At 40.5% G+C, this 57,671-nt stretch carries 42 protein-coding genes (2 of these 42 cut by a window edge); 18 read left to right on the top strand and 24 right to left on the bottom strand.

Annotation, left to right across the window (positions count from 1 at the left end):
• From IR083_RS08940 to IR083_RS08910, 7 genes are all read right to left on the bottom strand, one after another.
• Positions 1-136, bottom strand: the 5' end (the start) of a protein-coding gene (locus IR083_RS08940) for a family 43 glycosylhydrolase (RefSeq protein WP_194224005.1). The gene continues 1,517 nt to the left of window position 1, outside the view; 136 of the gene's 1,653 nt are visible here — the first part of the coding sequence; the start codon lies at positions 134-136; its stop codon lies off the left edge, out of view.
• A gap of 5 nt (positions 137-141) precedes the next feature.
• Complete coding sequence (locus IR083_RS08935; RefSeq protein ID WP_148401852.1) at positions 142-1,650, bottom strand: glycoside hydrolase family 71/99-like protein; 1,509 nt, start codon at positions 1,648-1,650, stop codon at positions 142-144.
• Positions 1,651-1,874: 224 nt separating this feature from the next.
• Positions 1,875-2,621 carry a DUF3823 domain-containing protein gene (locus IR083_RS08930; protein WP_044215629.1) on the bottom strand — a complete coding sequence of 249 codons (747 nt, stop codon included), beginning with the start codon at positions 2,619-2,621 and terminating at the stop codon, positions 1,875-1,877.
• Between the two features lie 29 nt (positions 2,622-2,650).
• Positions 2,651-4,663, bottom strand: a complete 2,013-nt coding sequence (locus tag IR083_RS08925; protein WP_194224004.1) for a RagB/SusD family nutrient uptake outer membrane protein — start codon at positions 4,661-4,663, stop codon at positions 2,651-2,653.
• Between the two features lie 16 nt (positions 4,664-4,679).
• Positions 4,680-7,871 (bottom strand): SusC/RagA family TonB-linked outer membrane protein, encoded by a 3,192-nt coding sequence (locus IR083_RS08920; RefSeq protein ID WP_006798875.1) that lies wholly within the window; start codon positions 7,869-7,871, stop codon positions 4,680-4,682.
• A 112-nt stretch (positions 7,872-7,983) separates the two neighbouring features.
• A complete protein-coding gene (locus IR083_RS08915; RefSeq protein WP_044215529.1) occupies positions 7,984-9,729 on the bottom strand; it encodes a PL29 family lyase N-terminal domain-containing protein in 1,746 nt (581 codons plus the stop codon).
• 1,392 nt (positions 9,730-11,121) lie between these two features.
• On the bottom strand, positions 11,122-13,338 hold the full coding sequence (locus tag IR083_RS08910) for a glycoside hydrolase family 3 C-terminal domain-containing protein (RefSeq protein WP_194224003.1): 2,217 nt from the start codon (positions 13,336-13,338) through the stop codon (positions 11,122-11,124).
• 255 nt (positions 13,339-13,593) lie between these two features.
• Between IR083_RS08910 and IR083_RS08905 the strand changes: the two genes are divergently transcribed.
• The 3 genes from IR083_RS08905 to IR083_RS08895 all read left to right on the top strand — a co-directional run bounded on the left by IR083_RS08905 (position 13,594) and on the right by IR083_RS08895 (position 20,623).
• Positions 13,594-16,170: a hypothetical protein gene (locus IR083_RS08905; protein ID WP_194224002.1), complete on the top strand. Its 2,577-nt coding sequence runs from the start codon at positions 13,594-13,596 to the stop codon at positions 16,168-16,170.
• Between the two features lie 680 nt (positions 16,171-16,850).
• Positions 16,851-19,292, top strand: coding sequence for a glycosyl hydrolase family 95 catalytic domain-containing protein (locus IR083_RS08900; RefSeq protein ID WP_194224001.1), 2,442 nt, complete (start codon positions 16,851-16,853; stop codon positions 19,290-19,292).
• A 101-nt stretch (positions 19,293-19,393) separates the two neighbouring features.
• Positions 19,394-20,623, top strand: a complete 1,230-nt coding sequence (locus tag IR083_RS08895; RefSeq protein ID WP_242052391.1) for a glycoside hydrolase family 71/99-like protein — start codon at positions 19,394-19,396, stop codon at positions 20,621-20,623.
• Between the two features lie 26 nt (positions 20,624-20,649).
• Here IR083_RS08895 and IR083_RS08890 read toward each other — a convergent pair whose 3' ends face one another.
• The gene (locus IR083_RS08890; protein ID WP_006798869.1) at positions 20,650-21,408 is read right to left on the bottom strand and encodes a LytR/AlgR family response regulator transcription factor; all 759 of its coding nucleotides are present in this window, start codon (positions 21,406-21,408) and stop codon (positions 20,650-20,652) included.
• Positions 21,405-23,210: a histidine kinase gene (locus tag IR083_RS08885; protein WP_194223999.1), complete on the bottom strand. Its 1,806-nt coding sequence runs from the start codon at positions 23,208-23,210 to the stop codon at positions 21,405-21,407. The genes IR083_RS08890 and IR083_RS08885 overlap by 4 nt, the downstream gene beginning before the upstream one ends.
• Positions 23,211-23,367: 157 nt before the next feature.
• Here IR083_RS08885 and IR083_RS08880 point away from each other — a divergent pair, with 157 nt between their 5' ends.
• The 9 genes from IR083_RS08880 (at position 23,368) to IR083_RS08840 (ending at position 32,173) form a co-directional block, all read left to right on the top strand.
• A complete protein-coding gene (locus IR083_RS08880) occupies positions 23,368-24,549 on the top strand; it encodes a vWA domain-containing protein (RefSeq protein ID WP_194223998.1) in 1,182 nt (393 codons plus the stop codon).
• A gap of 228 nt (positions 24,550-24,777) precedes the next feature.
• Positions 24,778-25,623 (top strand): DUF3298 and DUF4163 domain-containing protein, encoded by an 846-nt coding sequence (locus IR083_RS08875; RefSeq protein WP_006798866.1) that lies wholly within the window; start codon positions 24,778-24,780, stop codon positions 25,621-25,623.
• Position 25,624: 1 nt separating this feature from the next.
• Positions 25,625-26,245, top strand: a complete 621-nt coding sequence (gene rsmG, locus IR083_RS08870) for a 16S rRNA (guanine(527)-N(7))-methyltransferase RsmG (RefSeq protein ID WP_194223997.1) — start codon at positions 25,625-25,627, stop codon at positions 26,243-26,245.
• A gap of 70 nt (positions 26,246-26,315) precedes the next feature.
• Entirely contained in the window at positions 26,316-26,726 is a 411-nt protein-coding gene (locus IR083_RS08865) for an Rrf2 family transcriptional regulator (protein ID WP_194223996.1), read from the top strand.
• Between the two features lie 65 nt (positions 26,727-26,791).
• Positions 26,792-27,442, top strand: coding sequence for an NAD(P)-dependent oxidoreductase (locus IR083_RS08860; RefSeq protein WP_194223995.1), 651 nt, complete (start codon positions 26,792-26,794; stop codon positions 27,440-27,442).
• 322 nt (positions 27,443-27,764) lie between these two features.
• On the top strand, positions 27,765-28,406 hold the full coding sequence (locus tag IR083_RS08855; RefSeq protein ID WP_194223994.1) for an MBL fold metallo-hydrolase: 642 nt from the start codon (positions 27,765-27,767) through the stop codon (positions 28,404-28,406).
• Between the two features lie 17 nt (positions 28,407-28,423).
• On the top strand, positions 28,424-31,276 hold the full coding sequence (gcvP, locus tag IR083_RS08850; protein WP_194223993.1) for an aminomethyl-transferring glycine dehydrogenase: 2,853 nt from the start codon (positions 28,424-28,426) through the stop codon (positions 31,274-31,276).
• Between the two features lie 135 nt (positions 31,277-31,411).
• Positions 31,412-31,711: a heavy-metal-associated domain-containing protein gene (locus tag IR083_RS08845; protein WP_242052390.1), complete on the top strand. Its 300-nt coding sequence runs from the start codon at positions 31,412-31,414 to the stop codon at positions 31,709-31,711.
• A gap of 9 nt (positions 31,712-31,720) precedes the next feature.
• The gene (locus IR083_RS08840; RefSeq protein WP_006798859.1) at positions 31,721-32,173 is read left to right on the top strand and encodes a copper resistance protein NlpE; all 453 of its coding nucleotides are present in this window, start codon (positions 31,721-31,723) and stop codon (positions 32,171-32,173) included.
• 87 nt (positions 32,174-32,260) lie between these two features.
• Here the strand turns inward: IR083_RS08840 and IR083_RS08835 are convergent, their stop codons facing one another.
• Positions 32,261-33,616: an NAD(P)/FAD-dependent oxidoreductase gene (locus IR083_RS08835; RefSeq protein ID WP_194223992.1), complete on the bottom strand. Its 1,356-nt coding sequence runs from the start codon at positions 33,614-33,616 to the stop codon at positions 32,261-32,263.
• Positions 33,617-33,851: 235 nt separating this feature from the next.
• On the opposite strand from IR083_RS08835, the gene asnA reads away from it, so the two are divergent.
• From asnA to IR083_RS08815, 4 genes are all read left to right on the top strand, one after another.
• Positions 33,852-34,889 (top strand): aspartate--ammonia ligase, encoded by a 1,038-nt coding sequence (asnA, locus tag IR083_RS08830; RefSeq protein WP_194223991.1) that lies wholly within the window; start codon positions 33,852-33,854, stop codon positions 34,887-34,889.
• A gap of 155 nt (positions 34,890-35,044) precedes the next feature.
• Positions 35,045-36,715: a nucleoside kinase gene (locus IR083_RS08825; RefSeq protein WP_044215518.1), complete on the top strand. Its 1,671-nt coding sequence runs from the start codon at positions 35,045-35,047 to the stop codon at positions 36,713-36,715.
• A 421-nt stretch (positions 36,716-37,136) separates the two neighbouring features.
• The gene (locus tag IR083_RS08820) at positions 37,137-38,108 is read left to right on the top strand and encodes a hypothetical protein (RefSeq protein WP_044215516.1); all 972 of its coding nucleotides are present in this window, start codon (positions 37,137-37,139) and stop codon (positions 38,106-38,108) included.
• Positions 38,109-38,604: 496 nt separating this feature from the next.
• Positions 38,605-40,560: a hypothetical protein gene (locus IR083_RS08815; protein ID WP_194223990.1), complete on the top strand. Its 1,956-nt coding sequence runs from the start codon at positions 38,605-38,607 to the stop codon at positions 40,558-40,560.
• 113 nt (positions 40,561-40,673) lie between these two features.
• Here IR083_RS08815 and rnc read toward each other — a convergent pair whose 3' ends face one another.
• From rnc to IR083_RS08800, 3 genes are read right to left on the bottom strand one after another with little or no spacing between them, the layout of a single operon-like run.
• Positions 40,674-41,495 carry a ribonuclease III gene (gene rnc, locus IR083_RS08810; protein ID WP_006798852.1) on the bottom strand — a complete coding sequence of 274 codons (822 nt, stop codon included), beginning with the start codon at positions 41,493-41,495 and terminating at the stop codon, positions 40,674-40,676.
• A 9-nt stretch (positions 41,496-41,504) separates the two neighbouring features.
• Complete coding sequence (gene fabF / locus IR083_RS08805) at positions 41,505-42,767, bottom strand: beta-ketoacyl-ACP synthase II (protein ID WP_006798851.1); 1,263 nt, start codon at positions 42,765-42,767, stop codon at positions 41,505-41,507.
• A gap of 21 nt (positions 42,768-42,788) precedes the next feature.
• The gene (locus tag IR083_RS08800) at positions 42,789-43,025 is read right to left on the bottom strand and encodes an acyl carrier protein (protein WP_006798850.1); all 237 of its coding nucleotides are present in this window, start codon (positions 43,023-43,025) and stop codon (positions 42,789-42,791) included.
• 153 nt (positions 43,026-43,178) lie between these two features.
• Here IR083_RS08800 and purN point away from each other — a divergent pair, with 153 nt between their 5' ends.
• Positions 43,179-43,745 (top strand): phosphoribosylglycinamide formyltransferase, encoded by a 567-nt coding sequence (gene purN / locus IR083_RS08795; RefSeq protein WP_194223989.1) that lies wholly within the window; start codon positions 43,179-43,181, stop codon positions 43,743-43,745.
• On the opposite strand, the gene IR083_RS08790 is transcribed toward purN, so the two are convergent.
• The gene (locus tag IR083_RS08790; RefSeq protein ID WP_006798848.1) at positions 43,742-44,914 is read right to left on the bottom strand and encodes a hypothetical protein; all 1,173 of its coding nucleotides are present in this window, start codon (positions 44,912-44,914) and stop codon (positions 43,742-43,744) included. The genes purN and IR083_RS08790 overlap by 4 nt on opposite strands.
• 216 nt (positions 44,915-45,130) lie before the next feature.
• Between IR083_RS08790 and IR083_RS08785 the strand changes: the two genes are divergently transcribed.
• Positions 45,131-46,771 (top strand): fumarate hydratase, encoded by a 1,641-nt coding sequence (locus IR083_RS08785; protein ID WP_194223988.1) that lies wholly within the window; start codon positions 45,131-45,133, stop codon positions 46,769-46,771.
• A 63-nt stretch (positions 46,772-46,834) separates the two neighbouring features.
• Here the strand turns inward: IR083_RS08785 and IR083_RS08780 are convergent, their stop codons facing one another.
• The 10 genes from IR083_RS08780 to IR083_RS08735 form a co-directional block, all read right to left on the bottom strand.
• On the bottom strand, positions 46,835-47,203 hold the full coding sequence (locus IR083_RS08780; RefSeq protein ID WP_194223987.1) for a VOC family protein: 369 nt from the start codon (positions 47,201-47,203) through the stop codon (positions 46,835-46,837).
• 79 nt (positions 47,204-47,282) lie between these two features.
• Positions 47,283-48,080 carry a helix-turn-helix domain-containing protein gene (locus tag IR083_RS08775; protein ID WP_194223986.1) on the bottom strand — a complete coding sequence of 266 codons (798 nt, stop codon included), beginning with the start codon at positions 48,078-48,080 and terminating at the stop codon, positions 47,283-47,285.
• A 151-nt stretch (positions 48,081-48,231) separates the two neighbouring features.
• Positions 48,232-48,897 carry a DUF1080 domain-containing protein gene (locus IR083_RS08770; RefSeq protein WP_194223985.1) on the bottom strand — a complete coding sequence of 222 codons (666 nt, stop codon included), beginning with the start codon at positions 48,895-48,897 and terminating at the stop codon, positions 48,232-48,234.
• A 158-nt stretch (positions 48,898-49,055) separates the two neighbouring features.
• Complete coding sequence (gene rplT, locus IR083_RS08765; protein ID WP_006798843.1) at positions 49,056-49,400, bottom strand: 50S ribosomal protein L20; 345 nt, start codon at positions 49,398-49,400, stop codon at positions 49,056-49,058.
• A 106-nt stretch (positions 49,401-49,506) separates the two neighbouring features.
• Entirely contained in the window at positions 49,507-49,704 is a 198-nt protein-coding gene (rpmI, locus tag IR083_RS08760) for a 50S ribosomal protein L35 (protein WP_006798842.1), read from the bottom strand.
• A gap of 79 nt (positions 49,705-49,783) precedes the next feature.
• On the bottom strand, positions 49,784-50,416 hold the full coding sequence (gene infC, locus IR083_RS08755; RefSeq protein WP_006798841.1) for a translation initiation factor IF-3: 633 nt from the start codon (positions 50,414-50,416) through the stop codon (positions 49,784-49,786).
• A gap of 72 nt (positions 50,417-50,488) precedes the next feature.
• On the bottom strand, positions 50,489-52,441 hold the full coding sequence (gene thrS, locus IR083_RS08750; RefSeq protein WP_194223984.1) for a threonine--tRNA ligase: 1,953 nt from the start codon (positions 52,439-52,441) through the stop codon (positions 50,489-50,491).
• Between the two features lie 511 nt (positions 52,442-52,952).
• Positions 52,953-55,007, bottom strand: coding sequence for a tetratricopeptide repeat protein (locus tag IR083_RS08745; RefSeq protein ID WP_194223983.1), 2,055 nt, complete (start codon positions 55,005-55,007; stop codon positions 52,953-52,955).
• Between the two features lie 95 nt (positions 55,008-55,102).
• On the bottom strand, positions 55,103-57,508 hold the full coding sequence (locus IR083_RS08740; protein WP_194223982.1) for an exopolysaccharide transport family protein: 2,406 nt from the start codon (positions 57,506-57,508) through the stop codon (positions 55,103-55,105).
• Between the two features lie 120 nt (positions 57,509-57,628).
• Positions 57,629-57,671, bottom strand: partial view of a polysaccharide biosynthesis/export family protein gene (locus IR083_RS08735; protein WP_194223981.1) — the final stretch only. 704 nt of this gene lie beyond the right edge of the window; the window shows 43 of its 747 coding nt (coding positions 705-747); the start codon falls outside the window, past its right edge — the gene reads right to left on this strand; the stop codon is at positions 57,629-57,631.

The following is a 57,671-nucleotide window of genomic DNA, read 5'->3' as shown; positions in this document are numbered from 1 at the left end:
AGGGTGTGGGAGGAGTAACTTCCGGAGGCGTTTCCTCCGGAAGTTTCTCAGGGGTCTCTTTACTATCACTGCACGACGCAAAGAGTAATGCAATGATCAGACTTCCTGTTTTAACCAGATTTATTAATAATTTCATAAGTCTTATTTTCTGGCAGGCCAGGTAGATTTCAAAGGGATTTCTCCGCGCAGCATCTTTTTGCCTTCTGCAGTGAGCCACAGATAGTGGTCGGTAGGCAGATTGTCTTCGATACCTGTGAAGGTAACATTGAGTTCCGAAGCTTTTTTGCACCAATCATTTCCTGTCAGGCCTTCTACCATAGTGGAAGTCATTCGATACCCACCATTCTGGAACACCACATAATAATCCTGATCTGCTGTATTACCCGGTACCTTCGATTGATTGAGGCATTTATAAATAGCCGTGCCTTCATCTATTTCATCAAACATAGCAATGTAGAGCATCTGAGCTCCCGACTTGATACCATGATACATCTGATTCCAAAGGAACGTACCACCCAGGCGCGGTTGAACTGTGTTATTCGGATGCATATTGCGGTCGGCAGAGCCGGGGAAACAAAGCGGAGCATAGTCTACTCCATTCTCTTTACACCATTTGACATCTTGCTCAATTAAACTATGGAAGTTCGGAAAATTATTATTATCATAACGACCCACAAACCACGGCATGATCACTTTGGCAGCTTTGATCAGATCGTGTAATTTAGCATCAGGTAAAGCATCGTTCCGCCTTTCGCGCCAGTAAGTAGGAACACCCAACATAATGTTGTAGCCCATTTCCTTCAATCCATTCATCAATCCTTCCACATCGGTAAGACTGTAAGGCCGGCCGTCATTGAAACCTACACCCCACAAAGTAATCAACGGCTTGCCGTCATGGTAGAGGTAGTATTTCTGTTTGGCTTCCCTATTCAGTAACTGATATTTGTCCATGATAGCTTTTGCATCGGCCAAAACAGCAGCTGTAGTGTTATTCTTATTAGGCTCGTATCCACCCAAGTCGTACATTACGCAGATGGCGCGCTGATAAGTGTTAGACCCTTTCATGGCAGACTCCAGTACTTTATCGAAATGAGTCTTTCCATCATGGTTGTTTATTACCTCACCCACAAATCGTTGCATAAATACTCCATCGAGACCGTATTCCTTCATCCATTTGAAATGGAGCAATACGCTCGATTCATCATAAGCGCTATATACGGTAGCCTTTTCTCCATTGGGATAGAAAAAATGTTCTGACCGACCGGGTGTACCATCGTCTCCGGGTGTATACTGAACTGTATATTCGCTCATATCCGGCCAGAAATCGATTTTGTTTCGTAACACGCCAGGCTTAAACATGTCATTCTCCCGATAGTGATACCACTCGGTATTTGCATGGTCGGCATGTGGACATCCGTCTCCGGGTGCGCCAAACCATCCTTGATAACCAGCCATCACCAATCCCCGGTATGTATCGAAAGGCTTGCCGTCCTCATGCGGGGCAAAGCCAAGGTCGTTATATACCTCTTCTACAGGTGGATTCGGCTTCGGATCCGGCTCTATTGCGGGTGGAATATAGTCGTCATCTCCGCTGTTACAAGAGGTTGCGAATAATAACAGACCTCCCAATAATATCTTGTTTAGTTTCATATATTTCATCTTTATCATAAATATTAGTTTGTTATAAATTTTGAATAAATAGCTGTAATATATCAATATATACAAGCACTTTTCATTGTCTATTTGTACCCGGCCATTTACTCTATTTAATAACGAACCATTGTAAAAAGTAAAGAACCGGGAGAGAGTCTTTCTTTTTATGTCATCCCTCCCGGTAACATTTTGAGAATAATCTAAATCACCTTATATTACCTTTATTTACTCGGGATTTCAATCATTTTGATCTCTGTATAATTATATTTCTGTTGAGTATCATTTACTCTGGCACCCATACGGGCGAAATAAATATAACCAGGTTTGACAGGTAGCCTAAAGCTATAAACCTGGCTCTTCCCATCTTGTAACTTAGGTATGTTTGCCCAGCTTGTCATGATGCTTTTCCAATATAGAGGATCGCCATTAGCGTCTTCCGGGGTGTTATAATAACTGATCGAATTGCCGGCACCACAGAATTGATTCAAGCTAAGAAACGGCCTGATATCCCTGATATTTGGCAGTCCCGTTTTGATAGGAGCGTCGAAACGGCACGACATTGTCAGTGAATCATTGACATATTCCATTTGGAAATCAAACATTGTCAGGTAAGGGGTCACTTCAAAATTTTGTTCTAACTTCTTTCCAATCCCTACCCGTATTGTATCGCAAGGCCACCAAGCTCCTTCGGGAACTACGTCATATGTACCTTTGAAGAGCTTCGTATTATTGAAAGTTCCATCCTGTTTCACGGGGATATCCTGATTAGCGGGATTGAGACTATAACTCTTCTCCCATATACGGATACGATTTTCACCCTGATCGGCAAGAATATTCTGGCCCGTAGTCGAATCGATAATACGTCCGGTGAAATGGGCATCAGGTTCATCAAAGTTATCAACTTCCATACACGAAGTTGCCAACAGTGCCGACACGCCCACAAGCAGACTATATATTACTTTTTTCATATTCAAGTATTTTAGTTCATTTATTTCCATTAATAACCATCATTACGTACCAAATTCGGATTTTTTCCAATTTCTCCGCCCGGTATTTGTTCATAATACCATCTTCTTTCGAATGTCACTGTACGGGCTATGGTTTCTACCTCGTTCAGGTATATCCATTTGTCTTCATTCAGTACATAATAAGGAAGTAAGGTATGTCCGAATTTCCCATTAAGGAAATCGATGTCGGCCACTCTCCAACGACGCAGGTCGAAAAGACGTTGGTTCTCGAAGCACAGCTCACGAGCACGTTCGTCACGGATATATTTCAGGTTTTCGTCAATGGCGAATCCGTAGAGCGACGTACCTATATCTTCCGGGTTGGTTACCATTTCGTGAGGATGAGCGCCGGCACGTGAACGGATTTGGTTCACATATACGAATGCTTCTTTTTTCAGATTGTTGTCATTTCTCAGCGTACCCAACTCATAAGCGGCTTCCGCCCAGTTGCAAAGCACTTCTCCGTAACGGAATACTTTCCAAGGTTGTTTACTGCCGAATAATACGCGGCTGGCGGCAGCGGCAGCGGGGTCTGTATACTTACGAATAAACGCTCCCGAACGGGTATATCCTTCGTCGCCAAGTCCTTCACCCAAGCCGTCCTGTCCACTCACTCTCACCATTTTACCGCCAATATTCCGGCTTTCGCCTGCCCGCTGGGCTCTGATACGATATCTGTCGGTATAGTCGTTGCGGCTTCCTCCAATCTCGGCAGTGCCGTCAGCTGCTGTTCCCGGATATTCTGTATAAACACCTGCCTGGATGTCTGCCTTTTTGCCGGAGCCTGGTTCAGTCATTCCGGTGAAGTAGAAATTAGCACGGCAGCGAGGTTCCATTTCCCCGTTATTCCAAAGCTCTTCCGGACTGTCGAAACGAACCGGTTTGCCATCTGCGTCGATGATGGCAGGCATCTCATACAATTTCATGAGTTCCCATGTCGGTTGCAAAGCCGCTCCTGCCGCTCCACCGCCAATCATACTCAAAGGCAACACCATTCCGTCCCAGCAATGGAATAAACTTGTATCCCAAATGGCATCGGCCACTGCTGTATATTGTTTCACAAAAATATCCTCGTCTGCCTTATTATCATTCAGGAAGACCTCTACATATGCTTTTTCTTTGGCAGCAGCATCTGCGGCGCCTGCTCCATGCAGCGTATAGCCACCTTCCTGAATAAACTTACAAGCATCGTATGCATATTGGAAAAATTCTTCCGCTTTATCCGCAGGAATGCTCATCAGTCCACTGCTGACAGCCGGACCGCTTACATTGATGTAGCTACCATATTTAGCCGCACATCCGGCATACAACATAGCTCGTGACATCAGGGCGGCAGCAGCGTAGCGATTGGCGCGACCTGGTTCATACTTGCTTTTGTCAGCAGCATTTTCCATCGCAAACTTCAGATCTTCGTAGATAAACTTCCAGCATTCGTACTCTGTATTGCGTGGTTGTAGCAATGCTTCGCCAGCAGTAGGGTTCAACACTTCTTTTACAATAGGTACTCCACCATAGCGTTTCACCATTCCAAAATAATAAAACGCACGCAGGAAGTGAGCTTCGCCCAGGTAAGAATTATATTCTTCTTCGGTCGAATAACTGTCTCTATAATTCGGAAAAACCGCAATGAAATTGTTGATGTCACGGATACGGTCGTAAGGCCAATATCCCCAACCATCACCATAGGATGTACCGCGGCCTAATGCTTCGAGAGCAGCGGAAGCCGGGCTACCCTTTTGTGCTGTCCATTTATTGCCTGTATGCCAACCATCCTGATTGACGGTCGCATACCCCTTTCCACTGCCATCAGACCCTGTATGATTATAGTTAAAGTCTTCGATGGGAAGGTCCTGATAAGTGACAGCGAAATACTTTTTGATACCATTGTCAGAAGTCAACAGGACATTTTCCCCAATGATTCCTTTCGGCTCCAGATCCATGTCATAGCAGGAACCCATGGTGAGTGTTAACGCTGCTATACATATATATTTGAATGTTTTCATATTCTGTCCTTTCATGTTAGAATTTAATTGTAGCACCTACATTGAAGGTGCGGTTCACCGGATAATTATAAAATAAAACACCTTGCTCATCATTATTATTGGAACCTCCCTTAGCCCCCGGACGCTCAGGGTCAATATTGTCCAATCCTGTTATAGTCAATAGGTTGTAGGCATTAAGGTATACACGAAGGTTTTTGATACCCATTTTGCTAATCAAGGGTTTGGGTAGTGTATAACCTACTTCCAATGTTTTCAGACGTATATATGAAGTATTTTTAATACCGGTTGTCCCTGAGCCAAAAGGACGGCCGGTAGCCGGGTAGAGCCCCTCTTCCCATTGGGTATTCGGGTTCCAGGGATCATCTGTCGCGTTAGCTGTATGCCAACGGTCCTTGTAGATATCCAGAATAGCGCCTCCGAATGCACCTACTTCGGCAAATACTTCAGTGTATTGATTGTATACACCTGCTGAGCCTTGCCAGTTCATAGAAAAGTCTACACCTTTCCATGCGGCTCCCATTGTGATACCATAGTTGAATACCGGCAGGTTGTAAGTAGCCACCGGATGGTTGTCCTGGTCGTTAATAACTCCATCACCGTTCCAGTCTTCGTACCAATAGTCTCCCGGCAGCGAACCTTGGCCGTAATTACCTCCGGTAGTGTTATGATAGCGGATTTGATCGTAACTGGTGAATCTTCCCCCTTCCTTGTAGGTAGCCCAGATATCTTTGTTACGACCGGATGTCTGCCAACGACGCCAATTGTCCATTGAGTTTTGTGCCGGAGAATCGATTCTATAATCCCAACGATTCTTCGTGGCTGAAATCTGACCATTTACCCAATAAGTAATGTCGTCTATCTTGTTATTATGTCCCAGACTGATTTCCCAACCGAATGTTTCATCACTTTCGATATTTTCCAAAGGCATGGAAGCACCTACCGTGCCTGGAATAACGGATGTGCTTCTTGCTAACAGTCCGTTCCGGCTACGTTTGAATACATCGAATGTACCTGTGAGTTTTGAGTTCCAAAGGTCGAAATCAAGACCAAAGTCCCAAGTGTCTATGGTGTACCAGGTTAGGTCAGGATTTGGGATAGCCGTAGGCGTTAATCCGCCCATGAGAGCTCCGTTATAAATCCAACCGAGTTTCCTGCCATTCAGTTCATAACCCACTACCGTAGGAGGATAGTTGCCTGCGCCGCCATCGTCCCCCATTCGTCCGTAAGATCCACGCAACTTAAGGTTGTTTAAGTATGAAATCCATTCTTTCATAAATGGCTCCTCACTGATGCGCCAGCCGAGAGATGCTGTAGGGAAGAATCCCCAACGCGACCCGGACGGAAAACGGGATGATCCATCGTAACGGAAAGCAAAGTCTGCTATATAACGGCCTTTGTAGTCATAATTAGCTCTTCCTACAACTGCTTGACGAACCACATCCCAAATACCGCCACCGTCGGAAAACGCTGTTTGGCCTTCGGCTTCACCGTAAATAAGGTACTCACCATCGAGAAGCATGTCACGCTGCCCGTAGAAGTTATCATAGTTATTGTATTGCTCCTCGAACAGCACCATAGCGTTGATGTTGTGATCGCCGAATTTATGGGCATAGTTCAATGATAATTGCATTACTGTCCCATAAGCCGGATCGGTGCGTCGTCTCAGATAACTGTCGGCATTCTGAACGATAGGTTCTATAGTCCCATTTCCTAACCGTTGATACAGATTGTGTGTACGTTTGTATTCTGTATTATTTGTAGAATAATAGTCGTAGCTATAGAATGCTTTCGCATTTAATCCCTCTACGCCCGGAATATCATAAGTCAGGGCCAAAGAACCATTAAAGTTATTCCGTTTTTCGCGGCGGAAACCGGCAAAATCACTGTTGGTTTGAGCTACAGGATTATCCATATAACCTGCTACCGGCATTTGCTCGTTGAAAGCAGGCATACTATGATCGCCATCCAGCCATGCTTCAGCCGTTGGGCGATAGCTCCACGCTTTTTTGTACACTGTCCATATATCGGTGAGTGGCTGGTTCTTCTCATCCATATAACCACTCAACTGTACCGCGGCTTTCAGCCGTTTGGTAATTTGTGCGTCCACGTTGCTTCGGAAGTTCCAACGGTCATAGTTCAGGGAACCGCTTCTGTATGCTCCTTCTTGTTTGATGTAGCCCAGATTGAAGAAATACTTCACTTTATCCGATCCGCCATCCATACTGATGTTGTATTGAGATTGTGGTACATTGTTCTTGAACAACTCATCGTTCCAGTTAGTGCTTTTTTTGCGGCCGGTGCTGTATTCCAGCATTTCTTCCCAGGTATATTGAGGAGTAGTGCGAATGGGATAGTTGCCGTTAAAATCGTTGTATCTCTTTTCGTTGGTCAGCAACATATGGTCTGTCGCACTTGATGTTTCGGGTACATAGAGGAACTGTTGCCAGCCTAAATTGGCAGAGAACGTGATGTCAAACTTGCCGTTGGTGGAATCACCACGCTTGGTTGTAACCAGAATAACGCCATTGGCGGCACGAACACCATAAATAGCTGCCGTACCATCTTTCAATACGGATACGCTTTCTATTTCATTGGCATCCATACGGGAAAAGTATCCTTTATCACGGGGAATTCCATCGACTACGATCAGAGGTTCGCCCATACCGCGGATGTCAATTTTGCTGTCAAAATCCCCTGGCGCCGAACTATTCTGAGAGATGCGCACACCCGGTATCTTACCTGAAAGCATGTTGACCACATTTTCATTCTTGGTAACAGCGATTTCTTTACTGTTTATCGCGGAAACCGCACCTGTAAGTGTTACCTTCTTTTGTGTACCATAGCCTACAACGACTACTTCTTCCAATTCTTTGCTATTTTCCTGTAATGTGATTTTCAGGTCAGTTTTGTCGGCTGTTACCACAACCGTTTGATAGCCAATGAATGAGATTGTCAGTTTTTCTTCTTTCGATGCCTCTATTTTGAAAGTACCGTCCAAGTCGGTCATTGTACCACGGGTAGCGTTTCCATTGACTGTTACAGTGGCTCCGATGACTGGTTCTTCTGAGGCATCAACGACCATCCCCTGAACCATCCGGAGCTGCGCTGAAGCAGGCAATGCCACCAGGAGGCATAAAAACGCGACTATAATAAACCTCCACGAGGCCGACGCGCTTTTTCCATATGTTTTTGAGTTACTATCTTTCATGATATAATTTTAAATTATTAATCGGAAATATGATTTCTATTTGCGATAGAAAGACCTCTCTCCCCATGCGGGGAGAAGAGAGTATTTCATATATGATATATCCAAAAGATTATTATCTTGGAGCAACATCTACTACGTTCTCCGCACTGGTGCGACGGTTGATCCAAAGGAATACCAAACATCCGTTACTAATTGGTTTCATTCCGTAGTCATATTCGAATTCGAGTCCCATACCTACACGAAGAGCCCATCCACCATAAGCTGTTGTTGTTTTGAAGAAACCATCGGATGTGATATTCAAGCCTTTTGCAGTCATGTCCTCACCTGGAAGTCCGTCCCAACCTGTAACAATTTCTCCATTACAATCGGATTGTGCGAGAGCCTTTTTTTCATCATCGGACATCGTCCAGTTCCTGCGTTGTGATTTTGCGATTGATGTTTGGATATTGAACCAATTCAGTCCACGAGAGAATTTTGTGTATTTTTTGCCGACGTTAGTCACTACCAATTTAGTACCATCGCTCATAACTAAGTCCTCCTCTCCCAATTTTACTGAATACGCTTTCAAAGCATTCAGGAACTTCATGCCATTACCATGTACCAAAGACAGTTTGCCTCCAATTAAAGTTCTCGCCAAATCGATGCTGTTTACACCCGGATTCACGATGATTCCTTCACCTTCGCCAACGCCTGTACCGTCAACTCCAGGATTACCGTATTCCATGTGTTCACTGAAATTCACTAATCCACCGTGGAAATCAATATTTGCCAATGGATCAATGACTTTCCAGTATATTTTAGCTTTTATCACATCGTTAACTACGACATTAATCAATACACCGTCAGGTTTTGCATCACCTTCTTTTTTATTAAAGTTTGAACCTGGACGGCCTTGCATTTTCCATGCGCCATTTGCGGTTAGACAACTTTTTAAGAAGTCATACCTATCTTGCACATTACCATTCTGATTAGCTTTCACTCCCAATTCGAAACGCAGGTCTGCCGCGTTAATTGAAGGAAGGGAAACAAGTGTATTGAAGTTGAATTCATTCAGGAAGCTGACAGCATCAGTTTCGGGTAGAGTAGCTGTCCAGAAGCCTGGTGATACTTCTGTTGCGTCAGTAATTGCATTAGAGAAAGTAGGGGTAACAAGTTCTTCACTATTGAAAGAATAGTCGTCGGAAACTTTTACGGTAAAGTAATTGGAGCTGATAGCCGTAGTACCGTTGATAGTCATATAGATTGCCACGGCATACGATTTGCTCGCTTCTACACCAAGAGCTTTGATAGGAACTTTAATGAAATCGCCCTCAAGCGTTACATCGCCGTCGACTTTGAACAAGCCATTGCCTCCTACTTTGAGTTGGTGGGCTTCTGCTATATCGAAAGTGGCACTCTCTAAATTAGCGGAAGTGATAGCCGGTGTAGCCAAAAAGTTTACGGTAATGCTTGTATTACCTATATTGACGATACCGTCAGTAGTTTCAGGACTGTAAATTAATGAATTTACGGCAGAACCAATAGGAAGTACATATTCAGTTTCATCCACAGTAATAATTACATTTTTCTCATTTTTTTCTACAGTAATATTTGCTCCGCTACCGGTACCCGGTTTAATTGTAATAACTTTACCATCACTCAAAGTTAAAGTATAAGTGCCATTGGCTTCTTCTACCTTTACAATGGTTGCACCGGTTGTCATTGCATTTGACAGCTGATCTTTGAGATCTGCAACTGCAACTTCTAATACTGATACTCTTGATTTCAGGTCATCGACGTCTTCACCACATGATGAGAAAATACCTGTTGAAAAAAGCATGACTCCACATAGGAGCACATTTAAAAATCGTTTGTTCATACATAAATAGGAGTTAAATGGTTTATTCATAGATAAATAAGGATTAAGTTAAGTGATAACTTTTGTTGTGAAATCTTTATCTTTTATTTAAGTAATTTCTGAAAAACAAATATTTGCGTGGAAAACTATACGAAGTTTCCAAAACAAGATTTTATAAGCCGAAAACAGGTTGTTTCCGCTTGTATTTTTCCCTGGAATTATTGCTCATAGATTGTTATTATAATCGTTTAGGTTCGAGGATTTGTATATCAAATGGATTAGGCCTATGCTGTCTTACACCTATGGTTATATAAATATACACGGATCCGGATCTTCTTTTGTGTTCAAGAGGTATTTAATGTATTTTTCATGTTTATATAATTAATTTTAATAGTACTTGAGTGTAGGCAAATTTATATAACATATATTAATATTTTTCTAAAAATAACATTAATAGAGCCATTAAAATTTCTATAATTTAGGCTTTTAAACCTTTTATTCATAAGGGTTTCATTAATTCAGGAGATAACTGATGCTTTTGAATATGGAAGTAAATTAAATAATGAGAATAGGGATTAAACCGATTCGGTATTTTATGAAAGTTTATTAATTATGCCAATCAGTAGTTCAAGTAACTATTGTAGTATAAAATTGTTCTATTTTTATCTAACGCGCCGTCCGGCTTGTTTTTCATTTTGCCTTGATGCAAAACGAAACAAAAAATCAAGGCTGCATCCCTCCGGTGACCCAACACCGCAGCTCCGGTGGGGCAAAATAATACGGAATTATCTATAGACGGATTATCAGCCGTGTATAGCAGCTATCCTATTTTGCCCTACACCTCCGCTTTACGGATTGGGTACCCCGCCTGCGGAATGAGGCCGGAATCGCAATGCGGCGACAAGACAGGGTCTTTTCAGGCTTTAGCCCCGCGTGCGTCAGCCCTTGCGCATTAGTGACGCAGGCGGGGTACCCAATCCGTTGCAGGCGGCGTAGAATCAAACGGGGCTATAGCCCATGTGTTTGATTCAGCCGACGAAACGGTTTTGGGTCGCCGAGGAGCGAAGCGCTAGCCTTTTGGTTCGTTTTGGGCAATGCCAAAATGAACATTTAAGCGGAACGAAGTGCAGCTGAAAAAAATAGAACATTAAATCTCAACTACTGATTCGCATTAATAAATTAATACATGTAAATTTGTTAAGGTCTGGTATTGTAAGCTTCTCTTCTTTGGCTGGTGACGAGGCAGGTACGGATAATAAAGGTATAATAAGTATTACGTTTGTTGATCTTGACATGTTAGATAATATAGCTTGAAGATATAATAAGAGGTGGATAACATTTCGTCTTAGCCGAATGTTTATCCACCCCCATTATGTGCGTATAGAAAAGATTATCTATGAATAGATATCTCTTTTAATCAATTATGTAATCATTTCCTGTTATCTCAAACTGAGTTTCGACAAGAGGTAATTTTTCCGCACTTGTTTTTGTAGGAGAAGTTCCTCCGATATATAGCTTGCTTTTTCCTTTAGTCATTTTTAATACACCATCTTCGTCTGCCAGAGCCATTTCTCTTGGCGATAATTTGAATGTTACACTTTTACTTTCTCCCGCCTTCAGGGATATCCTTTCGAAGCTCTTCAGCGCATATAACGGTAATTGTCTGTTTGTACCGTTATTGTCGTGGGATATATATAGTTGGACTACTTCTTCTCCATCTGTCTTTCCTGTGTTTTTTACAGTGATGGAAACTTCCATGTTTTCACCTGCTTTTATACTTGCAGGCATTTGTATAGGGGAGTATTCAAACTTGGTATAGCTTAATCCATAACCGAACGGATAAAGTACCTGTCCGTCAAAATAACGATAGGTTCTGTTCTTCATTTCATAAGAATTGAATGCAGGCAGGTCGCTGTCTTTTGTATAGAATGTCACAGGTAATTTTCCCGAAGGGTTATAATCTCCGAAAAGAACATCTGCAATGGCTGTTCCTGCATCCTGTCCCCCATACCAGGCATTTAATATTGCAGGTACGTTTTGTGATTCCCATTCGGCAGCGATAGCACTTCCGGTCATCATAACAAAGACAGTCGGAATTCTTTCTGCTTTTAACGCCTGCATCAGTTCTGTCTGTATTTTCGGCAGTTTTATGCTGGTACGGTCACCTCCTGTAAATCCTTCTATTTTGACAGGCATTTCTTCACCTTCCAGTTCCGGAGATATACCTCCGGCAAATATGACTACGTCCATTCCTTTCAAACGTTTGGCCAGAGCTGCGATTTCCTCTTTGCTGTTTTCCGACGGTTTTACAAAGTCAATACCTTTTTCATAAATCACCTCTGTATTTTTCAGTTTGTTCTTGATAGCTTTGTAAGGAGTTATTATCTGTGTAGGGAAGCCATTGTAGTTACCCAGCACTGATACTTCATTGTCTGCATTAGGTCCGATAACAGCTACTTTCTTCAACTTCTTACTTAGCGGTAGAAAGTTATTCTCATTCTTTAATAACACGATTGATTCTCTCGTTATTTTAAGGGCTAAATCCTTATGAGGTTGTGATTCCAGTACCGAAAGTGGAATTTTTGAGAATTTTACATCTTCTACAGGATCGAACATTCCCAGTCTGAAACGTATTTCGAATAGGCGCTTTAAAGATATATCTATTTGTTCCTCTGTAATAAGCCCGGTTTTCACGGCATCTACAAGAGCTTTGTATGCTTCATTGCCGCAGTCGATGTCAGTTCCGCTATATACCGCATCGGCAGCAGCGTATTTAGCATCAGGATGTGTCTTATGATGACGGTAAAAATCGTCGATAGCGCCGCAATCGGATGTTACATATCCTGTGAAGCCCCATTTATCTCTCAATATTTCCTGCATTAGCAGATTGTTCCCGCAACACGGTTCTCCGCTAAATGCATTATATGCACACATCACGCCTGCTACTTTAGCATCTACAACCAAATCGCGGAATGCAGGAAGGTACGTATCCCACAAGTCGAATGTGGTAACAAAGGTGTTAAATGTATGGCGGGTATTCTCCGGGCCACTATGTACCGCATAATGTTTTGCACAGGCGGCAGCTTTTAGGTATTTGGAGTCGTCACCTTGTAGTCCGGCGACAAATGACTTGCCTAAAGCCCCTGTCAGGTAAGGATCTTCTCCATATGTTTCCTGCCCGCGTCCCCAACGAGGATCACGGAATATATTTACATTAGGAGTCCAATATGTCAGACCATGGTATATAGAATAGTTTCCTTTTGCCGAAGCATCATTGTATATTGCACGTCCTTCGTCAGAAATAGCATTTGCTACATCTTTTAGTAACCTGGCATCCCATGCAGCAGCCATCCCTATGGCTTGGGGAAAAACAGTTACTTTGTATTCTGTGCGCCCAATGCCATGCAGGCATTCGTTCCACCAATTATAAGCCGGGATGTTGAGCCGTTCTATGGCCGGGGTATTGTTGAGCATTTGCAATACCTTTTCTTCTAAAGTCAGACGCGATACCAAATCAGATACCCGTTTGTCTGTAGACAGCTTTGTATCGTGGAAAGGATATGGCTGACCGAATATCAGAGTGCCCGAAAATGTAAAAAAAATGAGAATTAAGAGTACCTTAGTTTTCATGATAAAGATTTTTTAAGATATTTATTAAATACAAAATAAAGCAAAAGGCATTAATAAAAGCTGAAATCAAACATTAATGTTTCTATTAAAATAGGATTAATATTCTATATTTTAAAAGAATGAGACTAAAAATAGGTGATTTATCGGAAAACTAAAATCTTTTAGTTGGAATAAAAAAAGAAATAGATTATTTTTACAATCGTTAGCTTCTGTTACAGTTTTAAAAATACAATTTATCTTCCACAAAAAATCTAAATGAAAAAACTATTCTCTACTATTTTATTTCTCTTCTTGTCAGTATTAATCAATGCTGCACAACCCGATAGTATAGATTATGGTTTATATATAAAGTCATTCCCGTTCAATGATCAGGAAAAAACATCCCTGATACTGGAGAATAACCAACCGATCAGGCTGCACAATGAGACAACCATGACATTTGATATGAGCGTACGCAAAGACAATGTGTTTGGGGTTGTGTTCAGGATGATTACGGATAAGAAAGAAAATATAGACTTATTATTTACAGTGGGTGAGGGAGATAAGCGATATCCGATGCTTGTGGTAAATGAGTCTGTCTACATGATTTCCAAAGAAATAATCTGCGATGAATGGCTATCGGTAAGTATAACGTTATCGTCAGAGAAAAATGAAATCATTGTATTGTATGGGGAGACTAAATTATCTGTTCCTTACCAGATATCACGTGCCAATGAGGTGAAAGTCTCTTTTGGCCTATGCCCATTTGAAGGATATATGTTATATGATATAGCATCGGTGAATATCCGGGATGTAAAAATATTCAATGGTAAAAACCTACTGAGGCACTGGAAATTGGAGAAACACGATGAAAAGCACAGTCCCGACTCTGTAGCCCAGGTACCGGCAGTAGTTACAAATCCACGATGGATCATAGATATTTATGCAACTTGGGAAAAAATCTATTCGAAACATATTAAAGAGAATTCATTGTTTGCCTTCAATCCGAATCAGGGGGTAATTTATATTGCTTCCCCCGATTCTAAAGAGCTTATCACTTTCGATGCCGATAAAAGGAAAGAAAATATAATAGCTGTGAAAAGCGGAATAATAGCTGCCAATGCTCCTAATCAGTTATTCTACAACCCTGTTTCGAACAAGCTATTTTCCTATAATCTCGATGAGAACATAGTATCCGTATTCAATCCGGTTTCCGAATCGTGGGAAAACAATACAAAATCGCTTTTGGAACATGCCTACTGGAATAACTCAGTTTCTTTTTCGCCTTCCGATTCTTCATTGGTGTCTTTTGGAGGTTATGGCTTTTATAAATATAACAATGAATTACTCCGTTTAGACCCGAGCCGGAAATCTATAAAAAAGTCTACTTTGCCAGATATTTCCCCCCGGCATTCTTCTTCAACCGTTATTGTAAACAATACCTTGTATATCTATGGAGGATGGGGTAATAAAACAGGACGACAGGAATTATCTCCCCGTAATTATTACGATTTTTATTCGGTTAATCTCCTGACAGAACAGACAAATAAACTGTGGGAAATGGAGACGCCGGCACCCGAGTTGGAATTTCTTCCCGGTGAGAATATGATTTATGATGAGAAAGAAGATTGTTTTTATGTATTTACAAGCCAAAATGGCGGCACATTAATGAGGCTTAAGAAAGATATTGCGGGATTTGAAGCTATGTCTTTTCCTATACACGAAGATCTTACGGCTCACTATTTATATATGAAGCTATATTATTCCAAGGCCGATAATAAATTTTATCTATTGATAAATAAAATAAAAACAGATAAGTCGGCTGAAGTTGCGATTTATTCACTTAATTATCCGCCAATCGCTCTAAGCGAGATACAGGTTACTCAGCCAATAGAAGAGCCGGCTTCGCCATCTTCCGTGTGGATGATTGTTGTAATAGCTCTGGGACTTATATTTGTACTTATTCTTCCGATCTATTTTTTAATTAAAAGTGGAACATTTAAAAGAAAAACCGGAAAAAAGATAATGGCTCCATCTCAGCGCATTATAACATCTGCTGTAAGTGAGACAAAAGTGAAGGAGCCCGAGGTTCAGTACTATGATTTCTCCCGGCGATCGGTTTGTTTTCTTGGGGGCTTCCTGGTAATGGATAAAAATGGACAGAATATAACAGGCCAGTTTACGCCGATGCTGAAATACTTGCTGGTGTTGCTCATTCTTAGTACAGAGAGGGATGAAAAAGGTATATCGGGGAAGAAGCTGATTCAGTTGCTTTGGTTTGATAAGAATGAAGAGTCTGCTAAAAACAACAGAAACGTCTATCTTAGTAAGTTGCGTGCAATACTCGAAAATGTAGGAAATGCAGAAATTATAAACCAAAATGGCTTTTGGAGTATAAAATTGAATGAAGGTATCATGTGTGATTATACAGAGGCGATGCGGTTGTTTGGTATAATAAAAGAAAATGCTTCACCCGATCAGACAAATATAGACAGGCTGCTCGAACTATTGCTTAGGGGAGTATTGTTACCAAACACAGAAGCTGACTGGGTAGACGGATTCAAAAGTGATTTTTCTAATATGACAATAGATATATTGACCGAACTATCGCAGAGCAATTATTATAAGCTCACTGATGACCTGAAACTTAAGATTGCCGATACTTTATTCCTCCACGATTATATAAATGAAGAAGCATTATACCTCAAATGCTCTATATTGTTCAATTCGGGTAAGAAAGGAATTGCGAAAAGCATTTACGACAATTTCTGTAAAGAATACTATAATCTGCTGGGCTCGAAATATAAGTACTCCCTTACAGATGTTATAAGCCGGAATAATATCGAAGATTGAGTCTCCTTTTCCTTCTTAACTAAAAATAATTTTATCTATATGTTAGCTGACAGCTTTTAGCAGTTGGCTGATAGTTCTTTGAAAGATTAATGGCCCCCAAATTGGCTCCGCCGAACGTTGTTTCCCCCACCTTACAGAGAGAGTAAAAAGTAATAGGTAGAAATAGTGTTACCTTTGTTACCTTTTTAAGTAGTAAGTATTGAGTAGTAAGTATGAAGGAGTTCTAATTATTAACTGTTAACTGAAAAGTTACCTTTTATATAGTGTTCTTTGTGTAAACCTTTGTGTCCCTTGTGGTAAAGAGTTTTAACCACTAAGTACACGAAGGGAGTCACAAAGGGCACAAAGGCTAAAAACTGTTACTTTTGTTACTTTTTAACTATGTATAGTTAACGGATGCAAAGATGACTAGATAAAAACAAAGGAAAAGCTGTCAGATGTGTCAGATTTTAACTGAGTATGGTTAAAAAATGTAAATATGATGATAGGTTGGACTTTGCCCCCTTAGCATCTTTGCGAGAGAATATTGTTAACTGAAACAAGTGTAACCTTTGTTACCTTTTGAAAAAAATATGATGTCGAACCGTATTTTTAATACATTATTAATATGTTTTTAACTCTCCCGTTAATACGGTCGGCTTTATTTTGTTCCCGGAAATAACCAATACTTAAATAATACCATGAGAAAGAAATTTGGATTATTCATGTTTTTCGCGCTGAGCATCCTTACCGTTCAGGCCGGTGATATCAAATTACAGTATAAACGTCCCGCAAAAGAATGGGTAGAAGCCTTGCCTTTAGGAAACTCGCGGTTGGGAGCGATGGTTTTTGGCAGTCCGGCACGGGAGCGCCTGCAACTGAACGAAGAAACAATGTGGGGCGGAGGCCCGCACCGGAACGATAGCCCCGCTTTGCTAGGCTCACTGAATGAAGTCAGGAGTCTTATTTTTGCAGGGAAGGAAAAAGAAGCAGAGGCATTATTGGACAAAACGATGCGGACGCCTCACAATGGCATGCCGTATCAGACAATCGGAAACTTGTATCTTGACTTCACCGGGCATGACAATTACTCGGATTACTCGCGCAATCTGGATCTAAAAACGGCGGTAGCAACTACCCGGTATGCTGTAGATGGTGTAACATATACCCGTGAAGTTTTCACTTCGTTTACCGATAATGTGATTATTATGCGTATTACGGCAGATAAGGCGAACAGTATTAACTTCTCCGCATCATATGATTCTCAGGTGAAAGGCTATTCTGTATCAGTAAAGGGCAACAGGCTGGTGCTGAAAGGTACAGGCTCTGATCATGAAGGTATAAAAGGAGTGGTAAGGTTCGAAAACCAGACCGAAATAAAAACGGAGGGCGGAACGGTAAAAGCCAGAAAAGATAATATCGTTGTGAAAAACGCCAATACGGCGACAATATACATATCCATCGCCACTAATTTTATAGACTATAAGAATGTAAGCGGTAATGAGGCCAGAAAAGCAGAAACAATATTGAAGTCCGCACTTACCAAACCGTATCAGACCGCGTTGACCGACCATATAAAGTATTATCAGAAGCAGTTTAACCGTGTTGAGCTGGATCTGGGTACTTCCGAAAGAATGAACGACGAAACCGATAGCCGTGTGCGGAACTTTAAGGATGGTAAAGACCAGAACCTTGTAACACTGCTTTTCCAGTTTGGACGCTATCTGCTTATCAGTTCGTCACAACCGGGAGGTCAGCCTTCGACATTGCAGGGTATATGGAACGATCAGCTTGTACCACCCTGGGATAGCAAGTACACTATCAACATCAATACCGAGATGAATTACTGGCCTGCCGAGGTGACCAACCTGAGCGAAACACATTTTCCATTGTTCGAAATGGTGAAAGAAATAGCCGAAACGGGTAAAGAGACAGCAAAAGTAATGTACAATGCCAATGGATGGGTTACACACCACAATACGGACATCTGGCGTACGACCGGACCTGTGGACGGTGCTTTTTACGGGATGTGGCCTAACGGCGGGGCATGGCTTAGCCGTCATATGTGGCAGCATTACCTCTATACGGGCGATAAGGCATTCCTGAGCGAAGTGTATCCTGTGCTGAAAGGTGCGGCCGATTTCTTTTTGGATTTCCTTGTAGAGCATCCGAAATATAAATGGATGGTATCGGCTCCTTCCACTTCGCCCGAACAAGGACCTCCGGGAACGGGGACAAGCATCACGGCCGGGTCTACGATGGACAATCAGATAGTATTCGATGTACTGAGTGATGCATTGAACGCATCCAGGGCTTTGCAACTGGCCGATAATGCATATGAAAAAAGGCTGGAAGATATGATTTCACGTCTTGCCCCTATGCAGATAGGCAAATACAATCAGTTACAGGAGTGGCTCGATGACGTAGACGACCCAAAGAATGACCATCGCCATGTGTCGCATCTGTATGGGTTGTATCCGAGCAACCAGATATCACCTTATTCGCATCCTGCATTGTTTCAGGCCGCAAAGAATTCGTTGCTTTACCGTGGCGATATGGCTACGGGGTGGTCGATAGGCTGGAAGATAAATTTCTGGGCGCGTTTGCTGGATGGGAACCATACATATAAGATTATATCCAATATGCTATCGCTTGTAGAGCCGGGAAATAACGACGGGCGTACATATCCGAACCTGTTCGACGCGCACCCGCCTTTCCAGATCGACGGTAATTTCGGATTCACTGCCGGAGTGGCCGAAATGTTATTGCAAAGCCACGATGGAGCGCTCCATCTGCTTCCTGCCCTGCCTGATGCATGGAAAAAGGGTGCAGTGAAAGGGCTGATGGCTCGCGGCGGTTTCGAAGTTTCTATGGAGTGGGACAACGGGGAACTTTTGACTGTCTCGGTATTATCTAAATTGGGAGGGAATATGCGCCTGCGTTCTTACGTGCCATTGACAGGTGCGGGACTGTCAGAGGCTAAGGGAGTAAATCCAAATCCGCTGTACGGAACTGCACAAATAAAGGAACCTCTGGTCTCCAAAGAGATAAACGCTCAGTATCCGTTGCTGTATAAGATATACGAGTATGACGTGGATACGCGGCAGGGGCAGGCATATACATTTAAGAGAGGTATGAAATAAGGACTAAATCATTAAAATTTAAATAATTATTTAATATATAAAACTAAAATATAATGAATCAGCGAATTATTCTGTCTGTGATAATCTTATCCTGCCTTTTTATGAATAAGATTACAGCCCAGACAAACAAGCACTCTGCTAAAACACAGTATCCAAGCTATAAAGGCCTGATTATGGCAGGTTATCAGGGATGGTTCAGGGCACCGGCCGATGGAGTGATGTATCCCGATGAAAAACAAGTCCGCATAGATATGTGGCCGGATGTGAGTGAGTATGAAAAGACATATCCTACAGGATTGAAGCACGCGGATGGTTCCACAGCACGCTTTTTCAGTTCTACGGACAAAAGTACAATAGATTTGCATTTCAAATGGATGCAGGAATATGGTGTAGACGGTGTGTTTATGCAACGTTTCTTTCATTCTGCTCAGCCAAAAGCCAGAGGGGAGGCTCCGACTACGGTAATCAGAAACGCGTTTGAGGCTGCATCTAAATATCAGCGTGCTGTAGCTATTATGTACGACCTGTCAGGATTGAAAAGATCGGGAGAAGATTGTTCCAGCCTGATAGAAGACTGGAAGTACCTTGTAGATTCCATAAGGGTGACAAACCAGAAAGGAAATCAGACATATTTATTTTTCAACGGGAAACCTCTTGTGGCCATCTGGGGTATCGGATTTCCCGACAGACCTTATAATATTCGCGATATAGGTATTGAGCGCTTCATCGATTTTCTGAAAAATGATCCTGAATATGGAGGTTGCAGTGTTATGCTGGGGGTACCGACGTTTTGGCGCGAACTGACTGCCGATTGTATCCCGGACCCCTATTTACATACGATAATCAAACAGGCCGACATCGTTCTCCCTTGGACTGTCCAGCGCTTTACACCGCTTTTGCATAACGATATGGACCGTTTCCGCGACCTGATAATAGGTGATATGGAGTGGTGTAAAAATAACAATATCGATTATGTACCTTGTGTGACCCCGGGATTCAGTTGGCATAATCTCAGCCGTTTTGAATTTCCCGATGATATAAAGCCCTCCGGGTCTATACCACGCCAAGGGGGACGTTTCTACTGGCAGCAGATATCTACTGCTATCAATGCGGGCGCCGGTATGATCTATGCGGCTATGTTCGATGAGGTAAATGAAGGGACGGCAATATTCAAATGCAGTGACAACCCTCCGGTAAGTGATATCGCTAAGTTCGTGGGGATGGAAGGAGTGCCTTCCGATCATTATCTCTGGCTTACAGGTGAAGCGTCTAAGATGCTGAAAAGACAAAAGCCATTGAGTATCCCGATGCCGAAAAGGGATTCCCGGTAGTAGGATTGATTAAGCAGGCTCTATACCTATGCTTTAAAGAATCTGAGGAAATCTTCCTTATAGCTGGATGATATTTCGATCTCCGTACCATCTTCCAGAGTCACATATCCGCCGGAGTTTTTGTGATATGACTTTACAAAGTTGAAGTTTATGATGTGTGACTTATGGATGCGGATGAAAGGGTAGGGCAATATCTCGCCGAAATGCTTGAGGAACCGGCAAACCATCTTCTTGCTCTTATCTTTCAGGTAGATATCGGTGAAGTTTCCGTTGCCTTGCAGGCGGATGATATCCTCCATCTTCACCACTTCGAAGCCTTCGAGAGTAGGTAGTATGACCTGTTGTTTTTCCGGCTTGGTTTCGCGGAAGTTCTCTACCAGTATTTTGTTGCGGTTGAAGACTTCCTTGTTGATGATGTGCTGCTGAACTTTGTTTACGGCTAATATCAGTTCCTCGATACTTACGGGTTTCAGGAGATAGTATGCCGCGCTTTGGTTCAACGCCCGCAAAGAGTATTCGGAAAAAGCCGTGACGAATATCGTCTCAAAGTAGAGGTCTTTACAGCCTTCAAGTACATCGAAGGCATTACCGAACGGCATTTCCACATCGAGAAATACAAGTTGCGGTTCCAGATCGTGAAGAAGGGGTATGGCATCCTTACAGTTATATGCTTCGCCTATCACTTCTATTTGCGGACAGTATTTTGCCAGATAGTTTTTCAGGGCTTCCCGGGCGGCGGGCTCATCCTCTACTATTACGCTCTTTATTCTTTGCAGTGTGTTCATAGGTTCTTGTTCATTAAAGGGAATAATAACCTGACTATCACTCCGCTTTCCGTCCCTTCCTTCTCGGTGATGGAAATTGATATGTCGGTATGGTACAGGCTGTTTAGCAGGTTGATGCGTTCCTGTGTATTATTCAGTCCGCGGGAACGGTGTTCTTTTTGGTGCCTGGTTTTTAGCTCCTTGCTTTTTGTGAGTCCGATGCCGTTATCTTCGATGACGACTTTCAGATGATTACCGTCGGGCTTAACGGTCAGGGTGAGCAGTCCCATACTATCTTTGTAGCGTAGCCCGTGCCAGATGGCATTTTCCAGCTGCGGCTGTATCAGCATATTGGGAATGAACAGGGAATCGGCATCCAGCGAATTGTCTATTTCCATCTTATAGGTGAACTTGTCGTGAAAGCGCATGTATTCCAGATCGAGGTACTCCTTCATCTGCTCCATCTCGGTAGCCAACGGAATGAAGTCCTTGTTTGAAGTTTCCATGATATTGCGCATCAGCTTGGAGTAGGAAGACAGGTATTTGTTGGCTTCCAGTTCGTTATTTTGTGCAATGAACTGATTCACACTATTGAGACTGTTGAAAATGAAGTGGGGATTCATTTCCCTGCGCAGCGATTGCAGGGCTATCCGCTTATTCTTCTTCTTGATGGAATAGAGGGCTTTGGCTATAAAGACGAGTGAGATGAGTATAAGCACAATGGCTATGAGTAGTACATAGTTGAACCTATTGGTTCTGGATATAAGTTCATCTTTTAGCGCCCGTTCTTTTTCCAGCCGGAGTATTTTCTCCTCCTGTACGTGAAAGAATCTTTCGTCCAGCAGCGTACTGTCGTTCTTTACAAGGCCTTCGAGCTTCTTCATGAAGTCGGAATAAGCATCCAGGGCTTTCTGGGGTTGACGCATCCTCTGATATTGTTCTACGAGCAACTCAAGGCTGTTTTTGGCTTCTATGGTCTGTCCGTTATCTATGGCGAGGCTGTATGCCTGTTGCAAGGCGGATACACCCTCGGTCAACTTATTCGCCTCGAGGTAATTTTCCGATAGGGCTTGCAGTTGCTTGATCTCGGCTTTGGGGTTGTTCGTTTCTTTGGCTTCTGCTACCAGATCCTTGTTTATTTCTATTGCTTTTCCTATCTGGTTGTCGGAGGCATAGGTGCTGGCTATATCCTGCCGTATCTGCATGGATGCTTCCGGCTGGCCCTGGACAGTGACCAAGGCTTTCTCGAGGTTTCTGATTGCTTCGGGAGCATTGTCCATATCTTTGTTCACTTGTGCCATTTGCCGGTAGGCAAGGACTTTATCATCCTTGCTGTCCAGTTCTTCGGCCAGCAGTATATTCTGTTGTATATATCCCGATTGTACAGCCGGATTGTTGTAGTTCTGCACACGATACATATCATTGGAATTGATTTGCTGCATCTTTTTGTTGGAGGTGTTTGCCTGTGCAGAACCAAAGTTAAGAAAGGCATCATATCTCTTATCCTGTGCTTCCTGAACTTTTGCCAGTTCCCGTTCCACAGCAGCCAGTTTCTCCTTTTCTCTGCGGACCTGGTATATTCGTTTAGCTCTTGTCAGGTAATCTTCGGCTTTTGCATATTCTCCTTTTTCGGACAGTTCTTTTGCCAGCTTCTCATAGCTTTCGGCTACTTCCATATCGGACTTGCCTTCTTCTATGGCTTTGAAAACCTCCTGTATCCGTATATTCTCTCTCGATTGCTTGGATGCGCTCTTCGGCTGCTGCGCCCAACCTGGTGCTGAGATCAGGATAAGAAGGAGTATAAGTATATATCTGATATGCATAAGCTGTTGTGTTTGATTGAGATTGTAAAGTAAATACTTTTAAAACATTTATACCTTATGGTTCACCAATTCAAAATGACCGTTCACCCATTTTTCCACGATTGTTAATTCTTATCATAATACATTTGAGCAAAGAAACCAATTAAAACACAATGATATGAAAAAGTTTGTACTATTAAGCTCAGTGTTATTTACTTTTGTCGCAATGGCTGTCGGTTGTTCCTCAGCAACAGCCGAAAATAGAGAACAGAAACACAATTCTGAATTGTCTGTACCTGCAACTGATAATGAAATGAATAGGGGGACGAAAATACAAGTTGCTATTCTACTCGATACATCGAGCAGTATGGACGGACTGATTGAACAGGCCAAGTCTCGTTTATGGAACATAGTGAATACACTTACCACACTGCGGTACGAAGGGAAAGCTCCCCACATAGAAATTGCTTTGTATGAATATGGTAACGACGGTATACGCACAAGCGACTATATCCGCCAGGTAACACCTCTGACTACCGATCTCGATCTGATTTCTCAAAAGCTATTTGCTCTGACCACCTACGGAGGAGACGAATATTGCGGGGCAGTGATAAATAAAGCCGTAGAAGTGCTGGACTGGGGCAGAAACACATCGGATATGAAGCTTATCTATATCGCGGGTAATGAACCTTTCACTCAAGGGCGTATTTCTTATAAATCTGCTATAGACCGAGCTTTGGGCAAGGATATATTTGTGAATACAATACATTGCGGCAATCATAGCTCAGGTGTTCAGGGAATGTGGCGTGATGCCGCTATAAGGGGAAAAGGGAAGTTTTTCAATATCGACCATAATGTGAGAGTACGCTATTACGATACTCCTTACGATGACAGAATAAGTACTTGTAACGATCGGCTGAACGCGACTTATTTAGGATATGGACACAATGGTTTTGCACGGAAAGAAATGCAGGCCGTTCAGGATGTGAATGCGAAGTCCATATCGAGGTCGAATATGGCAGAACGGGCGGTGAGTAAATCGGCAGGCGTTTATAAGAATAGTAGCTGGGACTTGGTGGATAGGGTTAAAGAAGACAAAGATGCCCTGGATAATATAAGGCAATCTGATCTTCCGGAAGAATTGCAGAATAAATCAAAGGTTGAAATACAAAAGGTAATTGCCGGAAAAGAAGCCGAAAGAACCGCTATACAAAAAGAAATAAGCGAACTGGCAAAAAAACGACAGGACTATATAGACAAGCAACTGAAAAACGATGGTACCAGCGACGACCTAGGCAAGGCTATTAACGAATCCGTTCTTGCATTTGCCAATCAGAAGGGTTATACTATAAGTAAATAATGATCTGTCGGCGCTGTACCGGAGCAAAACTATACCGATGCAAATACTGAAGAGTTAAACAAATCCATTAGTTTTTTGTTTTTATGATAGGTAGGCTACTGACTGGATTTACAGGAAGTAGCTTACTTTATCTATAAAGATAAAAGGGTTTCGAAATGTAAAAATGTTAGGTAAAGATCGGCATTCTTCCATTTTGTCGTATATTTGTATTGTTAAATAATAGTATATATGAAAATCATACTTACATCTATTAGCTTGTTTGTGTTGTCGTTCGCTGTTTTTATATCCTGTAAGACAGAGAAAAAGATAAATACTCCGAATGCGATATCTTACGATTCCATATCAGTATCCAAGATATATCATTTGGATAATGATTCTACAAAACCATCATGTTCGTTAAAGATCACATATATCTTCCCCGTGAAGTTTGCCGATGAGAAGATTTTGGCGACAGTACAGAAGGAATTGAATTTTGCACTGATGGAAGATGAGAAATATGAGCAAATGAAGCCGCAGGATGCCATCAATAAATATGTGGAAGATTACGTGGAAAAATATAAGACTGATGCTAAAGAGCAGTTTCCCGACTGGCAGGAATCAGGCGACACCGAGGATTATTTTTCGTATTATAAAACATTGGATACAAAGGTGATATTCGACATGGACGATATATTGTCGTATCAAATATCATCGATGGATTATAAAGGCGGGGCCAACTCCTCTACGGCTTACCGCAATATTGTGATAGATTTAAAGACCGGAAATATATTGAGTGAACAGGATATATTCTTGCCGGAATACAGGAAATTGCTGAATGCTATTTTGATAAGAAAAATAGTAGCTCAAAATAAAGTGCAGAAGCCAGAAGACCTTCTCGAGTTCGGTTACTGGGGGATTGAAGACCTGACATCGAATGAAAATTTCCTTGTAGATAATAATGGTCTGACCTATATTTTCAATCCGGGAGAATACTCGGCACCATCTCTTGGGGAAATCCGTGTATCACTTCCCTATAATGAAATCCGGGACTTGTTGAGAGATAATTCACCAATATCAATTTTTGCCGGAAAATAATATGGAAATAATTCTTAAGTATTTTCCTGATATCAGTGAAGAACAGAAGAGCCAATTTGCTGCTCTTTATGACTTATATGTTGACTGGAATTCCAAAATAAATGTAATTTCGCGCAAGGATATAGAAAATCTGTATGCACATCATGTCCTGCACTCACTTGCCATAGCTAAACTTATACAATTCACAGATGGGACACAGCTAATGGACGTAGGTACAGGTGGAGGTTTTCCCGGAGTGCCATTGGCTATATTGTTTCCGAAATGCAAGTTCCTGCTGGTAGATAGTATCGGTAAAAAGATAAGGGTAGCTACCGAGGTAGCCACAGCTATCGGATTGAAGAATATACAGTTCCGCCATTGTAGGGCCGAAGAAGTAAAAGAAAAATTTGACTTTGTAGTAAGCCGCGCAGTGATGCCGTTGCCTGATCTGGTAAAAATTATAAAAAAGAATATTTCGAAAGAACAGCACAATGCTTTGCCAAACGGTCTGATTTGCCTTAAAGGGGGGAACCTTGAAGGTGAACTGAAGCCATTTAAGAACACAGCCGAAGCGGATGACTTATCTATGTTCTTCGATGAAGAATATTTCAAGACCAAGAAAATCGTTTACGTACTTATTTAAATAATTGTTAATTCTTTTTGTCGGGAGGAAAATATGTCTACCTTTGTACTGTAATTAAAAGTGTTACAGTATGAGCGATCGTAAGTTTTCAATATCAATGCATATATTAGTGCTTTTGGCTACGAGTACGGATGAATGGCTTTCTTCCGACTATCTGGCAGGAAGTATGAATATCAATCCTGTATTGGTAAGGAAAGAATTATCGAATCTTCGCAGACATGGAATTGTGCTTAGTAAAGAAGGTAAGAACGGAGGAAGTATGCTGGCAAAACCGGCAGATAAGATCCTTCTTTCCGATATATATAGAATAGTCAGTTCCCGGACAGCATTAGGCAATTCATTAGCATCTCCGAATCCTAAATGTCCGGTAGGGAAACAGATTAATGAACATTTGCACGATTTGAATATGGAAGCAGAAGATTTTATAATCGCAAAACTTTCAGATCAGACACTGGCCGATTTTAAGAAGAAGTTCGAGTAATTTTTTTATATAAAACTGTAATAAATATAAATACAGAAAAGGATAACATTTAAAAATAAAACAATATGAAAGTAGCATTAATAGGAGCAACAGGATTTGTTGGCTCACATTTATTACAAGAGTTGGTAAACAGAGGTTTTGAAGTAACAGCAGTGGCCCGTTCGGTAGATAAAATTCCGGTGAAGGACGGAAAGCCAAAGGCGGTTGCAGCAGATGTAACAGACGTAAAAGCATTGGCCTCTGTATTAAAAGGAAATGATGTTGTATTGAGTGCTTTTAATCCCGGATGGTCGAATCCGAACATTTATAATGATTTTATGAAAGGATCGGAAGCTATCCAGCAAGCAGTAAAGGAAGCCGGAGTAAAACGTTATGTAATGATAGGAGGGGCAGGCAGCCTGTACATCGACGGACAGCAAATAGTGGATGGCGCTGATTTTCCTGAAAGTATTAAGCCCGGAGCAACCGCGGCAAGGGATTACCTGGATGTACTGAAAAAGGAAAAAGATCTCGATTGGACAATGTTTTCACCTGCTATCAATATGCATCCGGGTATTAAGACCGGAAGAACAGGTAAATACAGGCTGGGAACAGATGAACCTGTATTTGATAAGGATGGCGAATCGGTATTGTCCGTCGAAGATCTGGCGGTTGCCGTTGTTGACGAGATTGAGAACCACAAATTCTCCCGCCAACGCTTTACAGCCGGATATTAGAATCTGTTTTGATTTTTCAAGAATATGATTTTGAAGGATAAAACGAGCTGCTTCGAAGTCAAAATTTTTGAGTTTAGCGGGCTAAACGATAAAATTTCTGACAAGATATGAGCCGTTTTAGATTCAAAATGCTTCATTGACTAAAATTTAAACAGTTTCTTAATTGATATATAGAATCTATACGGTATAGGCAGTATTTCAAATATGGATACTGCCTTTTTGTATATTTATAACATAAGATATAAGCTTAAATGGCTAGTTTTGAAACGAAAAAAGTTTTACCTTTAGGCTGTTTTTTAACAGAAAGTCATTTGTAAAATCTATGAACGTAAAAATATTTGAATTTAATCCGATTAGCGAAAATACATATGTGGCATATGATGAAACGAAAGAGTGTGTCATCATTGATCCGGGTTGTTTCTTTCCGGATGAGAAGGCGCTTTTGTTGAATTTTATTCTCGATAACGACCTGGTGGTAAAGCACCTCTTGAATACTCATCTGCACTTTGACCATGTATTCGGAAATAATTTTATATACGAACAGTTTCATCTGGAAACAGAGGCAAACAAAGGAGATGAATTTCTTCTGGAGCAATTGCCTGCCCAATTGCAAATGTTCGGCTTTAAGAATGAAAGTGCTGGAATTCCTCGAATTGGCAAGTATCTGAATGAAAACGATGTGGTAACATTCGGAAATCAGAGATTTATAGTTCTGGAAATACCGGGACACTCGCCGGGCAGCATTATTTTCTATAATCAGGATGCAGGTTGTGCCTTTGTCGGAGATGTATTATTCAGGGGAAGTGTAGGGCGTACCGACCTTGCCGGAGGAAGCCATGAACAGCTTATTGCCGGTATAAAGAGCAAACTGCTCACACTGCCTAAAGAAACAGTGATATATTCAGGCCACGGGCCATTAACTACAATAGGGGAAGAAATCAAAAGTAATTTTTATTTACAATAAAACAGAACGGAAAGCACATGAAAAGCGAAAGATTCCAACATCGCCATATTGGCATCAATGCAGAAGAAGAGAAAATAATGTTGGCTAAAATCGGGGTAAAATCCCTTGATGAGCTGATAGATCAGACGATTCCTCAGAATATCCGATTACAAAGCGGATTGAATTTGCCGGAGGCTCTCAGCGAACATGAGTATGCCGAAGAAATGGCACTGATGGCTTCGAAAAACCGCATATGCGCTTCGTATATAGGGATGGGATGGTACGATACGGTATGTCCTGCGCCTATTTTCCGTAATGTATTCGAAAATCCTGTTTGGTACACATCTTATACACCATACCAGGCGGAAATATCACAAGGTCGTCTCGAGGCTTTGATGAACTTCCAGACAATGGTGAGCGAGTTGACAGGCCTTTCTTTATCGAACTGTTCCCTGCTTGACGAAGCTACGGCCGGAGCGGAAGCGGCAGCAATGATGCATGCCCTTCGCAGCCGCGATCAGGTGAAAAACGGAGCAGACAAATTGTTTATTGATAAAAATATATTCCCGCAAACACTCGCTGTAATCAATACTCGTGCCGTGCCGCAAGGTATAGAGGTCGTGGTTGGCGATTATAAGGTATTTGATATTAACAGTGAATTTTTTGGTGCTATTATCCAATACCCGAATTCGAACGGTAGTGTCGAAGATTATAAGGCTTTTACAGAAAAAGTGCATGCTGCCGGATGCAAAGTTGCTGTCGCTACCGATTTGATGGCGTTGACTCTTTTGGTACCTCCGGGAGAATGGGGCGCTGATATAGCCTTCGGTAGCAGCCAACGGTTTGGTATACCGATGTTTTACGGAGGCCCTTCAGCCGGATTCTTCGCAACAAAAGAAGAGAACAAGCGTAATGTGCCCGGACGTATCATCGGTGTATCGAAAGATGCTTATGGTAAGTCTGCATATCGTATGGCATTGCAAACCCGGGAACAGCATATCAAGCGGGAGAAAGCAACGTCGAATATTTGTACGGCTCAGGCATTGTTGGCTACTATGGCCGGTTTCTATGCCGTATATCACGGGCCTAAAGGCTTGAAGGAGATTGCGAAACGGATTCATTCTGCAACAGCATTGATAGCGGATGAACTGAAAGAACTGGGCTATACTATCCTTAACGAACAGTATTTCGATACATTGAAAATAGGTTTGGCCAGTGGTGTCTCTCAATATTCTTTACGCGAATATGCCGAAATGCGCGATATAAATCTGCGTTATTACGAGGGAGGAGAAGTAGGTGTCAGCATAGATGAGACTATCACGGAATATAAAGCCCATGAACTTCTGGCAGTGTTTTCCCTTGCAGCCGGACGTATGGAGGTATTTATGATTGATGATCTTCCCGAAAAACTGACTATTAAAGATGAGTTCCTCCGTAAAAGCGAATACTTGCAGCACGAAGTATTTAATTCATACCATACCGAAACGGAGTTGATGCGCTATATTAAACGCCTCGACAGAAAAGATATTTCACTTGCCCATTCTATGATTTCACTCGGTTCATGTACCATGAAGCTGAATGCTGCATCAGAACTGCTCCCTCTTTCATTGGGCGGGTTCCAGAACATCCATCCGTTTGCACCTCAGTCGCAGACTCAGGGATATAACGAATTGATAGAAGAACTGGGTGAATACCTCAAAGAAATAACAGGTTTTGCCGGGGTTAGCTTTCAACCTAATTCGGGTGCAGCCGGAGAATATGCGGGTTTGATGACAATCCGCAAATATCAGGAGAGTATCGGACAGGGACATCGCAACATTATTCTTATTCCTGCATCGGCTCACGGCACCAATCCTGCTTCCGCTATACAGGCCGGATACGAGACTGTTACCATAGATTGTGATGCACATGGGAATGTAGTATTGGAAGACTTGCAGGCAAAAGCTGATCTGCATAAAGATAATCTGGCAGGATGTATGATTACATATCCGTCTACACACGGCATTTTCGAAAAGGAAATAAAGGAAATGTGCAAGGTTGTCCATGAAAAAGGAGGGCAGGTATATATGGACGGGGCAAATATGAATGCACAGGTCGGACTGACCAATCCGGGCTCTATCGGCGCCGATGTATGCCACCTCAATCTTCACAAAACATTTGCTATTCCTCATGGTGGCGGAGGCCCGGGTGAGGGTCCTATTTGTGTGGCTGAGCATCTGATTCCGTTTCTTCCTCACCATCCCGAGCTGGACGGCAGCACAGTGAATACTGTTGCATCTGCTCCGTTTGGTAGTGCGGGGATATTGCCTATCACTTATGGATATATCCGTATGCTGGGTGCGGAAGGGCTTACACATGCCACTAAAATAGCTATACTGAATGCGAACTATCTGGCCGAATGTTTTAAGGATACATATGGCGTTGTTTACAGAGGTACATCGGGCAGGGTAGGGCATGAATTGATTCTGGAATGCCGCGAGGTGAAGGATACATCCGGTATAACAGAATCGGACATTGCCAAGCGTTTGATGGATTACGGTTACCACGCACCTACATTGTCTTTCCCTGTACACGGTACATTGATGATAGAGCCTACCGAGAGTGAAAGTCTGGCTGAACTTAACCGTTTTGTAGATACAATGAACCAGATATGGGAGGAAATCAAGGAAGTGGAAAACGGTACATATACCAAAGAAGACAATGTGCTGGTAAATGCTCCTCATCCTGAATATGAAGTGTGTGCCGATGAATGGAAGCATGCTTATCCGCGATCTAAAGCAGCTTATCCTCTTCAGTTTGTGAAGGATAATAAATTTTGGATAAATGTGGCCCGTGTAGACAATGCTTTTGGGGACAGAAACCTGATTACCTGCCTGTGTGATATGGGATAATGCATCTGTTCAGGCAGGACTTTGGGATGTGAATTGTTGTAAACATATAAAGATAGTTTAAACTAAAATCGTATTAACTTGTTTATTGTAAGAATAGACACAAAATGTGAAACTATGAAATTGAAATTATTTTTAATGACGGTTATATTAATGATGGGTATAAGTACAACAGTAGATGCTCAGAATAAAAAACCATTGAAGAATGATAAAGAGACAGTTCTATTCGATGTGTCGATGACTTGTGAGAATTGTCAGAAGCGTATTGAAAAGAATATTGCATTCGAAAAAGGGGTGACGGATATGAAAGTAGATCTTGAAAATAAAACAGTACTGATCGAATTCAAGAAAACTCAGACAACAGTGGAAAATCTTAAAGCCGCAATTGAAAAATTAGGCTATGAGGTTAAAATACACAATAGTGAACAGAAAAAATAAAGTAGAAAGATGAAAAAATTATTTATCATTATTGCAGCTATGGGATTGATGTATAGCTGTGGTGGTGGCACTCAAAAAGGACAGGAAGAAAAAGCTTCTGTTGATGAATTCTCTGAAATCGCAAAGCAGGTAAAAGACGAGCATAATGCTAAAAATTCACTTGATTATGTGGGAACATATACAGGTAAAATACCTACAGCCAGTGGCGAAGGTATGATTGTATCTATTACATTATCAGATAGTACATATGTTAAGAGTACAGAGTATGTAAATAAGAAAAACAGTAAATCGGAAGAAAAAGGTAAATATACCTGGAATGCTGCCGGTAATACAATTATTCTGGATGGAGTAAAAGATGCGCCTAACCAGTATTTTGTGGGAGAGAATACATTGACTCAGCTGGATATGGAGGGTAATAAAATTACCGGAGATATGGCCGACCTGTATATTTTGAAGAAATAATTCTTTGATGTTTTATATAAGTAAAGCCCTTTCCAATATTGGAAAGGGCTTTATTTATTAATCGGGGTTCAGGAATTTCATATCTTGTTACGACAAGCCATATCCGTTTAACATCCCGTTAAAATACAATGGTTTCAAAACCTTTACCTTTAGATGCCATGCTGCAGCTTGCTCTTTCGACATATCCATCATGGTAAAAGGTGCTGTTGGTTGAGGATTTTTATCATAATCAAATTCGCAAAGAAGAACATGCCCGTAGTCGGTGACGATAGGGCATGCTGCATATCCATTGTATTTCATTTCCGGAGATTTACCGTCCATCAGAGAAATCAGATTCATTGCAGCTACAGGAACTTGTTTACGCACAGCGGCAGAAGTTTTGCTGGTAGGAATTCCCGCGCAATCACCTAAACAAATAATATTGGAATATGTCTTGTGCACCAATGTCTCTTTGTCTATCATGACCCAGCCTTCATCGGCTAATTTTCCCTCAGTCCAGGATAGTCCTGAATTCTTTACAAAATCCGGAGCAGACATAGGAGGAGTAAAGTGTAGGAATTCATAATCTTCGGTGATAGGTGTTATGATTTTCTCATCTCCGATAGTTTCTATATGGTCCATATATACACGTTTGGCAGATGTGTCCACTCCCTTCAGACGAGTAGTCAGGTGTATTGGAATATTTCGTTCATTGTATATCTCCAGTAAGCGCGGAGTATAATATGGCACATCGTAAAGCTCATTTGCCGCGGTGTAATAGCTGAGGGTAACGTTGTCTCTTGTTTCTTGTTTACGAGTGTAATGTTCAGCCAATAAGCATATTTTTTTAGGAGCACCTCCGCATTTATGTTTGGTGTAAGTGTCTGTAAAGATACCTTTTCCTCCTGTCTTGGAAAATTCCTGAATAGCAGTCCATGTTTTCTGAGCTCCTTCGAAGTCATATATAGAATGGGCATTTCCCAGCCCTAATGTATCTTTGGTGATTCCTTCTGTTTTCTCCCAGTTTATTTGTAATCCCGGGGTGAGTACAAGAAAATCATAGCTTATATTACCGTTTGATTCTGTTACTATCTGATTGCTCACAGGATTCACTTCCTTTACAATATCTTTTATCCATTTTGTCTGGCTGGGTACACAATCTTTCTGATCTTTCCATACTTCATCAGGAGTGTACACCCCCGATGCAACCAGGGTGAATCCAGGCTGATAGTATTGGCGATCGCTGGGATCGATAAGGGTGATGTCCGGTTCATCCAACCAGCGTTGCAGTAGGGCGGCCATGCTGAGGCCGGCGGCTCCTCCACCGATTATGACAATTTTACCTTTCGCATTACTTGAGAATTCTGTCAGTTTGTATATTCCTGTTGCGGTAATTAATCCTGCTGCACTGGTAATGGCAGCAACTTTAAGAAACTTTCTTCTGTTAATTTTTCTATTAGGCATTAGTAGTTTATGATAATTAGAGTTTTTATGGCATTTTCGTCTAGGTTCGGATTCGACCGGGGCAAAGATACATTATTTTTATTCATCAGCCAACCGTAAATGCTTATCTATGGGGATGATATATGTTTAGGATGGAATGTCATAATGTATTAATTGGTGTGAAAATGTTTTCATATTAATATTTAAAAGTTAACTTTGCGTGTTATTTAACAGCAAAAACGTTCAAAATACCAAAATGAGCTATTTAATAAAACCAAAACAGTACCATGCTTTGCTTGACTTACAACAAACCGAAATGGGGATCAAGCGAATAAAAGACTTCTTCCAACAAAACTTATCATCAGAACTCCGGTTACGTCGTGTTACCGCTCCTTTATTCGTATTAAAGGGAATGGGGATAAATGATGACCTGAATGGTGTGGAACGTGCCGTTAATTTTCCGATAAAAGATATGGGAGATGAGCGTGCGGAGATTGTTCATTCACTGGCAAAATGGAAACGTCTTACTTTAGCTGATTATGGTATAAACGAAGGCTATGGTATTTATACAGATATGAATGCGATACGTGCAGATGAGGAATTGGGTAATTTGCACTCTTTGTATGTGGATCAGTGGGATTGGGAGATGGTGATGTCCCCGGAAGATCGTAATCTCGATTTTCTGAAGGAAGTTGTTCGCCGTATCTATGCCGCCTTAGTCCGTACCGAATATCTTGTATATGAGGCATTCCCTGCTATAGTGCCTATTCTGCCCAGTGAGATCAAGTTTGTCCATGCGGAGGAATTGCTTAAAAAATATCCGGGCCTTTCGTCTAAAGAGCGGGAAAATAAAGTGGCGGAAGAATATGGCGCTGTTTTTATTATAGGTATTGGAGGAGAACTGAGTAACGGCGAACCGCATGATGGACGTGCTCCCGATTATGATGACTGGACTACCAGGTCTGAGAATGGGTTTAACGGACTTAATGGAGATCTTATTGTCTGGAATCCGGTGTTGGGGCAAGGAATGGAGCTTTCTTCAATGGGTATCCGTGTCAACAGAGAAGTTTTGCTTGAGCAATTGAAAAAATCAGGCCAGGAAGACCGTACACAATTATATTTCCACAGACGTTTGCTTAATGGTGAGCTTCCTCAATCTATCGGAGGTGGAATAGGGCAGTCCCGGCTATGTATGTTTTATTTACGAAAAGCACATATAGGAGAAATTCAAGCTGGTATATGGCCGGCAAAAATGCGTGTAGAGGCCGAAAGCCTGGGAATGCCTCTGATATAAGGACTTTTCATAAAAAGATTTAAATAAGTACTTTTCAGATGCTGAAAGAATCAGGATTGAAGTTGTAAGTGGATTATTTTTCTTAACTTTATAATTCAAGGATGTTTTTTATTAAAGACATCCTTCGTTATTTTAATTATTCAACTAGACAAAACATGGAAAATAAGGTAACTATTCACTGCACAAATACAGACAGTTATAAGAACTTCCCCGTAGGGACAAGCCTGATCGATATACTCAAAGGTTTTTCTCTGAAAACAGAATTTCCGGTTGTAAATGCAAGGGTTAATAATAAGACAGAACCGCTGGACTATCAGGCTTATCATAATAAAACAGTGACATTTGTAGAGTTGACTGAGCCTTCAGGGATGCGGACTTATGTGCGTTCACTGTGTTTTTTACTGGCAAAGGCAGTTTCGGAAATTTTCCCGGAAGGACAACTTTATATAGAGCATCCTATTTCGTTAGGCTATTTCTGCCGCATTATCAATATATCTTCTGTTATAGATCAAGCGGCTATTGAATCTATAAAAGCTAAGATACAAGAATATATTGATGCTGATATGCGTTTCGAAGGTGTTGAAGAAGAAACAGTGCAGGTTGTAAAGATGTTCAGGGAAAGAGGTTTCGAAGATAAAGCCATTCTGTTGGAGACTTCGGGTGAGATGTATTCTAAATACTACCGTCTGGGAGACTCTGTCGATTATTTTTATGGTTGCCTTGTACCATCTGCCGGATATATAGATATATATGATTTACTCTTGTATAATGATGGATTACTGCTGCGTGTGCCTAACCGTAGTAATCCGGTTGAACTTGAGCCTGTCATAGAGCAACCGAAGATGTATAATGTATATAAAGAACATCTTAAGTTCCTTAATATAATAGGTTTGGATAATGTTGGCGATATGAACAAAGCTAATCAGGAAGGTCTTATGCCGGGTGTGATAAAGGTTTCGGAGGCCTATCAGGAAAAGACAATCGCCAATATTGCAGAGCAAATTGCATCCCGCTCCGAAGACGGCGTGAGAGTTGTGCTTATATCGGGACCTTCGTCTTCAGGAAAAACTACGTTTCGTATGCGTCTCGAGGTGCAACTTATGGTGAATCTCTTGAAGCCTGTGGGGCTTTCTCTCGATAACTATTTTGTAGACCGCGATAAGACGCCTTTAGATGAAGATGGCGGATATGATTTTGAATCATTATATGCTTTGGATATACCTAAATTTAATGAAGATCTGGAAAGTTTGTTGAAAGGTGAGGAAATCGAATTGCCGACGTTTAACTTTACTACCGGCCAAAGAGAATATAAGGGTGATAAACTGAAACTCGATGAGCATACAATATTAGTTATAGAAGGCATACACGGGTTGAATCCGGATTTAACAATTGGAATTCCCGATTATCAGAAATTCAAGATATATGTTTCGGCTTTAACCACAATTTCGTTGGATAATCATAACTGGATACCTACAACAGATAACCGTTTGCTGCGCCGCTTGATTCGAGACTATCGCTATCGTAGCTATTCTGCTATAGATACCCTGTCGCGTTGGGCGAGTGTGCGTAAAGGAGAAGATAAATGGATTTTTCCGTATCAGGAGAATGCCGATGTAATGTTTAATTCGGCTATGATGTATGAATTTGCGGCTTTACGTCGTTATGCAGAACCAATTCTTTCTCAGGTACCTAACAGTGCTCTTGAATATGCAGAGGCGCACAGGTTGCTTAAATTTCTGAAATACTTCAATTATATAAACGATAGGGAGCTGCCACCAACATCTTTGTTGAGAGAGTTTGTGGGAGGAAGTAGTTTTAAATATTAATATAGCAAACAGACTTGATTAAATAAGAGAGAAGGCTGCCAGTTTAAAATATTGGTAGTCTTCTTTGAGGTGGGCTTTATTCAAATACTATTGCTAAGGGATAAATGTTAATTAGGTTATAAAAAGGATATTACATTATTTGTGTGTCATTTTATGTTTGAATAAGATTCTTGTGTATATAAATTGTGTCATTATTTGTTTGTTTTGTTTAATGTTACTCTTTTTGGTTTGATTTTAAATTTAGTTTGTTTGTTTTGAATCATATATATGTTGAAAGTCAAGTTAAATTGACTGAAATGTGCTTTGTGAATGACTTAAGAACGTCTATTTTTGTTTAAAGCTAAAATGCATTGTTTTTAAATGCAAATACACAAATATTTATTAATAACTATACCACCTTACCTGAGGTGTCTTCTTTTTTATGAAAACTATAATAAATGAAATGCTTGTTACGTCAATAAACAACTCTCTGCCGGAAGGGGAGAAACTTGTTTCGTTTCTAATGGATTTATTGAATCTAAGCAGGGAATCGGCATATAGACGGATAAGAAATGAGATTCCTTTTACTTTCGAAGAAGTCATTGCTATATCTCTGAAACTAGGGCTTTCTTTAGATGAAATAGCAGGACAAGAGCAAAAGAACAGGGCTTTTTTTGACTTACCTGTTCCCAAATCGGCGGATCCGTTGGATGTGTACTCAGAAATAGTGGATGTTGCGGCTGAGATATATAAAAAAATGCAAAAAAGTAAAGAGTCGGAAATATTCTTTACGGCAAACCAGCTGCCTTTTCCTTATTATATGTTATATGAGAATTTGTCTAAGTTCTATTATTACAAATGGATACATAAAACACAGGAGGTTCCTCTCAATTTTTATTTGTCCGAATTTTCTCCACCCTCTCAAGTCTCGACTGTTCATAAAAGATACCGCTATGCGGCAACTAAGGTGAATCAGGTTACAGCTATATTGTGTCCTAGCTTTATTTTGTCTACAGTGAAAGAAATAATTTATTTTTACAGACGCAGGCTGATAACAAAGGAAGAACTCTTTCTTTTGCAGGAAGACTTATATAAGGTAATCAACAAGCTTGAAAATGACACAAGAAAAGGGGTTGATGAGAATGGTGTAAAAACAGACTTGTATTGCTCTACTTTAAATATTGCATCAAATAGTATCTGGTTTAGACATGATAATGAGACCGGAACACAGTTTTGGACTTATACAGATCCTATTACAGTGTACAATACAGAAGTTTCAAAGAGGCATAAAATGTGGATCGACTCATTATTGAAGTATTCTACACTCATATCTCAAAGTAATGAGATTCAGCGTTCAGAATTCTTTAATAAGCAAAATGAGTACGTCAAAAATATAGAGAGTCTTACACTTTAATAGCAGAGCGGAGTATATTGTCATTTTTTAGGAGATGGGGTGCCTGTGCGCCTCTTTTATTGACAAATGAAAATGCTTTATTTTCACATTTATGCTGATTATATAAAATGTGAATATCTAATTTTGGCATTAGATAAGATGAATTAAAGACAAATATAGGGATAGATATTATTATAAATAGTATCTATATGTAGAGACAAAACTTACAATATCTAAAAAGAGGATTTTTTCCTGATCTAATCTTTTATGATGAAGTATTTACCCGTCGTGTTTAGTAGTTCTTTAAGAATTGTTTTATAAGAAATAAGTAAAGGAAATTTAGACAACAATAGTTTTGCATTAGCATTGTTTGTCTTCTTATATCTGCTTTTTTCCATGCCTGAGAAGGTTCGTTGCAGTATACCGTCGTGCAGAACTATTGCTGGCTAAATTTCTCTTTATAAAACAATAACGTGATTGACAAAACTATAGAATAATTACTTACTAATTTAAATTTATGACACTACAGAGATTCTGTTGGCTGCATGGCATGTTAGTCATGCTATTACTTACGTCCGGATTGAAAGCTCAGGTTACCGTTGGGTCTAATAACTCACCGGAAAAAGCCGCATTGCTGGATATAAAGGAGAAGATAGATAAGACGGGAGGCCCGACCGTCGATAAAGGAGGGTTACTTTTACCCAGGGTAAATTTGGAAAAGAAATACCAATTATATCCTTTTGTTAGAGAAGCCGGATATAATCCCTCAAATTATGATAATTCCACTTATAATCCGGATGATATGGATCCGGAATATGCATCCGAAAAATTAGCTCATACCGGGCTTATTGTATATAATTTGGTCGCGGATGATGAAAATGAATTGTGTTTAGGTTTAAATCAGTGGGATGGTGAAAAATGGAACTGTTTCCAGGAAAAAATGGGAAATGCAATAGCTACCATAACCAATTGCGATTCTTTAAACTTCTATGGTCAGTATCAGAATAAGGTGTCATTGAATTCATCTAATTATGTGACTATACCTTTGCTTGTAACAAAATCCGGAGCTTATACAGTCACTATTATGCCGGACCCGGATAATGGATATTATTTTACTGCCTCGGGTATATTTATGACAACAGGATACTATTTTATAACAGTACCCGGGGCGGGTACGCCGATTGATTATACACCGGCGACCGGTGCGGGTAGCGATGGGGATTTGATGAAGATCGTTTTTAATGGAAAACCATTGTCTTCATGCGATCCTCTGTATGTGAAGGTGGAAGATTCTTCGAAGAAGCCTCTCTATTCGATGGATTGTAGTAAGACAAAGGTGAGAGGAGTGTATAAAATCGATGTTCCGCTCGATACTGATGAGCATTATATAGACATGGTATTAACTGTAGATGCAGAGGCATTAGGTGCTACATATATTATAGAAACCAATACTGTCGATGGTATTTATTTCAAAGCCGAAGGAACATTAAATAATACTAGTCAGCCCGTTAAATTATTAGGATATGGAGTACCTAATAGTATGGATGATAAGGTATTTACTATTACTTCGAATAGTAAGAAAACAGTAGCCACATGTAAAGCTACTGTATATATGTGTTATACTCCCAAAAAGATATTGGGAATAGGTTACTATAATACAAACTATGGATATTATATTCAAAATTCGGCATCGCTGGCGGTGATGAATGCTGATATAAACTTTGGTTCATTGGAAAATAGCACGGTAAAAGTAGAGAAGCCGTTTTCTTATAGCTATATAAAGGGTGAAACACAGGGGAATATAGATGGTGCAGGTTATATAAATGCATCAGCACTTAGTACCGAGTTGGCAAAGAATCCGGATATTGTTGTTCTAGGCTTTTTCGTATCTTTTAATGCAAATACAATACAGCAACTTACGGAATATCTGAATAAAGGAGGTGTATTAGTTATGTTCACAGAATACTATACAAGTAATGCTGTGAGTGCAGAAGCTCTTTTCCGCAATATTTTTGCAGATTCTAATATCACAGGGGGGATGAAGAATGCACGAAGTGCTGTTTACCCGTTGAGTTCCGTAAATGATGAAATATTGAACGGGCCGTTTGGCGATGCCAGAGGAAAACTATGGGGTGAAGATGCTTCACAGACATATGTTATACAAGGATTACCAGCGGGAGATATATATACTTATAGTGGTGGAAGCCGGTTAAATGCTACAGGAGCCAATATACTTCCCGGTGTCACAATGTTTAGGCATAAAACTCTAAATCTCTTCTGGGTAGGTGATGGTGGCTTTAATTCAAATCTGGGGCCGTATTACGGCAATACATATTTAGATAAAGGGATTTGTCCTTTCACTATTAATTCCTCTATGCAACCTATACCACGTGTCGATTATGGGGAATCTGCGATGGGGAATGTTAATCAGACAGTGTATAATTCTATATTATTTGGAAATATAATGGCTTAGGCTATAAAACAAGCTGAATTTAATGGCATCAATACGGTGAAATAAATTGATAAATATAAAGAAAGCCATTTCAAAAAATGAAGTGGCTCTCTTTATATTTTTAGAGTGTAACGTTATTCCTCCTCAGGAGTAGTATTTACATACTTTTCGTTCTGTAATTGCTGTTGTTGTTCATATAACTCAAATATATGATTGCGAAAAGTTGTATTACGTTGTAGTTTATTGTAGGCTTCTTTTGCCGCTTTCTGCTGGGATTCTTTCTTCGAGTAACCTGTGCCAAGGCCAGCTTGCTCTCCCATAATGATCACAGCCGTTTTGAATATAGGGGTGTTGTTCTCGTCAACGAAACTATCGATAAGATCAAAACTAACAGATATCTTTTGTTTCTGGCTCCACTCTATCAGCCTGGATTTATAATTAGCCTCTAGTTCTGCCACTGATTCTATGTTCAGATGTTCTTGTATAAGGCGCTCAAAAACAAATCGTTTTGCAGCCCTATAGCCCTGATCCAGATATATGGCGCCAATGAATGCTTCCAGTGCATTGCCATACATGTGAGTATTGGGAGTCGTATTCCTTGTCGATGTTTTGATCAGTTTATCTATACCTATCTCCAAGGCGAGTCTGTTTAATGTTTCGCGTTGGACAATCTTGGAGCGCATATTGGTAAGGAAGCCCTCTTTCTTATATTCGAATTCTTTGAATACAATATCAGCTACAATTGCATCCAATATAGCGTCACCGAGGAATTCGAGGCGTTCGTTGTTGATCCATCTGCCATCTTTAAGTTTTATAGACGATGACTTATGTAATAAGGCCTGTTCGTATAATGTAATATTGTACGGATAGAACCCAAGTATTTTGCAAAAAGATACATAAGGCTCTTTCCCTCTTTTAGGAAGAAGCCTTATACCTCGATATATCTTTTTAAGCACGTTGTTTTCCTATTTCTTAAACTTTTTGACTATCACACATGCATTATGTCCGCCAAAACCAAATGTGTTGGAAAGTGCTACATTAACAGTTCTCTTTTGAGACTTGTTGAATGTAAGGTTCAGTTTGTAATCTATTTCAGGATCTTCATCACCTTCTGTAAAGTTTATTGTCGGAGGAACTATATCGTTCTGAACCGCCAATACACAGAACATGGCTTCCAAAGCTCCTGCTGCACCTAATAAGTGCCCAGTCATTGATTTTGTAGAACTGATGTTCAGATTATATGCATGCTCACCGAATACTTCTTTGATAGCTTTTATCTCGGATGGGTCGCCTACCGGGGTAGATGTTCCGTGCACATTAATATAATCCATATCAGTAGGGTTCATGTTTGCATCCTGCAAAGCATTTCTCATTACCAACTTAGCTCCTAATCCTTCCGGGTGAGAGGCTGTTAAGTGATAAGCATCCGCAGACATACCTCCGCCAACTACTTCAGCATAGATTTTAGCTCCACGGGCAAGGGCATGTTCTAGTTCTTCGAAAATAAGACATGCTGCACCTTCTCCCATGATAAACCCATCGCGGCTGGCGCTAAATGGACGCGAGGCTGTTTCAGGCGAATCATTGCGTGTAGATAATGCAGTCATGGCATTAAAACCACCGACACCGGCAGCTGTAATAGCTGCTTCCGCACCGCCCACTACAATAACATCAGCCTTACCCATACGGATAATGTCGAAAGAGTTTATAGCACTATGGGTAGATGAAGCACACGCCGATACGGTTCCGTAATTGGGGCCGCGCAAACCATGACGAATCGAAATAAGTCCCGCTGCAATATCCGAAATCATCTTAGGGATAAAGAAAGGATTGAATTTTGGCCCGTTTTCTTCATTTTTCGCATAATAACTGACTTCTTCTTCGAAAGTCTTTATACCACCAATGCCAGCGGAGAAGATAACACCTATGCGATCGCAGTTCTCTTTTGAAAAATCAAGTTTTGAATCTGCGATAGCTTCTTCGGAAGCACCTATAGCAAGTAATGTATATCTATCGCATTTGCGCATTTCTTTCCTGTCCAGATAGACAGAAGGATCATATCCTTTAACTTCGCAAGCGAATTGTGTTTTAAATTTTGACGCGTCAAAATGAGTAATAGGTCCAGCCCCACTCACCCCGTTGATGGCATTGTTCCATGTAGTGGCTACATCGTTGCCAAGAGGAGATACCGAGCCTAGACCTGTTACTACTACTCTTTTTAATTCCATAAGTAAATATTGGAAAAAAAATTATTTTGCATTTGCTTCAATGTAAGAGACAGCATCTCCTACTGTAGCGATTTTTTCAGTCTGATCATCTGGAATAGAAATGCCGAATTCTTTTTCAAATTCCATGATTAATTCTACTGTGTCAAGTGAGTCAGCTCCTAGGTCGTTTGTAAAGCTAGCAGTATCTGTTACTTCAGATTCTTCTACACCTAACTTATCAACAATAATTGCTTTCACTTTTGATGCTACTTCTGACATAATTTCTAGTTTTGATTAATAATTAATTTTTATTTCTAATTTTGTCGGTGCAAAGTAACAGTTTTTTATACATATGAAACAAATATTTTGTGGATAAAATAGTTAAAATTGCACATTTTTTTTGTTTGTGTGCAGGCATCTTAAATTATTCTTATGACTAAAATAGCAATTTTCGCTTCAGGTTCAGGTTCTAATGCCGAAAATATAATAAAATATTTTGCTAATAACGAGACTGTAAGCATAGAACTTATCGTTTCGAACAAAGAGGATGCATATGTACATCAGCGGGCCAAAAATCTGGGGGTAGAATCTGTTACATACTCAAAAAACGACTTTTACAATACAGATAAAGTCCTTGAGTGCTTGTTGCAAAAAGAGGTCGGTTTTATTGTATTGGCAGGTTTCCTGCTGAAAATTCCGGAAAATCTGCTACAGGCATATCCTAATAAGATAATTAACATACATCCGGCCTTACTGCCAAAATTCGGAGGAAAAGGGATGTATGGAGATAATGTACATAAGGCAGTGGTCGAAGCGGGTGAGTCGGAATCGGGGATTACGATACATTATGTAAATGAAAATTACGACGAAGGAACTGTAATCTTTCAGGCTAAATGTCCTGTTTCTGTAATCGATAGCTATCAAGATGTTGCAAAAAAAGTACATGCACTGGAGTACACATACTTTCCTTTAATTATAGATAAGGTGTTGAAAAGTTAATCTTTATACTGATTTTGTAATCTTTCTTTTATCCTGCGAACTGACTTTTTGGGAACGGTTTTAGGAGTATTATCTTGCTGTTTCTTTTCTTCTTCAACTTTGGCCGGCTTGTTTTGGTTTTGCGCATTATTATTAGTTGTAGTAGTACTACTATTACTATTGTAATGTTGTTGCCTTATGGTAGACTGAGGAGGATTGGCTACCCGTTTAATACCCGGTCTGTTTATTATATAAGTGGCATTTTCGTCTGTACCTACTTTTTCATCATTTACAGTTCTGGAGATAATCCTGGTTGTTGATTCAGTGGCACTTTTTTCTTCAGGTATATCTGTTTCCTCTGTTTTTACCACACGGTCTACCTGCTTGCCATCGGCAGTGATCTCCCTTCTGATAACAGGTTCCGGCGCTTTAGGCGCTTTTCTATTTGCATCAGAAGTATTGTTTACAGGAACAGTGATTGCCGTAGTGGCTACATTATTGTTGAATAGGTAGTCATTTGTCAGATCGATAGGGATTTTTAATCTATTCAGCGTTTTATCTGATACAAGGTACCAAATCTCACCAAATGGATTTCCCGATGCAGTATCGGTAACTCGCATCTCACGCTTGATGACTTCTGATGGATAGAGTTGATTCGTTACAGAAAACGGAACCTCGAGGCCATTAATATAATAGGTCGGCTTCCCGTTAAATCCGATATACATATTGGTTAGTTCCTCGATAGAGGCATCTTTTTTCATCAGGCTGTCAGCTATGTTCATTGCTGCTTGCTCTTTCTTTTTTCTGTTCCGGTAATCTCTGGCTAGCCGGAAACCTAAAGCATCATTCCTTTCGTTGTTGATCTTCTTTTCTTCAGCTACTTCACGTAATAATCGATCTACATCTAAAGCAGCCTCCTCTAAACCACTGTATGTGGGATCCGTTTCTCCAAATATGGAGTCAACAGCTGCATTGCGGTTATTAATAAACAAGAATTTAGAATATTCATCTGTCAGTCCACCACTAGTCCTATTTACTACGCGCGTGGTATCACCTGTACTGATGATATATATTTTTTTCCCTATCTGCTCAGCTTCTTTCTTTGTAGGAGCCCTATATATCTGGGCTTCTGCAAACAGCGGGATAAGCAGTAGGAATATTAATGTTATTATATATTTGCTTGTACTCATTTGTGTCTCTTTATGCAATTTATGTATTTGATATAATAACCCTAGTTAGTATATACGCAACAAATATACAAGTTTTTATTGAAAGATATTTTACTCTTACAAAATTTAGCATAATTAGAATTTCATTTTGTTATTTTATAGACTTGCAAACCTTGATAAGGTTGTAGATATTTGCTACTTTTGCATATAATAAATCAACTATAAAAATATTAATTCATGGCAACACCTCCGTTTAAGTATCAGGAAACTTTCCCGCTTGGAAAAGATACAACAGAGTATTATCTCTTGTCGAAAGACTTCGTTTCTACAGCAAACTTTGAAGGTCAGGAAATTTTAAAAGTATCACCGGAAGCACTTACTTTATTAGCTCAACATGCATTCCACAATGTAGAATTTTTACTTCGCCCCGAACATCAGCAACAGGTTGCGAAAATTCTCGCCGATCCCGAAGCCAGTGATAACGATAAGTTTGTGGCGCTTACTTTTCTGCGTAACTCCGAGATCTCGGCTAAAGGTATACTACCGTTCTGTCAGGATACAGGTACAGCGATTATAATGGGTAAGAAAGGTCAGAATGTATGGACTGGAGGAAATGATGAGGAAGCTCTCTCGAAAGGAGTATATAATACCTTTACAGAAGACAATCTGCGCTATTCACAGAATGCGCCCTTGGACATGTATAAGGAGATAAATACAGGAAGCAACCTTCCTGCGCAGATAGATTTATATGCCGTAAACGGTAATGAGTATAAATTCTTATTTGTAGCCAAAGGTGGAGGCTCAGCTAATAAGACTTATCTTTATCAGGAAACGAAAGCATTGCTGACTCCCGGTAAACTGGAAAAATTTCTTATAGAGAAAATGAAATCCTTGGGAACAGCGGCTTGCCCTCCTTATCATATTGCATTTGCTATTGGTGGTACTTCGGCCGAAACAAATCTGAAGACAGTGAAGATGGCTTCTACAAAATATTATGATAACCTACCTACTTCAGGCAATGAAGGTGGTCAGGCTTTTCGTGATCTGGAGATGGAGGCAAAACTATTGAAGGCAGCCCAGGAGTTAGGTCTGGGAGCGCAATTCGGTGGTAAGTTCTTTGCTCACGATATCCGTGTGATCCGTCTTCCTCGCCATGGAGCCTCTTGTCAGGTAGGAATGGGCGTATCCTGTTCGGCAGATAGGAATATTAAAGGTAAAATCAATAAAGACGGGGTTTGGTTGGAGAAACTGGAAGATAATCCGGCTCGTCTGATCCCTGAAGAATTACGCGATGCAGGCGAAGCCGGTGGTGTAAAGATAGACTTGAATCGTCCGATGAAAGAGATTCTTGCAGAGTTGACCAAGTATCCTGTTTCAACACGTTTATCTTTGACCGGTACAATTATCGTAGGACGGGATATAGCTCATGCAAAATTGCAGGAACGAATTGATAATGGCGAAGGATTACCTCAATATATAAAAGATCATCCAATTTACTATGCAGGTCCTGCAAAGACTCCGAAAGGCTATGCCAGCGGATCTATGGGCCCGACTACAGCGGGGCGTATGGATTCCTATGTCGACTCATTTCAGTCGCAAGGAGGTAGTCTTATCATGATTGCCAAAGGAAACCGTAGCCAGCAGGTAACGGATGCCTGCCATAAGCATGGCGGCTTCTATCTGGGTAGTATAGGTGGTCCGGCGGCTATCCTGGCACAGAACAGCATCAAAAGCCTTGAGTGTCTTGAGTATCCTGAACTTGGCATGGAGGCTATCTGGAAAATTGAGGTAGTTGATTTCCCTGCGTTCATCTTAGTCGATGATAAGGGGAATGATTTCTTCCAACAATTGAATCCGGTTAATTGCGCGATGTGCTGAATCCGGTTAGTTTATAATACAAATACAAGAGGCTGCCCGTTTCAGCAGCCTCTTTTTATCTCCTTATTTATCGGAATATAGCCCGATGTGATTACCCTCGCAGTCGGCGAATACACAAAAATACCCTAGCCCTTCGACCTCTATTTTTGTTTTAGGAATTACGACCTTTCCCCCCTTCGATTCAACAATAGCTAAGGAAGCGGATATATCTTCGCAATTGAGGCTGATAAGAACCCCGTTTTGAGACGGGATAAAATCTTCCGCCCATGAAATTGCGCCGGAGTTTTTACCGTCTTCACCCGGAAAGAAAGCCATTTTTTCATGCTCGCAATCACATTTGCTCATGCTGATACCGAATGTTGATTCATAAAACTTTACTGCCCTGTCAAAGTCTTTGCAGGGAATTTCGAAAAATGCGACTAGTCTTTTCATAAAATTTGTTTTTAGTTTGACTTTACAAAAATAATGTGTCCGGCTTTCGGGATCTTGTAAAAAAAGGACATTCAATCTGCTACGAGAAATAATCGGAATAAGGGGTGCAGACTGATATAAATTCGGGAGGAGTATAACCGGAAAAAGCTTTAAATTCTTTTATCAGATGAGGTTGGTCGTAATATCCGCAATCGAAGGCCAACTCTGTGATATTAATATCCGGTGTGTTCTGTAGGATATATAATGCCCTTTGAAAACGTACTATACGTGTAAACTCTTTCGGATTAGTGCCCACATATTCTGTAAATATACGATTAAACTGCTTATAGCTAAGGCATGCTATTTCAGATAAAGATGCAATACTGGACTGGTGCTTGTGATTTATGGCCTTTATTACTTCCGTTATCCGCTTCCAATTGTGATTGTCGAATACCCTTAGACGGGAAATAAGTGTGGATTCTATTAGGGCAATTGCTTTATTATTATCTTTTTCATGATATATACGGTCTTCTAACTCTCTCAGAGAATTATCGTTGAAGTCACTAAACGATACGTCCATTCTATAAAACTCATTCATAGGCATCGGAAAGAATGCTTTGGTTCCGAAAGGATGGAAAACAACGACAATCATATTTACTTTACCGGTAGACACTAAATCTGTAAAACCTGTCGATTGTCCGCAAATAAATGATTGGGGTTGCATTTTATTATCGGATAGTGTGTTCATTCTGTCACCACGGTGGAAAATCATTTGCATAAATCCCGTAGGGATTACCCGCTCCGAAACGGTATTAATCCCATCTATTTCCAATATCCAATAGTGCTTAATAAATGGAGCCAGTATTGGTGAAGGTTGTATGAATCTGAAAGTTTCCATTAAGATAAATATATGAAAAAATGAAATAGGTGCAAAGTTAAGTACTTATCTTTTCTTTGTCTTGTAAAAAAAGGACATTGTGGTATAACGAATAGGGCGATAAATGATTTTATCGCCCTATTCGTAAGTAAATCAGATATTCAGATCGTTATTATAAACTACGTATTTTTGTATTGCGGAACCAGATTAAGGAGTTCCCATGTTTTCCCTGCAAACCGATAAATCCTTTTGTCGGTAGTTCGGCGAATGGTTTAGGCAGCCAACTTGGAATTTTTGTTCCATCAGGATTTGTTGTCCCCGAAGTCCATTTGCTCATATCCATCTCTGTAACTTTCTGTCCATTAAGTGTCACAGTGATATGCTGTCCTTCACATTTTATATGCATGTGGTTCCATTCTCCCGGTTTCTTTACTACTTTGTCTTTGTTTGCACCCAGATGGCCATAGATAGCACCGCATTTTTCGTATGGCTTGGCATTCTTGAAATGCTCGCTATGGTCATCGGCTATTTGTATTTCTACCGAATTGGGTATCCAGTTCTTGGTATCTGTACAGTAAACGACTACTCCGCTATTGGTTGCTTCATCTGTTTTGAATTCGAGATCAAGCTCAAAGTTTTCATATTCGGTGGTAGTCCAGATAGATTCGTCTTTTATGGCACCTAGTACTCCGCCTTTTTCGCTCCATACTTCCGGGTTGTAATTTGCGTCTGAAAGATTAGTCCCGAAGAGTGGTTTCCATTTGTTTTTGTTAGCTGATAAAACGGATAAAGAACAGGCAATTAATAAAACTGATGAGATTAAAAAGATACGTTTCATGGCATTTGTTTTTAGTTATACATTTAAATAAATCATAAGGTGAACAAATGTATCTCTTTTTTAACAATTAGATATAAGAATTTCAAGAAATTATTATCCGGATTAAATAAAAAAAGACCGGACAATTTTGTCAGGTCTTTCTTATATAGTAAAGTGATTTATTTTACTTTATCTACAATTGCTTTGAACGCTTCAGGATGGTTCATAGCAAGGTCGGCAAGAACTTTGCGATTGATTTCCACTCCGTTTTTGTGAAGAGCTCCCATCAGGCGGGAATAAGACATTCCTTCAAGGCGTGCAGCAGCGTTGATACGTTGTATCCACAGTGCGCGGAAGTTGCGTTTTTTAGCACGACGGTCACGGAATGCATAGGTAAGACCTTTTTCCCATGTGTTTTTGGCTACTGTCCACACATTTTTGCGGGCTCCATAATAACCTCTTGTTAGTTTTAGTACTTTTTTTCTGCGGTTGCGCGAAGCAACATGATTGACTGATCTTGGCATAATTTACATTGTTTTGAATGTCAGCGGCTCCCTTCGTTTGGGAACTCTTTGGTGCATACATCCGGTTAATAAATCTTTAAAACTTGCTTTTGTAAAACGAAATAGATTATTTAAGAGCTAATAATTTTTTCACCGCTTTCTCGTCTACTTTGTGAACAAGTGAAGAGTGAGTAAGATTTCTCTTTTGTTTTTTCGTTTTCTTAGTCAGGATGTGACTTTTGAAAGCATGTTTTCTTTTGATTTTTCCTGATCCGGTAAGGGCGAACCTCTTTTTGGCACCGGAATTAGTCTTCATTTTTGGCATCTCAGTTTATTAATTTAATTATTTAAAGTAAGGTCATAGACCTATTTGTTACTTTTTTATTTATATACAAAGTATTCGTTTATTCTTCGTTATTCTCTTCTTTTGGTTTGTCTGCTTTTTTCTCGATAACTTTTTTCTCACCGTCTTTCGGTTTAGCCGGAGCCGGAGCTTTTACCGGTTGCTTCTTAGGGGAAAGCATCATAATCATCTTTTTACCTTCAAGTGCAGGCAGTTGATCTACTTTTCCTAAATCTTCAAGTTCTGTAGCAAAACGGAGTAGAAGGACCTCTCCTTGTTCCTTAAACAGGATCGAACGTCCTTTGAAGAATACATAAGCTTTCACTTTTGCTCCTTCTTCAAGGAAGTTTTTCGCATGATTGAGCTTAAAGTTAAAGTCATGGTCATCGGTTTGTGGTCCGAAACGGATCTCTTTTACCACAACTTTTACAGACTTGGCTTTAGCTTCTTTCTGTTTTTTCTTCTGCTGATAAAGGAACTTTTGATAATCGGTGATTCTACAAACAGGGGGATCGGCTGTTGGAGAAATTTCAACCAAATCAAGTTCGAGGTCATCAGCTAGTCGTAAGGCTTCGTTTATGGTGTATACACCTTGTTCTACATTGTCACCGACTAAACGGACTTCCCGAGCCCGAATATTTCCATTGATTTTGTGTAACTCTTCTTTGCGATTATTAAATCTGTTGTTTCTCATTCAAAAACTGTTAGAATTCCTTTATCTTTTTTATTTAAATATTTAATTTTCAAAAATATAAATAACGAATACTTAGGATTGCTGCTCCCATGCATTCATCATTTTCTCTACTTCTTCATTCAATTGGGCAGCAAAGTTAGTAAATTTCATCGAACCTTTATCACCTTCACCCTGTTTTCTTACCGAAACTTCTTCTGTTTCTGCTTCTTTCTCGCCTACAATGAGTAAATAAGGGATTCTTTTCAACTCATTGTCGCGGATTTTACGTCCGATCTTTTCATTACGGTCATCCACCTGCGAACTAATTCCCTGTTGCTTGAAATAGCTGTTCACTCTGTGAGCATAATCATTGAACTTCTCGCTGATAGGTAATATTACCACCTGGTCAGGCGCCAGCCATAACGGGAATTTACCTGCAGTATGCTCGATAAGCACTGCAATGAAGCGTTCCATCGAGCCAAACGGAGCACGGTGAATCATCACCGGACGGTGTTTTTGGTTGTCTGCTCCTGTATATTCGAGTTCGAAACGTTCAGGGAGATTATAGTCAACCTGTATTGTTCCCAGCTGCCAGCGGCGGCCCAAGGCGTCTTTTACCATAAAGTCGAGTTTAGGGCCATAGAAGGCCGCTTCACCAAGTTCAACTTTTGCAGGCAGGCCTTTTTCTTCGCAGGCTTCTATAATAGCCCGTTCTGCTTTCTCCCAATTTTCATCGCTACCAATATATTTTTCACGGTTTTCAGGGTCGCGCAGAGATATCTGGGCTTCGAAATTTTCGAAGTCAAGCGCCTTAAAGATAATGAAAACAATATCCATTACTTTCAGGAATTCAGCTTTCAATTGCTCTGGTGTACAGAATATATGCGCATCGTCCTGAGTAAATCCACGGACACGGGTCAAACCGTGAAGCTCCCCACTTTGTTCGTAACGGTAAACAGTGCCAAACTCAGCCAGACGCAAAGGAAGGTCTTTGTATGAGCGTGGAATTATTTTATAAATCTCGCAGTGGTGAGGACAGTTCATAGGTTTCAATAAGAACTCTTCTCCTTCTTCCGGTGTATGGATAGGCTGGAAAGAATCCTTACCGTACTTTTCGTAGTGTCCCGAAGTAACGTACAATATCTTACTGCCTATATGCGGAGTCATTACCTGCTGGTAATCAAACTTACGCTGGATTTTCTTTAAGAAATCCTCCAGTTTCAAACGTAACTGAGTACCACGTGGAAGCCATAATGGAAGCCCTTTTCCTACGTTTTCGGAAAAAGCGAATAATTCCAGTTCTTTTCCGATCTTGCGGTGATCACGTTTTTTCGCTTCCTCAAGCATTATCAGATACTCGTCCAGCATTTTCTTTTTAGGGAAAGTGATACCGTAGAGACGGGTAAGTTGTTTGCGCTTTTCGTCGCCACGCCAGTATGCACCTGCCGCACTAAGGATTTTTACCGCCTTAATGTAAGATGTATTAGGCAAGTGAGGTCCACGGCAAAGGTCTGTAAACACACCTTGTGTATATGTGGTGATGGTACCGTCTTCAAGATCATTTATAAGCTCTACCTTATAGTTCTCGTGGCGGGCATCGAACATTTTTATTGCATCTGCTTTGGAAATACTCTGACGTTTGATTTTTTCTTTATTGGCGATAAGCTCCATCATCTTTGCTTCTATCTTAGCAAAGTCCGCGTCTTTTACGGGAGTATCACCAAAGTCTATATCATAATAAAATCCGTTTTCGATGGCAGGCCCGATACCGAATTTGGCATGAGGGTAAAGTATCTGTATGGCTTCGGCCATAAGATGGGCGGAAGAATGCCAGTATGCGTGTTTACCGTCTTCATCTTCCCATTTCAGCAGTTCGATCGTCGCATTTTCGTCTATTGGACGGGTCAAATCCCATACTTGTCCATTGACTTTGGCTGCAAGTACGTCCTGAGCCAGACGCGAACTGATGCTTTCTGCTATCTGCATCGATGTGGTTCCTTTTGCAAATTCTCGCACGGAACCATCCGGAAATGTAATTTTTATCATTTTTAGTTTCTATTTAATTATGCAGCTCCTACAAACAAGCTACTTTTTTGAACTTGCAAAAATAATCATTTTTTGTAACAGATGTGATATTCTGTCTATTTTAATTTAGATACGCTTTCTGTAAACGGCTATTGATGACTGGTTATAAAAAAGGTAACAGATATATCAGTAAACAGTAAACAGTTAGCAGTAAACAGTAAACAGTTAGCAGTAAACAGTAAACAGTCATCAGTAAACAGTCATCAGTTAACAACTTGTATCTTGTATCTCGTCTACTTGTATCTCTTAGAAAAAAGGTAACAAAGGTAACACTTATCACTTATTTGCTAATATGCTAATTTACAAATCTGCTAATTATTTTTTCAAAGAGCTACAAACTGACAGCTAAAGGCTACCGGCTCTTATTCTATAGATAAAATTTTTGTAAGAGATTAAAAGATAGTTATAAAAAATATTCCTCATAGAACTGTATAAAATTCTATGAGGAATATTTATCGGGAGTATTTTTAATTTATTCCGTCATACGCTTAATTATGCTATAAGCCTCCACAACGCCCATTTCCCCGGCTTTACGCATATCGTCGAGCGCACGGTCTTTGTCTTTGACCTGGAAGCGGCTTAATCCCCTGTTGTAATACCCTTCGGCAAATTCAGGATCGCGTCTGAGAGCTTCGTTGTAGTCGAGTATGGCGGCACGGTAATCGTTTTGTTTGTAGCGTATTCCCGCCCTGTTGTAATAAGCATAGATAAATTCAGGATTGAGTTCTATCACCTTATTATAATTCTTGACAATCAGGTCATACTCCATTTTGCCCGGGTCCACAATGGTTGTTGTAGCAGGTAATGAATTATCTTTCTTTATTCCGCCCAAGGTAGCCAAATCCGTTTGATCGCTTTTCTTTTCATACTCAGGTACATTTTCCCTCAGGTTGAGTTGTTTCGTATATACAACGGCCAGATTGAAGTATGCCAGCGTAAATTTCGGATCGAGACTGATTGCCTTATTAAAATCTTCGATAGAGTTGGTAAAATCCTGCACGAGCATATAATCCATAGCTCTGGCAAAATACAGGTCGGCATTTGCCGGCTGGTCGGCAATGCGTTTCGACAGGTCGTCTATCGATCTGAAGTGCTCCTGTATCTGGAATTCGTTCAGGGAAGCCTCACTGTTAGTGATTCTCAGTTTTTTAGGCAATATTGCCCGTTTGTTTATATTGTCGATAAGCTGGCTGTAATACACAAACCGGCGGATATCGTTCGGTTTTTCGTAATATGAAACAATAAACTGAGGTTCCAGATCCAGTTTGACCTGCTTGTTCTGTATGCGGCCTCTGGTATCATTGTTATATTTGCTTTTTTCTTCCTCTGTCTTATCAGCTACAACAAGCAGGTTAAATTTATCAATGTCTTTGTCCGATTTTTCCCTTGTCTTGTCCTTTTCTGATTTTTCTTCGGTTTGTCCGGCCAATATTTCTTTGTTTTTACGGCTTTCCTCATTACGTGCATAATTGAAATCCCGTTCAGCGCCTTTCAGGTCGTTTTGGCGGCGTTTGATCTCGGAACGCATATAAAATCCGTGATAGAATTCGGGATATTCCGCCAATACAACATTCAGGTCTTCCAATGATCCTGTATAGTCTCCGATATTATTCTTTATCAGGGAGCGGTTGAAATACGCGATGTAGTTGTTCGGCTCATACTTCAATACTATATCGAAATCGGCTATAGCACGGTTGTCGTCACCTACCTGTGAACGTAGTAATCCACGGTTGAAACGGGCGATTATATTATTCGGGTCGAGGTCGATAACTTTATCGTAGTCGGACATCGCTCCGCGGAGGTCATTCTTTGAATACCGTATCAGTCCCCGGTTGATGTAATTACCGGATTGAAGCGGGTCTATACGTATGGCTTCGTCAAGGTCGGCCATTGCTTTATCATAGTCCTTTTTATAATAATAGAGCAATCCGCGCATAGAGTAGGATTGGGGCAGGTATTTATCGAGCTTTATAGCCTGATTATAATTTTCGAATGCCTGCACAGTATCCCCTTTTTCCTGATAGAGGGCTCCTCTGGTGAGGAAGCCTTGTGTATAAGTCGGATAGGATTTGAGCAGTGTGTTCAGATATTTTTCGGCTTCTTCGTAATCCTTCTTTTGGATATTGACTATACCCATGTTGATTAATGCGAATTTATCGTTCGGATATACCTCCAGCGAAACTTTGTAATCATCTAATGCTCCATCATAGTTATTCTGATTCTGGCGGGCGTCGGCACGTAGCTGATAAGCTTTCGACATAAAAGGGTTTCTTTCCAGGGCCAGCGTACAGTCATCTTCCGTACCCCTGTAATCGTCGAGATAATATTTTGCAATGGCACGATAAAAGTAAGGTTCCGCAAGGTACGGCTTTGCTTTTATGGCCTGATTGAAGTATTGTATCGCCAAGACATAATCTTCGAAATAGAGTGAGTTACGTCCTATTAAGATTACACGGTCTGTATTAATCTGGGAAACTGCGATCAGGCTGTTTATCAGAACTAGTATTGAAAATAAAAATCTCTTCACGATAGATTGTATTAATCATTGAGCAGCAAATATATGAATAATACGTTAACAAAAAAGAAGAGAGGCTGTCGGAGCCTCTCTTTTTAATATATTTTTTAGTTTTCGAAATAGTCGTCGTGATAGTATGAATTCTTCTTAAGATAATATGTTCTGTCTCCATAGTAACGGGATGTACCGTAATAACCTTCACGTCCTTTAACATCATTGAAGACAAGCGCTATGTCTTCCACACCGTCATATCTCAACTGGGTGATAACGCTCTTGAAGAATGATTTATTTGTTTTGGCACGGCGTACCACAAACAATGTCGTGTCTGCTATTTCGGATAGAATGTATGCATCCGAAACCAATCCTACAGGGCTACAGTCGATGATGACATAATCGTACATTTCCTTCAGGTGTTCCAGTACTTGCTTTGTTTTAGCCGTTTTTATTAGTTCACTTGGGTTTGGAGGCAATGTTCCGGCAGGAATGATATCGAATCCATAGTCGGGATGAGAATATGTGATTTCATCCAGCGTAACCTGTCCTATCAGGTAGTTCGATATGCCTTTCTGCGAATCTATTTGCAGCGTTTTTGCAACTGAAGGGCGGCGGAGGTCCAAGTCTACGATGATAACTTTCTTACCCATCAGTTGGTATACAGACGCAATGTTCGTAGCTATGAATGTCTTACCGTCAGCAGGCTCAGTAGAGGTAACCAGTACTGTTATTTTATTTTCCCGCTGTGCCATATATTCTATCCGGACACGCATATTACGGAACGATTCGGCAAAGCTCGATTTCGGATAGTTCTTGACCAGGACTACTCCGTTATTAAGTTTCTTGGAAACATTTTCTATTGTACCGATAACAGGGAAGCCTGAAATTTTTTCACATTCTTCTTTCGTCGTGATCGAGAAATTCAAAATTTCTTCTTTCAGTACTACGAAGCATAATGGCAAGATGAGGCCTATGATAAAATAATATGTGTAGTTCTTACCTATTTCTCCTCCATTTACAGCACCACCCATTTGGCGTGGCGCTTCCCAGATAAAGTTGTCCGGCGTGTTTGAAGCCTTTTGTATTTCGGCTTCGTATTGTCTTTGAGTAAGATACTGGTGGTACATCTCATTTACCCGGAACTCCCGCTGGAATTTCACCAGATCGCGTTCCTGAGGCGGAAGGTTGTCAATCTTCAACTGAAGCACTTCATACTTTCGTACCAGAGCATCTTTCTGATTCTGAAGATTGATCTGGGAAACTTGTATTTCCTGTAAAATTTTTACCCTAAGGTCATTCAGTTCATCTATGGTTTTGTTATATAATGGATTCTTAGCACCCAGATTCCGTGCCTTTTGTAATAGTTCATTATATGTCTTTACGAATTCGCTTAGTTTCGGATTCCGGATGTTCATACTGGCCGGATCCATCAAATCGTCGGTTCCGAGTATTTTCTCCTTCATCTTCTCGGTCAGGAGCAATACGGATTTTTCTCTTAAAGCCAGAGCGTCTTTTTCCCTGTCTGCACTGTCGAGAGCTATTCTCAATGATTGGGATGAAATATCATATACTCCTGTTTCTTTCTGGAATTTTTCAAGTTTGAAGCGTGAAATATCCAGAGAGTCGTTGATCAATTTCAACTGTTTGCTCAGGAATTTTATGGTAAGTTCTGCCTGTTCATTTTTTAGCCCAAGGTTGTAATTCTCAAATTCCTTAAGCAATATATTCAGATAGTCTATATCCTTTGCCGGATTTGTTCCTGACATTGATATGGATAGGATAGATGAATTATTTTGGAGGGCAGAATTTATACGTCCACTATACATTCCTATGAGTTGGCCTTCCGACAGGAATCTGAAATTGAATGTTGAAATATCCGGTTTAAAAGCACCTTTGACATCTTTTCTGAAATTAGGGGTCTTATGCAGTTTTATTTTGAATAGCTTATAGTCTATTTCTTGTCCAAATGGGGCTATTAAAGATATTTTAGTTTCTGATTCAGGATTCTCTTTATAGCTGATTTCGCATTTTTCCTGGTCGATATATGCTATTTCGTATGAGTAATTATATGCTTCAGGCTTAATATCGATCATTTCTATTTCGATAGGTGTGTCTGTATAAAGGCTGATATATTTGAAACGTGTCTGTATATAATATTCAATACGCATTTTAGCCGGTAAACTTTTTACAGTCCTTTCGGTTAGTCCATAGGATTTTAATACAATTTGTTGATTTTCTGTATTACGCAATAATGTCCCTGTTGGAACAGAACCTGCAACAACACTGGCAGTGTTCCTGTCTTCCAAAATCATCAAGGCCTGAACATAGAATACAGGTACCCATGATTTATTTTTTATATATGCATAGCCAAGAAATAGGGCGACCGATATAATAAAAAGATACCAGTATTTCAATATACGGTAAAACCAAAGGACAAAATCGAATGAGATGTTTGTCTTTGTCTTTACTTCCTCGAAATAGGGATCGGACTCTATTACTTTTTTATTGTTATTATCCATGATAACTATCTGTTTCTATAACGCTTATGTTTGGGTGTTTGTTCTTCAATTAACCATCATCACTAACTGAATGCTTATTATCTTTTATCTCTCTACATCTGTGTCTTCTCGCTCTTTTATCTAAAATCCCCGGTATATGATTGAGTATAATAAGAACTGTAAC

It is taken from the genome of Dysgonomonas sp. GY75 (assembly GCF_015234155.1).
Lineage (GTDB): Bacteria > Bacteroidota > Bacteroidia > Bacteroidales > Dysgonomonadaceae > Dysgonomonas > Dysgonomonas gadei.
The sequence above is the reverse complement of the archived record's forward strand: the minus strand, read 5'-3'. Positions and strand labels throughout refer to the sequence as shown.

Coding starts and splice junctions, on each gene's coding strand:
- IR083_RS08835 (WP_194223992.1), bottom strand. CDS start 33,616: ATGCCTAATAGAAAAATTAACAGAAGAAAGTTTCTTAAAGTTGCTGCC.
- IR083_RS08825 (WP_044215518.1), top strand. CDS start 35,045: ATGGAAAATAAGGTAACTATTCACTGCACAAATACAGACAGTTATAAG.
- IR083_RS08815 (WP_194223990.1), top strand. CDS start 38,605: ATGACACTACAGAGATTCTGTTGGCTGCATGGCATGTTAGTCATGCTA.
- rpmI (WP_006798842.1), bottom strand. CDS start 49,704: ATGCCAAAAATGAAGACTAATTCCGGTGCCAAAAAGAGGTTCGCCCTT.
- gcvP (WP_194223993.1), top strand. CDS start 28,424: ATGAAAAGCGAAAGATTCCAACATCGCCATATTGGCATCAATGCAGAA.
- IR083_RS08920 (WP_006798875.1), bottom strand. CDS start 7,871: ATGAAAGATAGTAACTCAAAAACATATGGAAAAAGCGCGTCGGCCTCG.
- fabF (WP_006798851.1), bottom strand. CDS start 42,767: ATGGAATTAAAAAGAGTAGTAGTAACAGGTCTAGGCTCGGTATCTCCT.
- rsmG (WP_194223997.1), top strand. CDS start 25,625: ATGGAAATAATTCTTAAGTATTTTCCTGATATCAGTGAAGAACAGAAG.
- IR083_RS08785 (WP_194223988.1), top strand. CDS start 45,131: ATGGCAACACCTCCGTTTAAGTATCAGGAAACTTTCCCGCTTGGAAAA.
- IR083_RS08800 (WP_006798850.1), bottom strand. CDS start 43,025: ATGTCAGAAGTAGCATCAAAAGTGAAAGCAATTATTGTTGATAAGTTA.
- purN (WP_194223989.1), top strand. CDS start 43,179: ATGACTAAAATAGCAATTTTCGCTTCAGGTTCAGGTTCTAATGCCGAA.
- IR083_RS08780 (WP_194223987.1), bottom strand. CDS start 47,203: ATGAAAAGACTAGTCGCATTTTTCGAAATTCCCTGCAAAGACTTTGAC.
- IR083_RS08925 (WP_194224004.1), bottom strand. CDS start 4,663: ATGAAAACATTCAAATATATATGTATAGCAGCGTTAACACTCACCATG.
- IR083_RS08875 (WP_006798866.1), top strand. CDS start 24,778: ATGAAAATCATACTTACATCTATTAGCTTGTTTGTGTTGTCGTTCGCT.
- IR083_RS08885 (WP_194223999.1), bottom strand. CDS start 23,210: ATGCATATCAGATATATACTTATACTCCTTCTTATCCTGATCTCAGCA.
- IR083_RS08880 (WP_194223998.1), top strand. CDS start 23,368: ATGAAAAAGTTTGTACTATTAAGCTCAGTGTTATTTACTTTTGTCGCA.
- IR083_RS08915 (WP_044215529.1), bottom strand. CDS start 9,729: ATGAACAAACGATTTTTAAATGTGCTCCTATGTGGAGTCATGCTTTTT.
- IR083_RS08845 (WP_242052390.1), top strand. CDS start 31,412: ATGACGGTTATATTAATGATGGGTATAAGTACAACAGTAGATGCTCAG.
- IR083_RS08890 (WP_006798869.1), bottom strand. CDS start 21,408: ATGAACACACTGCAAAGAATAAAGAGCGTAATAGTAGAGGATGAGCCC.
- IR083_RS08840 (WP_006798859.1), top strand. CDS start 31,721: ATGAAAAAATTATTTATCATTATTGCAGCTATGGGATTGATGTATAGC.
- IR083_RS08860 (WP_194223995.1), top strand. CDS start 26,792: ATGAAAGTAGCATTAATAGGAGCAACAGGATTTGTTGGCTCACATTTA.
- IR083_RS08930 (WP_044215629.1), bottom strand. CDS start 2,621: ATGAAAAAAGTAATATATAGTCTGCTTGTGGGCGTGTCGGCACTGTTG.
- IR083_RS08790 (WP_006798848.1), bottom strand. CDS start 44,914: ATGAGTACAAGCAAATATATAATAACATTAATATTCCTACTGCTTATC.
- IR083_RS08895 (WP_242052391.1), top strand. CDS start 19,394: ATGAATAAGATTACAGCCCAGACAAACAAGCACTCTGCTAAAACACAG.
- IR083_RS08770 (WP_194223985.1), bottom strand. CDS start 48,897: ATGAAACGTATCTTTTTAATCTCATCAGTTTTATTAATTGCCTGTTCT.
- IR083_RS08740 (WP_194223982.1), bottom strand. CDS start 57,508: ATGGATAATAACAATAAAAAAGTAATAGAGTCCGATCCCTATTTCGAG.
- IR083_RS08900 (WP_194224001.1), top strand. CDS start 16,851: ATGAGAAAGAAATTTGGATTATTCATGTTTTTCGCGCTGAGCATCCTT.
- IR083_RS08905 (WP_194224002.1), top strand. CDS start 13,594: ATGAAAAAACTATTCTCTACTATTTTATTTCTCTTCTTGTCAGTATTA.
- IR083_RS08775 (WP_194223986.1), bottom strand. CDS start 48,080: ATGGAAACTTTCAGATTCATACAACCTTCACCAATACTGGCTCCATTT.
- IR083_RS08855 (WP_194223994.1), top strand. CDS start 27,765: ATGAACGTAAAAATATTTGAATTTAATCCGATTAGCGAAAATACATAT.
- infC (WP_006798841.1), bottom strand. CDS start 50,416: ATGAGAAACAACAGATTTAATAATCGCAAAGAAGAGTTACACAAAATC.
- IR083_RS08820 (WP_044215516.1), top strand. CDS start 37,137: ATGAAAACTATAATAAATGAAATGCTTGTTACGTCAATAAACAACTCT.
- IR083_RS08865 (WP_194223996.1), top strand. CDS start 26,316: ATGAGCGATCGTAAGTTTTCAATATCAATGCATATATTAGTGCTTTTG.
- IR083_RS08910 (WP_194224003.1), bottom strand. CDS start 13,338: ATGAAAACTAAGGTACTCTTAATTCTCATTTTTTTTACATTTTCGGGC.
- IR083_RS08935 (WP_148401852.1), bottom strand. CDS start 1,650: ATGAAACTAAACAAGATATTATTGGGAGGTCTGTTATTATTCGCAACC.
- asnA (WP_194223991.1), top strand. CDS start 33,852: ATGAGCTATTTAATAAAACCAAAACAGTACCATGCTTTGCTTGACTTA.
- rplT (WP_006798843.1), bottom strand. CDS start 49,400: ATGCCAAGATCAGTCAATCATGTTGCTTCGCGCAACCGCAGAAAAAAA.
- thrS (WP_194223984.1), bottom strand. CDS start 52,441: ATGATAAAAATTACATTTCCGGATGGTTCCGTGCGAGAATTTGCAAAA.